Origin of the sequence: Pseudomonas xionganensis (assembly GCF_009763245.1) — a bacterium.
GTDB classification, from domain to species: Bacteria; Pseudomonadota; Gammaproteobacteria; order Pseudomonadales; family Pseudomonadaceae; genus Aquipseudomonas; species Aquipseudomonas xionganensis.
In genome coordinates this window covers 1,974,003-2,029,793 of record NZ_WKJZ01000001.1, presented here as the reverse complement: position 1 = coordinate 2,029,793, position 55,791 = coordinate 1,974,003, and the positions used below count along the sequence as shown (strand labels likewise).

Sequence of the window (55,791 nt, the reverse complement as noted above, 5' to 3'; positions counted from 1 at the left end):
GGGTCAGGCTCTGGCTGATGGTGTCCGCCACCGCGCTCTGCTCTTCGGCTGCGGCGGCGATCTGCTGGTTCATCTGCTCGATGGTGCTCACCGCCTGGGTAATGCGGCCCAATGCTGCACCCGCCTCGCCGGCCAGGCTGACGGTCTGCTGGGTCAGGTTGCGGCTGTTGTCCATCTTTTCCACAGCAGCGCGGGCCATGCGCTGCAGGCCGCCGATCAGCTTCTCGATCTCCTCGGTGGAGTCCTGGGCACGCCTGGCCAGGGCGCGCACCTCGTCAGCCACCACGGCAAAGCCGCGCCCCTGTTCGCCGGCCCGGGCCGCTTCGATGGCCGCGTTAAGGGCCAGCAGGTTGGTCTGCTCGGCCACATTGCGAATCACCTCCAGCACGCCGCCAATGCGCCCACTCTCCTGGCTAAGGGCGGCCATGGCCTCGGCGGACTCTTCCACTTCTCCGGCCAGGCGATTGACCTGGGCCACCGCCTGCTGCACCACCTGGTTGCCCTGCTGGGCCTGCTGATCGGCGCCCTGGGCAGCCTGGGAAGCCTGCTCGGCGTTCTGCGCCACCTCCTGCACGGTGGCGCTCATTTGCTGCATGGCGGTGGCGGTCTGCTCGGTTTCCAGGCGCTGGGTCTGCACCCCGTCGCTGGTCTGGGCGGTGATGGCCGAGAGCTGTTCGGCGGCCGCGGCAATCTGGCTGACACCGCCACCGATACGCCCGATCAGCTCGCGCAGGCTGTGGCTCATGCGCTGCATGGCGGCCATCAGCTGGCCGACTTCGTCGCGCCGGTCCTGGGCCAGATCCTGACTGAGGTCGCCCTCGGCAATACGCTGGGCAAAGCCCACGACCTGACGCAGGGGCAAGACGATGGAGCGGGAAATCAGCCAGGCGGCGAGCATGCCCAGCAACACGGCGGCCAGGCCCATGGAGCCGAGCAGCAGCTGCGCCCGGGCACTGCCGGCGGTCATGGCCTGTTCCTCGGCGCCCACCGCTTCCTTGGCCTGGCTTAATACCGCCCGCGCCTGTTCGCGCATGGCCGTTTCACTGGCCTGACTGTGCTGGCGCACCTGCTGGTAGTTGGCAAAGGCCTGCTGGTACTGGGTCAAGGCCTGCAGGGCGGTTTCGATGGCGCGCTTCTGCTCATCGTCGAGCCAGACCATCAGGCTACGGGCCACGGTCTGCAAATCCTCGCTGACGTAATTCCACTCCTCCAGGGCCTCGGCCGAACCATCGATGATGTACAGGCTCTCGTGACCGCGCAGGTCGAGCATGCGCTTGCTCAGGCCCGAGGCGGTTTCTGCCAGGGTCAGCGGGTCGCTGCCACGCAGGCGGTCACCGGCCAGACGCAGCTCACGCACGGCGTCGTACATATCCAGTTCGATCACCTCGAACTGATCACGCGCCTCCTGGGCAGCCGCGCGCATCTGCTCGCGGGCTGCGCGGGCGCGTTCCTGCTGCTGAACAAAGGTATCGAACTGGTCGCGGTAGTCGCCCAGAGCCTGCTGCATGCGCTGCAGCGGTGGCTGCCTGGCGGCGCTGCTGGCCTGGAGCTGCTCGCTCAGCGATTGCTCAACCGCAGTCAACTGCTCGTGCATACGCTGGGCTGTCTCGGCGCTCTGGCGCAGGGCGAAATCCCGCTCCAGGCTGCGCGCCTGCAGCAACTGGCCGTCGATGGCGGCCAGGCGCGCGGCATCGTGATGGCCCTGCAGCACCGCCTGCAGGGCGGCAAAACCGCTGACGGTAACCGCCAGGGTCAGCAGCAGCACCAGGGCAAAGGCACAGAGCAGTTTTTTCGCGACACCCAGGTCGGCGAACAGGCGGGCGGCAGACATAGCGGGGTACTCCATTCTTATTTTCGGCGTGGTCACGCACAGGCAGGCGCAGCGCGGTCCTTGCAACCCCTGCGCCAGGCCTGCAAGCAGGCCTGACACAGCAAGTCTAGAGCCTTGCCGAGCTATTGCCGGAAGAACGGAGTGCCGCGGACGGCGGCGGCTTTTCGCCGATGGGCCGGGAAGGCTGGCGAAAAGCCGCCAGCCACCGCAAGGGCATCTTACTGGGCGTCGGGCTGCTGCTCCGGCGCGGCCAGGCGGAAGGCGTCCAGGCTTTCGCAGCGCGCCTCAATGGCCAGCAGCCTCGGGTAGGCGTCCAGCTGACAGTTGAAACGCCGGGCGTTGTACAGCTGTGGGATCAGGCAGGCTTCCAGATAACCGGGCCGCTCACCCAGGGACAGGCGCCCATCGAACGCTGCCACGCCCGCCTCCAGCGCGGCCAGGCCGGCCTCGACCCAGTGGCGATACCAGGCATCCTTGGCCGCATCATTCACACCCAGTTCGCCAGACAGGTACTGCAATACCCGCAGGTTATTCAGCGGATGGATATCGCAGGCGATATGCAGGGCCAGGGCGCGCACCTGGGCGCGTTCGGCCGGGTCTGCCGGCAACAGCGCCGGCAGCGGACAGACCTCTTCCAGGTATTCGAGAATGGCCAGGGACTGGGCGATTCGTACCCCGCCGCAGTCCTCGTCCACCAGCAGCGGCACCAGTTGCTGCGGATTAAGCGCCTGGTACTCGGCCGCGCGCTGCTGACCGCCGTCCTTGACCAGGTGCACCGGTACCTGCCGGTAGGCCAGACCCTTGAGGTTCAAGGCAATACGCACCCGGTAGGCAGCGCTGGAACGCCAGTAGGAATAGAGCGTCAGCATTTGGCAGGACCTCTGGGACCCGTAGGGTGGACAACCGCGCAGCGTTGTCCACCAGGCCACAGAGCTAATAGTCGTGCGCTCTGGTGGATGTAAAAAGCGACATCCACCCTACGACTTGTGGCTTGCCGCTTAAGGCTCATACTTTTCCACCGCCTGATCGATGGCGCCGAAGATGCTGTGGCCGCTCGCGTCGAACATCTCGATACGCACCCGGTCGCCGAACCTGAGGAACGGGGTTTTCGCCTCGCCCTGCTCGATGATTTCCAGCATGCGTTTTTCCGCCAGGCAGCTGAAGCCCGCGCTGCGGTCGTAGTTGGACACGGTGCCGGAGCCGATGATTGTGCCCGCGCCCAGGGGGCGGGTCTTGGCCGCGTGGGCCACCAGGGTCGGGAAGTTGAAGGTCATGTCCACACCGGCATCGGGCTGGCCGAACAGCGCGCCGTTGATATGCGACACCAGCGGCCGGTGTACCTTGCCGCCCTGCCAGGCATCGCCCAGCTCATCCGGGGTAATGGCCACCGGCGAGAAGCTGGATGACGGCTTGCTCTGGTAGAAGCCAAAGCCCTTGGCCAGCTCGCCGGGGATCAGGTTGCGCAGGGACACGTCATTGACCAGCATCAGCAGCTGGATATGCGCAGCCGCCTCGGCGGCAGTTGCACCCATGGGCACGTCATCGGTGATCACCGCGATCTCGGCTTCTAGGTCGATACCCCAGGCCTCATCGGCCATCTGGATCGGGCTGTGCGGCGGGATAAAGCTGTCGGCGCCGCCCTGGTACATCAGCGGGTCATGCCAGAAGCTTTCCGGCATCTCGGCGCCACGGGCCTTGCGCACCAGCTCCACATGGTTGACGTAGGCGCTGCCGTCGGCCCAGTGATAGGCCCGAGGCAAGGGGCTGTGGCAGGCACTCTGCTCGAAGGCGAACGCGCCCTCGTCCAGGCCATCGTTCAGGCGTTGGTACACCGCTTCCAGCTTGGGCTTGGCGACGGCCCAGTTATCCAGGGCGGCCTGCAGGGTGGCAGCGATGGACGGCACCTGGATGGCGCGGCTGAGGTCGCGGGATATCACGACCAGTACACCGTCGCGGCCTTGATTGAGTGATGCGAGTTTCATGGTTCAACCTTCAATTTATGTGTAGGAGCGGGCCATGCCCGCGATGCCTGATACCGCATATTCGCGGGCATGGCCCGCTCCTACGGTTGCTCAGCCGTCTGCCCCCGGCGCACGCCAGGAATTTACATATTCGGGAACATCCACCCCGGCGGCGGCTTCGCCGACTTCCAGGGCGCGGCGGGTGTCGATCATCACCGCCACCTCATCGATAAAGGTCGCCGGGTCCACCAGGGCCTTTTTCAGCGCCTTGGGGTGTGGGCCGTGGGGGAAGCCGCACGGGTGCAGGGTGACCATGCCCTGCTCGATATTGTCGCGGCTGAAGAAGTTGCCGCGGTGGTAGAACAGCACTTCGTCGTAGTCGTCGTTGTTGTGATAGAAGGGCACCTTCAGCGCGCCGGGGTCGCTTTCCACCGGGCGCGGGGTAAAGGTGCAGATCACAAAGCCGTTGGCCACGAAGGTGGTGTGCGCCGAAGGCGGCAGGTGGTAGCGATGGCTCATCAGCGGGCGAATATCACACCAGTTGAGGCGCACCACGCAGTTGTCGCCATGCCAGCCAACCACATCCAGCGGGTTGTAGGGATAGGTCACGGTGCTGATCTGGCCCCGGCGCTTGATGCGGATCTGCCAGGTGTTCTCGTCCTGCTGCGCCTTGAAGGCCTCATCGATACGCGGATGATCGAGCACCGCCGGGTCGAAGATCGCCTGGGGGCCGAGCAGACCCTTGTCCGGCAGCTGATAGGCACCGTCGCTGCTCTCGATCAGCAGCATAAAGGTCGGCTCATGGGCCTCGATGCGCCAGGCAGTGCCACGGGGGATCAGCAGGTAATCGCCGTCGCGGTAGCTCAGGTGGCCGAAGTCGCAATAGAACTCCCCTGCCCCCTCGTGGATAAACAACAGATCATCACCGTCGGCGTTGCGCACCAGATGGCGCATGGCGCCATGGGTTTTCCATACGCGCAGCTTCATGTCCGCATTGTGCAGAGTCAGCGGCGCGGCAAGGGGGCAGTCACGCTCGCTGGGAATCTCATTGAAGTTGAAGGCATGGGGCCGCAACGGCCCTTCCCAGTCGATCCAGCCGGTGGGCGGATGCTTGTGGTGCAGGTGCGCGGTGGGGCCGAAGAAACCTTCGCGGCCCATCTCGCGCTCATAGGTGCCTTCGGGAAAGTCGCAGTGCGCCTGACGCGAACACTCACCTTCACGCAGGGGAAAGCTAATCCAGTTACGGCTCATCTCGAAGCTCCAAGTCTGTAGGGTGGAAAACTGCAAAGCGTTTTCCACCGGTTATTCGTATTCCCTGGTGGATGTAAACAGCGACATCCACCCTACGACTCACTCGGCCTTGATTACGCCGCGCTTGATCTGGTCTTCCTCGATGGACTCGAACAGGGCCTTGAAGTTGCCCTCGCCGAAGCCCTGATTGCCCTTGCGCTGGATGATCTCGAAGAAGATCGGGCCAATCACAGTATTGGTGAAAATCTGCAGCAGGATGCCGTCATCGCCCGGTGCGCCGTCGATCAGGATATTCAGCTCGCGCAGCACATCGGTGGGCTCGCCATGGCCGGCCACACGGGTGTCGACCTTGTCGTAGTAGGTGCCCGGGGTGCTCATAAAATCCACGCCATTGGCACGCAGACGCCGTACCGTTTCGTAGATATCGTCGGTGCTCAGGGCGATATGCTGGATGCCCTCACCCTGGTACTCGCGGATAAATTCCTCGATCTGCGACTTGTCGTCGGCCGACTCGTTGATCGGAATGCGGATCTTGCCGCAGGGCGCAGTCATGGCGCGCGACAGCAGGCCGGTGAGCTTGCCTTCGATATCGAAGTAGCGGATTTCGCGGAAATTGGCGATGCGCTCGTAGAAGCCCGACCACACATCCATCTGTCCGCGCTTGACGTTGTGGGTCAGGTGATCCAGCTCTTTCAGGCCCACCGAGTTGTCGTTGGCTGTACGCCCCTCGATATATTCGAAGTCGACGTCATAGATGCTCTTGTCGCCGTAACGGTCCACCAGATACAGCAGCGAACCACCGATGCCCTCGACGCAGGGGATATTCAGCTCGCCGAAGTTGGCATGGCTGCCCACCAGCTTGGCGCCCTGGGATTCGACATAGGCGGCGGCCTGGGCCGCGTTCCTGACCCGGAAGGCCATGGCGCAGGCACTGGGGCCGTGCTTCAAACCGAACTCGCGCACATGGCCGGTGGGGCTGCCATTGAGGACGAAGTTGATATCGTTTTGCTGGAACAGCCAGACTTCCTTGGAGCGGTGCTTGGCGGTTTCGGTAAAGCCCATGGCGGTGAACAGCTCACGCAGCTGCTGGATGCCTTCCGGGGTCGGCGCGGTGTATTCGACGAACTCGAAGCCGTCGGTGCCGATGGGGTTGTGCTGCTCGATCTTGTTCACGGCGTTCATTGCGCCTCCTCGTTGTTGTTGTGATCAACCGCTGCCTGGGCAACGGCGCGAATTGATCCCATCACAACCGAGCACAGCCCCGCTCACAAGCCGGCACGCAGCGGCATGCCCTGGGCTTAGCCCATGCTGATGGCAAGTTTTTATTACACCCAGAAAAACCACGCGCAGCCTGATGGCAAGGGCTTGCCATGCGTAACGAAAGATTTACAGCGCGGTGGTTTTGGCTGCCAGATGTAAGGCCGCAGGCGCTGAGCACAACGCCAATAACAGCTATGAGCCTGGCTTGCAGGGGCGTCTGAATCCAGAAGGCGTTCCTTGCCTCCACCATGAGGGCACATTGGTGGATGGATAAAGCGCCATCCACCCTACGGCTGGACGACCCTGCACCGCTATCCGCTGTAGGGTGGATGACGCTCTTTTCATCCACCACAAGGCGCATTGGTGAATGGGTACAGCGCCATTCGCCCTACGGGTTGGACGACCCTGCACCGCTATCAGTTGTAGGGTGGATGACGCTCTTTTCGTCCACCACAAGCCGCATTGGTGAATGGGTACAGCGCCATCCACCCTAGGGGTTGGCCGATCCTGCACCGCTATCCGCTGTAGGGTGGATGACGCTCTTTTCATCCACCGCAAGGCCACAGGGTTTGGCCGGCGTTGCGCCGTGCTCAGTGCTGCAGATGCCCATACAGCTTGGCGTACAGCCCGCCCTCGGCGATCAGCTGCTGATGGCCGCCGTCTTCGGCGATGCTGCCGCCATCGAATACCAGCACCCGGTCGGCCTGTTTTACCGCGCTCAGGCGGTGGGCGATGATCAGGGTGGTGCGACCGTTGAGGAACTGGTTAAGCGCCTGATGCAGGGCGTACTCGGTGGCGGCGTCCAGGGCCGAGGTGGCCTCGTCGAGGATCACCACCTTGGGTTCGGCCAGCACCATACGGGCAATCGCCAGGCGCTGTCGCTGGCCGCCGGATAGGCGCACGCCGCTGCGCCCGACAATACTGTCCAGGCCTTGCGGCAACTCGCGGATGGTTTGCGCCAGCTGGGCGATTTCCAGGGCCTGCCAGCAGGCTTCATCACTGCGCTCGCGGCCCATGCACAGATTGGCGCGCACCGTGTCGTTGAACAGCGCCGGATGCTGCAGCACCACCGCGACATGCTCGCGCACGCAGTCCAGACCGATGTCCTGCTGGGCGCAACCGCCAAAGGCAATACTGCCCGCCTGGGGCGTGTACAGGCCGAGCAGCAGCTGCACCAGGGTGCTCTTGCCGCCGCCCGAAGCGCCGACTATGGCCACCTTCTCCCCTGGCGCAATACTCAGGTTGAGCTGGTTGAGCACCGGCTCATCGTTATAGGCGAAGGTCAGGCCACGCACCTCGATCCCCACGGTATCGCGGCCCTTGAAGGGGTCGACCCGGCCCGGGTACTGGGGTTCATCCTGGCGGCCGAGCAGCTGGTTGATCCGGGTCATGGCACCGCCGGCCGCGTAGAAGGCGTACTGCAGGCTAAGCAGCTGCTCCACCGGGCCGATCATAAACCACAGGTAGCTGAACACCGCGAGCATCTGGCCGATGGACAGGTCGGAGAACAGCACGGTCAGCATGGCGGCGGCGCGAAACACGTCGATGCCGAACTGGAACAGCAGGCCACTGGCTCGGTTTGACGCATCGGTCTTCCACTGCGAGGCCACGGCGCGGTCGCGCACATCCTTGGCGCGGCCACCGAGACGACCGAGGAAATAGCCCTGGCGGTTGCTGGCACGAATCTCCTGGATGGCCTCCAGGGTTTCGGTCAGGGCCTGGGTAAAGCGCCCGGTGCTGTCGTTTTCCAGCTTCTTCAGGTGCTTGACCCGCTTGCCCAGCAGCACCGTGGCGTAGATCACCAGGGGGTTGAACAGGAGGATCAGCAGGGCCAGCTGCCAGTGCATCCAGATCAGGATCGCCGAGGTGCCGGCCAGGGTCAGCACCGCCACCAGAAAGCGGCTGAGGGTTTCACCGACGAACTTGTCCAGGGTGTCCAGGTCGGTGACCAGATGAGTAGTTACTGTGCCGCCACCCAGGCTCTCGTATTCGCCCAGGGAGATGCGCTTGAGCCGTTCAATCAAACGGATGCGGATACGGTAGACGATGTCTTTGGACAGCCGGGCAAACAGGCGCGCCTGCAGCACGTTGAAGATCAGCGCGCCGCCGCGCAACAGCAGGGTCAGCACCAGCATCAGGCCGATATAGCCGGCAGCGCTCTGCCAGGCCACGGGCAGGAACAGGTCCATCACTCGCAGCGCGGCGTCGCCGTCCTGCAGCAGCACCTCGTCCACCAGCAACGGCAGCAACAGCGGAATCGGCACGCTGCACAGGGTGGCCAGCACGGCCACCAGATTGGCCAGGATCAGCGACTTCTTGTGGCGCAGGGCGAGCTGGCGGATCTGTGCCCAGTTCAGCTGATCAGGCATGCATCCCCCGCTCCAGCCAGCGCGCCAGCAGAGGCTGCAGCACCTCAAGGGATTGATAGCCGTTGGTCAGCAGGGCCAGCTGGCCCTCACGCTCGGCCAGCAGGGTGGGAAAGCCGGCAATCCCTAGGTCCTGCACCCAGCGCACATCGGCGGCGGTGGCCTCGCGCATGGCCTGGCTGTCGAAGGGCTCGGCAAACACGATACGCGGGATGCCGGCGCGCTCGGCCAGCTCCACCAGCACGCTGGCCCGGGTGACATCCACCCCTTCGGTGTAGAAGGCCTGCTGGATCAGCCGGGTTAGCGGCCAGACCAGGTCCGGCGCCAGATCGCGCGCGGTGACCAGGGCGCGGCAGGCCGGCTCGGTGTCATACACCAGGCCTTCGGGCAGACCGTCATTAAAGTTGAACAGCTGCCCGGTGCTGGCATTCACCGCCTGCCAGTAGCCCAGGTAACGCACCCGGGCGGCAGCGTCGATGGCCACGCTGTCGCGGCGCAGACCACCGGCCACCAGATGCAGGCCAACCCCGGCAGCGGCTGCCTGCTCGGCGAGGGACTCCAGCACCGGGGCAAAGCCCCAGCACCAGGAACACATGGGGTCCATCACATACAGCAGGCGTGCGTGCATGCCTAAGCCTCGCGGGATTGGCGGGGGTTGAAGCCCAGCGGGTGGGGTTGATTGCGCGCCTTGGCCAGTTCGATCTGGCGCTGGCGCTCGCGGGCACCGGCGCGGGTCTTCTCCGGCAGCGAGTCCCAGCAGTGCGGGCAGCTGACGCCGGGGGTGTAGAACTCGGACTGGCGATCTTCCACCGACACCGGTGTGCGGCAGGCGTGGCATTGGTCGTAGTCGCCTTCGGAGAGGTCATGGCGCACGGTCACCCGGTTATCGAAGACAAAGCAGTCGCCCTGCCACTTGGTCTGCTCCTGGGGCACCTCCTCCAGGTATTTGAGGATGCCGCCCTTGAGGTGATAAACCTCCTCGAAGCCCTCGCCGAGCATATAGCTGGAGGCTTTTTCACAGCGGATGCCGCCGGTGCAGAACATCGCCACCTTCTTGTGCTTGCTCGGGTCGAAGTGCTGCTTGATGTACTCGGGAAACTCGCGGAACGACTTGGTCTTGGGATCGATGGCACCCTCGAAGGTGCCGATGGCCACTTCATAATCGTTGCGGGTATCGATCAGCAGCACCTCGGGATCACTGATCAGCGCGTTCCAGTCCCTGGGTTCGACATAGGTGCCGACCTGGCTGTTGGGGTCCACACCGGGCACGCCGAGGGTGACGATTTCCTTCTTCAGCTTGACCTTGGTGCGGTAGAACGGCTGCTCATCGCAATAGGACTCTTTATGGTCGATATCGGCCAGGCGCGCATCGTCGGCAAACCAGGCCATCAGAGCGTCGATACCGGCGCGGGAGCCGGACACGGTGCCATTGATGCCTTCCTCGGCGAGCAGCAGGGTGCCCTTGATGCCGTTCTCCAGCATGCAATTCAGCAGGGGCTCACGCAGGGCCTGATAATCCGGCAGGGAGACGAACTTGTATAAAGCCGCCACAACGATCTTTTCGGTCATGTCACTGTCCTTCAGTAGTCGCCCACGTAAAGGGCGGACTGGGATAAAAAATCCACCGGCAGTGGCCGGCGGGCTGTGCAGTTTACGTGTCCGCACGCCTGCCGTGTAGGGGCGAGTTGCCGCATTACTGACTTTCAGGACAGGTTGTTCGACTTACCAGGCTGCGCCTTCCTCTATAAACTCGCGGTCTACGCCTGAAACGGAAGCCCGCCCATGTCCCAAGCCCCCCTCGATCTGCTGTTGCTGCCCAGCTGGCTGGTGCCGGTGGAACCGGCTGGCGTGGTGCTGCACGACCATGGCCTGGGGGTGCGCGACGGGCGCATCGTGCTGATCGCGCCACGGGCCGAAGCTCTGCTGCAACCGGTGACGCGGGTGCTGGAGCTGCCGGGGCGGCTGCTCACCCCCGGCCTGATCAACGCCCACGGTCACGCGGCCATGACCCTGTTCCGCGGCCTGGCCGACGACCTGCCGCTGATGACCTGGCTGCAGGAGCATATCTGGCCGGCCGAAGGTCAGTGGGTGAGTGAAGACTTCGTGCGTGACGGCACCGAGCTGGCCATCGCCGAACAGATCAAGGGCGGCATCAGCTGCTTCGCTGATATGTATTTCTACCCCGAAGTGGCCAGCGGCTGCGTGCATGACAGTGGCATCCGCGCCCAGATCAGCATCCCGGTGCTGGACTTCCCCATCCCCGGCGCCCGCGACGCCAGCGAAGCGCTGCGCAAGGGCCTGGGCCTGTTCGACGACCTCAAGCACCACCCGCGCCTGAGCGTGGCCTTCGGCCCCCATGCGCCCTACACGGTGAGCGACGACAAGCTGGAAAATATCCGCATGCTGGCCGAGGAGCTGGACGCCGGCATCCATATGCATGTGCACGAAACCGCCTTCGAGGTGCAGCAGAGCCTCAGTCAGTATGGCGAGCGACCCCTGGCTCGCCTGCAGCGCCTGGGCCTGCTCGGCCCGCGCTTTCAGGCCGTGCATATGACCCAGATCGACGACGAGGACCTGCAGCTGCTGGTAACCAGCAACAGCAGCGTGATCCACTGCCCCGAGTCCAACCTCAAGCTGGCCAGCGGCTTCTGCCCCGTTGAAAAGCTCTGGCAGGCCGGGGTCAATGTGGCCATCGGCACCGACGGCGCGGCCAGCAACAATGATCTGGACCTGCTCGGCGAAACCCGCACCGCTGCCCTGCTGGCCAAGGCCGTGGCCGGTTCTGCCACTGCCCTCAATGCCCACGGCGCCCTGCGCCTGGCCACCCTGAACGGCGCCCGCGCCCTGGGCCTGGAACAAGAGACCGGCTCGCTGCAACTGGGCAAACTGGCCGATCTCTGCGTTTTCGACCTCTCAGGCCTGGCCCAGCAGCCGGTTTATGATCCGGTGTCGCAACTGATCTACAGCAGCGGCCGGCAGTGCGTGGAACACCTCTGGGTCGGCGGCAAGCAGCTGCTCGACAGCGGCCAGCTGACCCGCATGGACGAGCAACAGATCATCGCCAAGGCCCGCGCCTGGGGCGAGAAGATCGGCAGCCCGCGGGCCGCTGCGACAAACTGACATATATTGCCCGGGCCCAAAGGGCCCACAGCCTGCGGTGAAACTGGCAACATGGCCGGATTCGCCAGAGCGCCCAACCTGGAAGCCCTTATGAGCAACGTCGACCACGCCGAAATCGCCAAATTCGAAGCCCTCGCCCATCGCTGGTGGGACCGCGAGAGCGAATTCAAACCGCTGCATGACATCAATCCGCTGCGGGTCAACTGGATCGACGAGCGCGTCGGCCTGGCCGGCAAGACCGTGCTGGATGTGGGTTGTGGCGGCGGCATCCTCAGCGAGTCCATGGCCCAGCGCGGCGCCACCGTAACCGGTATCGACATGGGCGAGGCGCCTCTGGCCGTGGCCCAGCTCCATCAGCTCGAATCGGGGGTCAACGTCAACTACCGGCAGATCACCGCAGAGGCCCTGGCCGCGGAAATGCCCGGCCAGTTCGATGTGGTCACCTGTCTGGAAATGCTTGAACACGTACCGGACCCGGCCTCGGTGATCCGCGCCTGCTACACCCTGGTCAAGCCCGGCGGCCAGGTGTTCTTCTCCACCATCAACCGCAACCCCAAGGCCTACCTGTTTGCCGTGATCGGCGCCGAATACCTGCTGCGCCTGCTGCCCCGCGGCACCCATGACTTCAAGAAATTCATTCGCCCCTCCGAGCTGGGCGCCTGGAGCCGCGAGGCTGGCCTTGAGGTCAAGGACATCATCGGCCTGACCTACAACCCGCTGACCAAGCGCTACAAGCTGGAGTCGGATGTGGACGTCAACTATATGATCCAGACCCTCAAGGAGGCCTGATGCGTCTGCGTGCGGTGCTTTTCGACATGGACGGTACGCTGCTCGACAGCGCCCCGGACTTTATCGCCATCTGCCAGGCCATGCGCGCCGAGCGCAATCTGGCGCCGATTGCCGACAAGCTGATTCGTGATCAGGTTTCCGGCGGCGCCCGCGCCATGGTTGCCGCCACCTTTGCCATGGACCCCGAGCACGCCGAATTCGAAGCCCTGCGCCTGGAGTTTCTGGAGCGCTACCAGCAGCACTGCGCGGTGCTGACCCGTCCCTTCGACGGCATCAACGAGCTGCTGGAGGATATCGAGAAGGCCAACCTGCGCTGGGGCGTGGCCACCAACAAGCCGGTGCGCTATGCCGAACCGATCATGCAGCAGCTGGGCCTGGCCCAACGCTCGGCCGTACTGGTCTGCCCGGACCATGTCAGCCGCAGCAAGCCGGACCCGGAAATGCTTCTGCTGGCCTGCCAGCAATTGCAGCTGGAGCCGGGCGAAGTGCTGTTTATCGGCGATGACGAGCGCGATATCGAAGCCGGCCGCGCCGCCGGCTGTCGCACCGTGGCGGTCAGCTACGGCTATATCCACCCCCAGGACAACCCGGCCAACTGGGGCGCCGATGCCCTGGTGGAACATCCCCGCGAGCTGCGCCAGCTGCTCGATAGCGCGCTGTGCAGCTGCTGACTCACGCCCAGAGTTTGTAGCCTGCTGGCGGATAAGCTGCGCGTTATCCGCCCTACACCACTACCCCAATGTCAGACAAGCCGTAGGGTGGAAAACCGCGCAGCGTTTTCCACCGCCTCCCTCAATCCGGCACTTCGACACTCACATGCAGGGCGTCATGGCGCCAGAACTCCAGATCGCAGTCGATCAGCCGGCCGTGCTGGTCACGGTTGATCCGCACGATACGCAGCGCCGGGCTGCCCGGTGCCACCTTGAGCGCTGCTGCCGCCTCGGGATGCAGGGCGGTGGGCACCATATCGAAACGCACCCGGCCGTAATGGATGCCGTATTCGCTGGCATACAGATCGGTCAGTGACAGGGTCAGGTCGAAGTCGAGGATGCCGGGGAAATAGGCCGGGTTCAGATAATGCTCGACATAGAGCACCAGGCGCCCATCGATGCGCCGCGCCCGGCGAATCTGGTAAACGCTGGACAGCGCCGGCAGCTCCAGTAGCTGGCAGATCTCCGCACTGGCCGGCATCAGCCGTGCGCTCAGCACCTCGGTGGCCGGCACCCGCCCCTGCTCGCCGACCATAGCGTGGAAGTGGCTGCGCACCAGGGGGTTGTAGGCCAGGCGCGGTGGCGAGACAAACCAGCCGCGACGCTCCTCACGGTAGATCAGGCCCTGGGCTTCCAGCTGGCCCAAGGCCTCGCGCAGGGTGATGCGGGTGGTATCGAACACCTCGCTGAGCTTGCGTTCGGCCGGCAACTGGCTGCCGCAGGGCAGCAGGCCGCGCTCGATCTGTTCCTGCAACGCCCGACAAATTGCGGTCACCGCCCGCGGCGCTTCATCGCGCATCAAAATCTCCCAAATTGGACTAGTCCAGCTCTATTTCGGGGCAATAAAAACCGAAAACGTCCCCGGAACAACCATGTTTCAAGTTTAAGCACTCTAGATGACCGCGCAGTGACAATATGCTTTCAGCCAGGTAAATATCCAGTAAACACCCTATTGGATCATGCAGTTTCACTGACAGATTCATGGTCTACGCTTGTTGGGCGCTGCCCGAACAAGGCTTTCAGGCAACGACCAATAGGCTTGCGTACATAAAACCGTCATAAAAGCGGCCTAAATTGGCTTGGGTCTTGCTGATCTAGACCAGAAATAAACGTACGCACTCTCACTGCAAAGGAGTTTCCAATGAAACAACTGCTGCTGGCTTCACTGATGGGCTCGGCCATCGCCCTGGCCTCCTCGGCCATGGCTGCTGAAACGGACCTGCAAGCACTGGAACAAGCCGCGCGCGCCGAAGGCGCGGTGTACAGCGTGGGCATGCCGGACAGCTGGGCCAACTGGAAGGACACCTGGGCTGATCTTGAACGCCTCTATGGCCTCAAGCACCAGGACACCGATATGAGTTCGGCCCAGGAGATTGCCAAGTTCGCCGCCGAGAAGGACAACGCCACCGCCGATATCGGCGACGTCGGTGCGGCCTTCGGCCCCATTGCCGTGCAGCAGGGTGTGACCCAGCCGTACAAGCCAAGCACCTGGGAACAGATCCCGGCCTGGGCCAAGGATCAGGATGGCCACTGGATGCTGGCCTACACCGGCTCCATCGCCTTTATCGTCAACAAACAGCTGGTCAAGGACATTCCACGCTCCTGGGCCGATCTGAAAACCGGCACCTACAAGGTCTCTGCCGGTGACGTCAGCACCGCCGCGCAAGCGGTCAACGGTGTGCTGGCCGCCGCCATCGCCATGGGCGGCAACGAGAGCAACGTCAAGCCGGCTCTGGAGTTCTACGGCGAGCTGGCCAAGCAGGGGCGCCTGTCCCTGGCCAACCCGACCATCCAGACCCTGGAAAAAGGTGAAGTGGAAGTCGGTGTGGTGTGGGACTTCAACGGCCTGTCCTACCGCGATCAGATCGACCCCGAGCGTTTCGAGGTGCTGATCCCGTCCGACGGTTCGGTGATCTCCGGCTACAGCACCATCATCAACAAGTGGGCGAAAAACCCCAACGCTGCCAAGCTGGCCCGCGAGTACATCCTGAGCGACGCCGGGCAGATCAACCTGGCCAAGGGCAACGCCCGTCCGATCCGCGCCGAGCACATTGAAATGCCGGCCGAAGTGCAGGCCAAGCTGCTGCCCCAGGAGCAGTACGCCAAGGTCCAGCCGATCAAGGATGCCGCTGCCTGGGAGGCCACCTCCAAGGCCCTGCCGCGCCTGTGGCAGGAACACGTCATCATCAATATGAACTGATGCCCGCCTCCCCTCTCCCGTTTACGGGAGAGGGGCCGGGGGAGAGGGTGAAAGACACCACGCGCTGCCAGATCTAAACGGAACCCGGATCGCATCCGGGCTACGACCGAACGAGAGAAACCCATGAAGCACAACGTCATCCTGGTGGTACTGGATGGCCTGAATTATCAGGTGGCCCAGCATGCCCTGGGGCATCTGCAGGCTTACTGCCAGGCCGGGCGCGCCGCGCTGTACAAGCTCGACTGCGCACTACCGGCGCTGTCCCGCCCACTCTATGAAGCGATTCTGACCGGTGTGGCACCCATCGACAGCGGTATCGTCAATAACGATGTGGTGCGCCTGTCCAATCAGCGCAGCATTTTTCATTACGCCCGCGCAGCAGGCCTAAGCACCGCCGCCGCGGCCTATCACTGGGTCAGCGAGCTGTATAACCGCGCGCCCTTTGTCGCCGCCCGTGATCGCCATACCAGCGATGAGTCGCTGCCGATCCAGCACGGCCACTTCTACTACGCCGACCACTACCCGGATTCGCACCTGTTCGCCGATGCCGAAAGCCTGCGCCAGCGCTATCAGCCCAACCTGCTGCTGGTGCATCCGATGAATATCGACGACGCCGGCCACAAGCATGGCCTGGACAGCTCGCAGTACCGCAACAGCGCGCGCATGGCCGATGTGCTGCTGGCCGAGTATATCCAGCCCTGGCTGGACGCCGGCTACCAGATCCTGGTGACCGCCGACCACGGCATGAACAATGACCGCAGCCATAACGGCCTGTTGCCGGAAGAACGCGAAGTACCGCTGATCGTTCTCGGCAGCGCTTTCAGCCTGGATGCCACGGCCCAGCCGCAACAGTTGGAGCTGTGCGGCACCATCTGCCAGCTGCTCGGCGTGGCCCACGACAAACCCTGGTGCCAGGAACTCCTTGCATGAAGTCCACCATTTCCAGCAAGGGCTGGGCACTGCTGTGCCTGCTGCCCTTTGCCCTGTTCTTTATTGCCTTCCAGATCGCGCCGCTGCTCTGGGTCGCCAGCAACAGCCTGAACACCGCCGACGGCTGGGGCCTGGGCAATTTCCGCGAGGCCTTCGCCTCGGCCTTCTATCGCCAGGCCATGCGCCACAGCCTGGAAGTGGCGTTCTGGTCGAGCCTGATCGGCATCGTCATCGCCATCATCGGCAGCTATTCGCTGCGCCAGGTCAGCAGCCGCCTGCGCGATTTCGTCATGGCGTTTTCCAACATGACCAGCAACTTCTCCGGGGTGCCGCTGGCCTTCGCCTTTATCATCCTGCTCGGTTTCAACGGCGCGCTGACCATCCTGCTCAAGCAGATGGGGATCATCGAGGACTTCAACCTCTACTCCAAGACCGGTCTGATCGTGCTCTACACCTACTTCCAGATTCCCCTGGGGGTGCTGCTGCTCTACCCGGCCTTCGACGCCCTGCGCGAAGACTGGCGCGAGTCGGCCGAGCTATTGGGCGCGAGCAACTGGCAGTTCTGGCGGCATATCGGCCTGCCGGTGCTGACCCCGGCGCTGCTCGGCACCTTCGTCATCCTCCTGGCCAACGCCCTGGGCGCCTACGCCACGGTGTATGCGCTGACCACCGGCAACTTCAACATTTTGCCGATCCGTATTGCGGCGATGGTCTCCGGCGACATCTTCCTCGACCCGAACATGGCCAGCGCCCTGGCCATGGTACTGGTCGGCCTGATGACCCTGATCACCATCGTCCATCAATGGCTGCTGCGCCGGAGCTACCATGTCGCCCGCTGAAAAACGCTCACCCCTGTTCCACCAGCTGGTGGTCTACCTGCTGTTCCTGATCCTGCTGCTACCGCTGCTGGGTACCCTGCTCTATTCGCTGTCCACCAGTTGGTCGGCGACCATCCTGCCCAGCGGCCTGACCTTCAAGTGGTATGTGGCGCTGTGGAGCGATGCACGCTTTCTCGCCGCCTTCGGCCGCTCGCTGCTGGTGTGCTTCAGTGCCCTGGCGCTGTCGCTGCTGCTGATCCTGCCGCTGCTGTTCGTGGTCAATTACCACTTCCCCCGGCTTGACGGGGTGATGAACGTGCTGATCCTGCTGCCCTTCGCCATCCCCCCCGTGGTGTCCTCGGTGGGCCTGATGCAGCTGTTCGCCGCCGGCCCGCTGCCGATTCTCGGCACGCCGTGGATTCTGATCGGCACCTTCTTCACCATCGCCCTGCCCTTTATGTACCGCGCCATCAGCAACAATTTGCAGGCGATCAACCTGCGCGACCTGATGGACGCCGCCCACCTGCTTGGCGCCAGCACCTGGCCCGCGGCCTTTATGGTGGTGCTGCCCAACCTGCGCAAGGGCCTGATGGTCTCGGTATTCCTGTCCTTCAGCTTCCTGTTCGGCGAGTTCGTGTTCGCCAACCTGTTGGTGGGCAGCCGCTACGAGACGCTGCAGGTGTACCTGTACAACATGCGCAACGACAGCGGCCACTTCACCAGCGCCCTGGTGATTTCCTATTTCATGTTCGTACTGCTGATGACCTGGGCGGCCAACCGCCTGAACAAGGACAAATCATGAGTTACCTGAATATTCGCGGCCTGCACAAAAGCTACGGCCCCACCCGCATCTTCACCGATATCAATATCGAGATCGCCCAGGGCCAGTTCATCACCCTGCTCGGCCCATCCGGCTGCGGCAAGTCCACCCTGCTGCGCTGCATCGCCGGCCTGACTGCCGTGGACGGTGGGCAGATTCTGCTGGGCGGCGAGGACCTGGTGCCCGTGGCACCGCAGAAACGCGGCATCGGCATGGTGTTCCAGAGCTATGCGCTGTTTCCCAATATGACCGTGCAACAGAACGTCGCCTTCGGCCTGCGCATGCAGAAAGTCGCCGCCGCCGAGGCCAGCAAGCGCGTGGCCGAAGCCCTGGAGCTGGTGGAACTGAACGACTATGCCGAGCGCTACCCGCAGCAGCTCTCCGGCGGCCAATGCCAGCGCGTGGCCCTGGCCCGCTCCCTGGTCACCCGCCCGCGCCTGCTGCTGCTCGACGAGCCGCTGTCGGCCCTGGATGCACGCATCCGCAAGCACCTGCGCGAGCAGATCCGCGCCATCCAGCGCGAGCTGGGGTTGACCACCATCTTCGTCACCCACGATCAGGAAGAGGCGCTGGTCTTGAGCGACCGAATCGTACTGATGAACGGCGGTCAGATCGTCCAGAGCGGCGATGCCGAAACCCTCTACACCGCCCCGGCCGACGCCTTTGCCGCCGGCTTTATCGGCAACTACAACCTGCTCGACAGCGAGGCCGCCAGCCGCCTGCTGCAGCGCCCGGTCGCGACCAAGGTGGCGATCCGCCCGGAAGCCATCCAGTTCGCCGCCAGCGGCATCGAGGCACAGATTCGCAGCCACAGCCTGCTCGGCAATGTGATCCGCTACCGGGTCGAGGCCCGTGGCGTGGAACTGCTGGTGGATGTACTCAACCGCAGCGCCGCTGACCTGCATGCCGACGGCCAGCCGGTCAATCTGACGATCGACAACCCTGCAATCTGTGAGGTGGCCTGATGGCCCTGGCAATCTTCGACCTGGACGAAACCCTGATTCATGGCGACTGCGCCAGCCTGTGGACCCAGGAAATGGTGAAAATCGGCTGGGCCGATGGCGACTCCTTTATCGCCCATGAACAGGAGCTGATGCGTCAGTACGCCGCCGGCACCCTGGCCATGGAAGACTATATGAGCTTCACCCTGTCGCCCCTGGTGGGGCGTACCCCCGAGGAAGTGGCCTTCGTGGTCGAGCCCTTCGTCGAGGACGTGATCGAGCCGATCTTCTACAGCGATGCCAGCCGCGCCCTGGCCAACCATCGCAGCGCCGGCGACCGCCTGCTGGTGATCTCCGCCTCGGCGCATTTTCTGGTCAGCGCCATCGCCCAGCGTTTCGGCATCGAGGACGTGCTGGCCATCGATCTGGAGCAACAGCATGGCTTCTACAGCGGCCGTACCCAGGGTGTGCTGACCTACCGCGAAGGCAAGGTCAGCCGTCTGCAGGATTGGCTGCAGGCACAGGGCGAAAACCTGACCGGTGCCTACTTCTACTCCGACTCACGCAATGATCTGCCGCTGTTGCAGGTGGTCGATTACCCCCATGTGGTCAACCCCGATCCCACCCTGCGCCAGCATGCCGAACAGGCCGGCTGGCCGATCCTCCACTGGCGCTAAAAAAAACGGGAGCCCAAACGGGCTCCCGTACTCATTCTCAGAGAAATGCCGCAGCTATGCACGGATAGCGCACTGCGGCTACAACCTCACCTGCGTTCCCTAGAAAACGCAGCACGCAGTCTGGCAAAAAACCTCACAGCACTTCGTGTCGCTTTGTTGGCCCTTTGCAAAGAAATGTAACGGGCCTGGCAACTGGCTCGGCACGCACCAGCACGGCACAATGAGCGGCATGACCGACGACTACCGCCCCGCCTGCTGCACTGCCCTGGATGATCGCTGGCCCCTGCCCCTGCGACCGGATGGCCTGCAGCTGATCAGCACCCGCTTCGACCCGAGCCAACTGGACAAGGATGACTTCCAGCGCTGCGCCATCCCTGCGGTGCCCGGGGTGGCCAAGCGTCAGGCCGAATACCTGGCCGGGCGCCTCTGTGCCCGCGAGGCCCTGCAGCGCCTTACGGACCAGGCCTGGGTACCCGGTATCGGAGAAGACCGGGCACCAGTCTGGCCGGCGGAGGTCTGCGGCGCCATCACCCACGGTTCGGGCTGGGCCGGCGCCATTGTCGGCCACACCAGCCAATGGCGCGGCCTGGGCCTGGATGTGGAGAAGCTGATCCCAGCGCCACGGGCCGAGCGCCTGGCGGGCGAAATCCTCAGCCCCGCCGAGCTGTTTCGCCTGGAGGGCCTGCACCCGGACCAACGGGCACAGCGTATCAGCCTGACCTTCTCGGCCAAGGAGAGCCTGTTCAAGGCGCTCTACCCCCTGGTACTGCGCCACTTCTATTTTCAGGATGCCGAACTGCTGGCCGTCGATGGCAATGGCCAGTTGCAGATGCGCCTGCTGCGGGATCTGCACCCGGACTGGCCGACCGGCAGCACGCTGCAAGGGCAATATGTCGAGTTCGAGGGCTATCTGCTTAGCCTGGTCAGTATCCCTGCATAGAGGGCGCAGCCCAATGCCCCGGGCAAATCCGCTAAACTGCGCCCACTACCGCCTGGAGTGCCCTATGCGCGATTCACTGAACCAAGGCCTGATCGACTTTCTCAAGGCCTCGCCGACGCCCTTCCACGCCACTCGCAGCCTGGCCAAGCGCTTGCAGGCAGCCGGCTTCCAGCCTCTCGACGAGCGCGCCAGCTGGCACACCGAGCCTGGCGGTCGCTATTACGTGACGCGCAATGATTCGTCCATCATCGCCTTCAAGCTGGGCCGCCGCGACCCGACCGAAGCCGGCCTGCGTCTGGTCGGCGCCCATACCGACAGCCCCTGCCTGCGGGTCAAGCCGCAACCGGAACTGCAACGCCAGGGCTTTTTCCAGCTCGGTGTGGAAGTCTACGGCGGTGCCCTGCTGGCCCCCTGGTTCGACCGCGATCTGTCCCTGGCCGGGCGCGTCACCTATCGCCGCGATGGCAAGGTGGAAAGCCAGCTGATCGACTTCCAGTGCCCCATCGCCGTCATCCCCAACCTGGCCATTCACCTCAACCGTGAGGCCAACCAGGGTTGGGCGATCAATGCACAGAACGAGCTGCCGCCGCTTCTGGCCCAGCTGGCTGACCCGGAAGCGGCGGACTTTCGTGCCCTGCTGACCGAGCAACTGGCCCGCGAGCATGATTTCAGCGCCGATGCGGTGCTCGATTACGAGCTGAGCTTCTACGACACCCAGGCCGCCGCGGTCATCGGCCTCAATGGCGACTTTATTGCCGGCGCCCGCCTGGACAACCTGCTGTCCTGCTATGCCGGCCTGCAGGCTCTGCTGGCCGCTCCGGATGACGAGAGCTGCGTGCTGGTGTGCAACGATCACGAGGAGGTGGGCTCCTGCTCCGCCTGCGGCGCCGATGGCCCGATGCTGGAACAGGTGCTGCGCCGTGTACTGCCGGCCGGTGACGACTTTGTCCGCTGCATCCAGCGCTCGCTGCTGGTCAGCGCCGACAATGCCCATGCCGTGCACCCCAACTACCCGGACAAGCACGACGAAAATCACGGCCCCAAGCTCAATGCCGGGCCGGTGATCAAGATCAACAGCAACCAGCGCTATGCCACCAACAGTGAAACGGCAGGCTTTTTCCGCCATCTGTGCCTGGAAAACGAAGTGCCGGTACAGAGCTTCGTAACCCGCAGCGACATGGGTTGCGGCTCCACCATCGGTCCGATAACCGCCAGTCAGCTGGGTGTGCGCACCGTGGATATCGGCCTGCCGACCTTTGCCATGCACTCGATTCGCGAGCTGGCCGGCAGCCATGACCTGGCGCATCTGGTCAAAGTGCTGAGCGCTTTTTATGCCAGTGCCGATCTGCCCTGAGCAGGGTCGGCCCAGACGTTTCCGTATTTAACGAGGTTTTCCATGTTCGACTATTCCGCCCGCCCCGACCTGCTCAAGGGTCGCGTCATCCTGGTCACCGGCGCAGGCCGCGGTATCGGTGCTGCCGCCGCCGAGAGTTATGCCGCCCACGGCGCCACCGTGCTGCTGCTGGGCAAGACCGAAGAGCACCTGGGCCGGGTCTATGACCGTATCGTGGCAGCCGGCCACCCGATGCCGGTGCTGATTCCGTTCAACCTGGAAACCGCCCTGCCGCATCAGTACGACGAACTGGCGGCGATGATCGAGGCCGAGTTTGGCCACCTCGACGGCCTTCTGCACAACGCCGCCATCATCGGCCCGCGCACGCCCCTTGAGCAGCTGTCCGGGGACAATTTCATGCGCGTGATGCAGGTCAACGTCAACGCCATGTTTATGCTCACCAGCACCCTGCTGCCGCTGCTCAAGCTGTCCAAGGACGCCTCGGTGGTCTTTACCTCCAGCAGCGTCGGCCGCAAGGGCCGCGCCTACTGGGGCGCCTATGCCGTATCCAAGTTCGCCACCGAGGGCCTGATGCAGGTGCTGGCCGACGAGGTCGAAGGGGTTTCCTGCGTCCGCGCCAACAGCGTCAACCCCGGCGCCACCCGCACCGATATGCGTGCCCAGGCCTACCCAGGGGAAAACCCGGCGAGCAACCCGCCGCCCGAAGCCATCCTGCCGGTCTATCTGTATCTGATGGGGCCGGACAGCGCCGGCGTCAATGGTCAGGCCTTCGACGCCCAGTAGGCCAAGCCGTTGCCGCCGGTTTTCCGGCGGCAACTCGATGGGCGGCAGCAGTTTGCCAGCATTGCCGTCAGATACCCGGCAAAAAGCGGCAAACCTGCCTCAAGCAAACAAGCTAAACACTTGATAAATAACCACTTTTAAAGAGTGGCACGATATTCGCTCTAGCCTCGTCAATGCCGCACACAGCGCAAGAGGTAGAGCCGCATGGCCCCGCACAATCAGTCCAACACCATCGACTTCGACGCCGCCAAACTGCAGCGTCTCGGCTATGCCGGCCGCAGCCAAAAGCCGCTCAAGCCGGTCAGCCTGCCCCAACTACGGCAACAGCTGAGCCTGCAACTGCAGACTTCCCTGGAAGCCGAGCGCATCCTCGAACTGTTCTTCCGTGAAGTGCAGCGCCTGGTGCCGCTGGATGCCCTGAGCTACCAGCTGGCCTCCTGTGACCTGCGCCTGGACCTGGGCTCCCGCGCCAGCCATTCTGCCGGCTATCGCCTGAGCCATGAAGGCGAGTACCTGGGCGAACTGACCTTCCGCCGTAACCAGCGCTTCAGCGAAGACGAACTGGGTCAGTTGGAATCCCTGCTGGCCAGCCTGCTCTTTCCTCTGCGCAATGCCCTGCTCTACCGCGCCGCCCTGCAGACCGCCCTGCGCGATCCGCTGACCGATACCGGCAACCGTATTGCCATGCAGCAGACCCTCAAGCGTGAGATCGACCTGGCCCGGCGCAACCTGCAGCCGCTGTCGATCCTGATGGTGGACATCGACCACTTCAAGCAGATCAACGACCAGCATGGCCACAGCACCGGCGACGAAGCCCTGACCGCGGTGGCCAGCGCGCTGAAAGACAGCCTGCGCAACGTCGACATGGTGTTCCGCTACGGCGGCGAGGAATTTGTCGTGCTGCTCTCCAATACCTGCCGCGAGGCGGCCTCCATGGTCGGCGAGCGCCTGCGTCTGGCGGTGCTGGGTATCCAGCACCTGGTGGACAATCGGGCGCTGGAGCTGTCCATCAGCCTGGGCTGCGCCAGCCTGCTGCCCGGCGAGGATATGGACAGCCTGCTGCGCCGCGCCGACAGCGCGCTCTATGTGTCCAAGCGCGGCGGCCGCAATCGCCTGTCCATGGCCGGCTAAAGGCCAAGCGCAGATACACAAAAGGCGACCCCTGGGTCGCCTTTTGCATTCGCCGACTCGAACTTATTCCGGCTTGCGGCCGCGCCCAAACCCCGGACGCTGACCTTCACCAGCCGGCTGACTGCGACGCTTGGCCGGCGCGCCGGCGGGCTTGCGCGAACTGCGTTCGGCGGACTCACCAGCCGGACGCTGAGCAGCAGGCTTGCCGCCACGCTTCTTGTTCATATCGCTCGGCCGCTCGGCCACCACCGAGCCCTTGCTGGCCTCGTTGCGTGCACCGCGTCCACGCCCCGTTTCCTTTTCCCCGGTCGAGCCAAGAGCCGGTCGCAGCACCCGGCCCGGGCGCTCGCCACGGCCCAGGGGCTTGGCCGACTTGCGCTGCAGGCGATCAAGCTTATCGCGGGCCTTTTCCTTCATATCCGGCAGGGCCACCGGCTTGAGGCCGACTTCGGCGCTGAGGATATCCACCTCGCGCTGGCTCATTTCCCGCCAACGGCCCATGGGCAGGTCGCTGGTCATAAACACCGGACCGAAGCGCACCCGCTTCAGGCGGCTAACTACCAGGCCCTGGGACTCCCACAGGCGACGCACCTCGCGGTTACGGCCTTCCATCACCACGCAGTGATACCAGTGGTTGAAGCCTTCGCCGCCCGGTGCCTGCTTGATATCGGTGAACTTGGCCGGGCCGTCTTCCAGCATCACACCGGCTTTCAGACGCTCGATCATCTCCTCGTCCACCTCGCCGCGCACGCGCACGGCGTATTCGCGGTCCATCTGGTAGGAGGGGTGCATCAGGCGGTTGGCGAGCTCGCCGTCGGTGGTGAACATCAACAGGCCGGTGGTGTTGATGTCGAGGCGGCCGATATTGATCCAGCGCCCCTCTTTCGGCCGCGGCAGGCGGTCGAACACGGTTGGGCGCCCTTCCGGGTCGTCACGGGTGCAGATCTCGCCATCGGGCTTGTTGTAGATGATCACGCGGCGCACGCTTTCAGCGGCTTCTTCGCGCTTGAGCAGACGGCCGTCGATGGCGATGGCGTCATGCAGGTCGACGCGCTGCCCGAGGCTGGCGTCTGTGCCATTGACCTTGACCCGTCCGGCCTTGATCCAGGCTTCGATTTCCCGGCGCGAGGCCAGGCCCATGCGCGCCAGCACCTTTTGCAGTTTCTCGCCTGCGGGGCTGTATTCTTCGGTTTCACTCATCTGGGCACCTCCCGGTGTTTTCTCTGGTGATGGACGGCTTATAGCCGTCGAAGGGTCGCGGAGCATACGCGAAACGCGGCGTTCACGCACTGACTCAGCGTAGCAGGCGCCTGGCGAGTCGATGACCGGCAATGCAGTGCGGCCCGCACGAGTAGCCTGGGTGCAATCCGGGCTACCGCTAGTCCCGGGGCAGTTCCTGTTCCTCGGCAATCTCGGACGCAACGGCCGAGCTATCCAGGTCCGGTTCGCTAAGATCATCGAAGTCGGTCTTGAGGCCCTGTTCCATGGCATCCAGCTCGGCCAGCAGGCTGCCAAAGCTGGTTTCTTCGCGCGCTTCCGGTGCCTCACCGGCCAGGTCAGCACGGGCCTGCAGAGCCTCGGGCACCGGCGCTTCCTCATCGAAGGCCAGCACCGGCTCGGGCTCCAGTTCGCGCAGGGCGGCCAGAGGCGGCAGCTCATCCAGGCTTTTCAGGTTGAAGTGGTCGAGAAAGGCCTTGGTGGTGGCGAACATGGCCGGCCGCCCCGGCACGTCGCGGTAACCCACCACGCGAATCCACTCGCGCTCCAGCAGGGTCTTGGTGATATGACTGTTGACCGCCACGCCGCGCACGTCCTCGATTTCGCCACGGGTGATGGGCTGGCGGTAGGCGATCAGCGCCAGGGTTTCCAGCATGGCCCGGGAATAACGCTGCGGACGCTCTTCCCAGAGCCGGCCGACCCAGGGCGCATAATGCTCGCGCACCTGCAGGCGGTAACCGGAAGCCACCTCCTTGAGCTCGAAGGCGCGCCCGGCGCAGGAGTCGCGCAGGTGCTCCAGGGCAGCCTTGAACACCGCCGGCTCCGGCCGCTCGGCCTCCTCGAACAGCTCGGCCAGGCGCTCCAGGGATTGCGGTTTGCCCGAGGCCAGGAGGAAGGCTTCCAGCAGGCCGGCCAGTTCGCGGGGATCATTCAGGTTCATGTCTATTCGGCTCGCGCTCGCACGTGGATAGGCCCATAGGCCTCGTTCTGCACCAGTTCCACCAGGGATTCCTTGATCAGCTCCAGCACCGCCATAAAGGTCACCACCACCCCAAGACGGCCTTCCTCGGCGGCGAACAGGCTGACAAAGGGCACAAAGGCGCCGCCCTTGAGGCGCTCCAGCACCTCGCTCATGCGCTCGCGGGTGGACAGGGCTTCGCGGGTCACCTGGTGGCTCTCGAACATATCGGCGCGGCGCAGCACCTCGGCCATGGACAGCAGCAGCTCTTCCAGGCTGACATCCGGCAGCAGCTTGCGCGCCCGCGCCTCAGGAGCATCCAGGCGCGGCACGCTGAGGTCACGACCCACGCGGCTAAGCCCGTCGATACCTTCGGCAGCGGCCTTGTAGCGCTCGTACTCCTGCAGGCGGCGGATCAGCTCGGCGCGCGGGTCTTCTTCCTCGGCTTCGGCCTCCGCCGAACGCGGCAGGAGCATGCGCGACTTGATCTCGGCCAGCATGGCGGCCATCACCAGGTATTCGGCAGCCAGTTCCAGGCGTACCGACTGCATCAGCTCGACATAGCCCATGTACTGGCGGGTAATCTCCGCCACGGGGATATCCAGCACGTCGATATTCTGTTTGCGGATCAGATATAGCAGCAGGTCCAGCGGTCCCTCGAAGGCTTCGAGAAAGACCTCCAGGGCATCCGGCGGGATATACAGGTCCAGAGGCATTTCCGTGACCGCCTGGCCATAGACCAGGGCGAACGGCAACTCCTGCTGGGCATGGGCCTGGCTGTCGGGGCTTTGGGGCGGCACAGGGTTGCTCATAAGGCCTCTCAGCGGTAGTTGAGGCCAAGGGCCAGGCGCACTTCGCTCAGCGTCTCGCGCGCCTCAGAACGGGCGCGGTCGGCGCCTTCGGCGAGAATCTGCCGCACCAGATCGGGGTTGTCGCGATAATCCGCGGCGCGGTTCTGCAGCGGAATCAGCTCCTGCTGCACGGTTTCGATCAGTGGCGCCTTGCACTCCAGGCAGCCGATCCCGGCACTGCGGCAGCCTTCCTGCACCCAGGTGCAGGTCTGCTCGGTGGAATACTGCTGATGCAACGGCCACACCGGGCAACGGGCCGGCTCACCGGGGTCGCTGCGGTGCACCCGCGCAGGATCCGTGGGCATGCGCCGCACCTTCTCCTCCACGTCGCTTGCACTGTCGCGCAGAAAGATGGCGTTGTGGTTGGACTTGGACATCTTGCTGCCATCGAGCCCCAGCACCTTGGGCGAGTCACTGAGCAGTGCCTGGGGTTCGGGCAGCAGCACCTTGCCGCCACCCTCCAGGTAGCCGAACAGGCGCTCCTTGTCGCCCAGGGTCATGCTCTGCTGATCCTTGAGCAAAGCCCGGGCAGTTTCCAGGGCAGCCCCATCGCCCTGCTCCTGGTAGGCCTTGCGCAGGTTGTTGTAGAGCGTGGCGGTCTTCTTGCCGAGCTTGAGGATGGCTTGCTCGGCCTTCTCCTCGAAGCCTGGCTCGCGGCCGTAGAGGTGATTGAAGCGCCGCGCCACATCACGGGCAAATTCGATATGGGCCAGCTGGTCGCTGCCCACCGGCACCACTCCGGCACGGTACAGCAGGATGTCGGCGGCCTGCAGCAGGGGGTAACCAAGAAAGCCGAAGGTGCCCAGGTCCTTGCCGTGCAACTGCTCCTGCTGCTCCTTGTAGGACGGCACTCGCTCCAGCCAGCTCAGTGGGCAGATCATCGACAGCAGCAGGTGCAGTTCGGCGTGTTCGGGCACCTGGGACTGGATAAACAGGGTCGCCGAGCTGGGGCTGACCCCGGCCGCCAGCCAGTCCACCGCCATGTCCATGACCCGCTGGGACAGCGGCGCGACGTCATCGTAGTCGGTGGTCAGGGCATGCAGATCGACGATGCAGAAAAAGCACTCGTAGCTGTGCTGCAGCTTGACCCAGTTCTTCAGTACCCCTTGGTGATGGCCCAGGTGCAGGGGGCCGCTGGGACGCATGCCAGAGAGTACGCGACGTTCGGGATCGACAAGGCTCAAAACGCAGTTCCAAGAGAGGACGAGGGGCGATTATAGCCAGGGGCTGTTGCTGTTTCATTCACGATCCGTGCGAAACGACAACAGAGCTGAACATCAGCCAGCATTGGCAAAAGGCGCCGGATCGCCACAGCCCACCCGCAACACTTCTGGCTCCTCATCCACCAGGCTGACCACGGTGGAGGCTTCCAGGCCGCCAAAGCCGCCATCGATGATCAGGTCCACCTGATGCTCCAGCATCTGGCGCATCTCGTAAGGGTCGCTCATGGGCAGCTCTTCCCCCGGCAGAATCAGGCTGACACTCATCAGCGCCTCGCCGAGCTCCTCCAGCAGGGCCAGGGCAATCGGGTGGCTCGGCACCCGCAGGCCAATGGTGCGACGCTTGGGATGCAGCAGCATGCGCGGCACTTCGCGGGTGGCATTGAGGATAAAGGTGTAGGGGCCAGGGGTGTGATTCTTCAGCAGGCGAAAGGCTGCGGTGTCCACCTTGGCAAACAGGCTGAGCTGCGACAGGTCGCTGCAGACCAAGGTGAAGTTGTGCTTGTCGTCCAGCTGGCGCAGGCGGCGAATGCGCTCAACGGCGCTCTTGTCGCCGATATGGCAACCCACCGCGTAGGACGAATCGGTGGGAAAGATCACCACCCCGCCCTTGCGGATGATTTCCACGGCCTGCTTGATCAGGCGCAGCTGGGGGTTTTCCGGATGAATCTGGAAGAATTGACTCACGCTCGCTCCCGGCTCAGATGGCTGCAGACTGCTGGACATGTTTAAACCTGGCCCACAGGGGCGGCAGGTCCTCGGGTATAGGTCGATACATGCCCAGTTCCGACCAGTCGCCGGGGGCATGAAAATCGCTGCCGGCGCTGACCAGCAGGCCAAACTCCCGGGCTAGGATCGCCAGGCTGCCGACCTGCTCGGCCGGCTGCATGCCATTGACCACTTCCAGGGAATGACCGCCGGCCTGCAGAAAGTCGCTGACCAGGCGGCGGCGCTTGCTGCGGGTAAAGTCGTATTGCCAGGGGTGTGCCAGGCTGACCCAGGCCCCGGCCTGACGCAGGGTCTGCACGGCATCGGCCAGGGCCGGCCAGTGCTGCTTGACGTCGCCCAGCTTGCCGGAGCCCAGCCACTTGCGAAAGGCCTCGGCGCGGTCCTTGACGTACCCGGCACGCACTAGGAAATCGGCAAAATGCGGGCGCGCCGGCGCATTGCCGCTGTCACCCAGTTCCTGCTGAATCGCCCGGGCACCCTCAAGGGCACCGGGCATGCCCTTGGCCGCCAATCGCTTGTCGATCTCCGCGGCGCGCAGCCAGCGCCCCTCGTGCAGCTCGGCGATGGCCTTGAGCAACGCAGGGGCATCATCGGCAAAGGCATAACCGAGCACATGAATGGTGGCCCCACCCCAGGTGCAGGACAGCTCGATGCCATTGACCAGCAGCATGCCCAGCGGTGCGGCAGCCAGACGCGCCTCGGCCAGGCCCTCCAGGGTGTCGTGATCGGTCAGTGCCAGCACCCGCACGCCGCGCTCATGGGCCCGCGCCACTACCACGGCGGGCGCCAGGGCGCCGTCCGATGCCGTGCTGTGACAGTGCAAATCAACTTCCATAAGGGCCACTTTCCGCGTCATTTATGTTTGTTATTATGCCGCCAGATCAGGATTCCTGCTGAGTCAAAGCAGGATTTCCTCGACTTTGCCCCGGCCTGCTGCTTTTCTGCAGTAACAGCGACCGCGCGCCACCTCTTATTTAAGGATAGAAATGCTCTACGCCATCATCGCCACCGATGTCGAAAACTCCCTGGACAACCGTCTGGCTGCCCGCCCCGCCCACCTGGCGCGCCTGGAGCAGTTGAAAAGCGAAGGCCGTCTGGTGCTGGCCGGTCCGCACCCCGCCATCGACAGCAACGACCCCGGGCCTGCGGGCTTTTCCGGCAGCCTGATCGTGGCGGAGTTCGAATCCCTGCAGGCCGCCCAACGCTGGGCTGACGCCGACCCCTATCGCGCAGCCGGCGTCTACGCCAACGTCCTGGTCAAGCCTTTCAAGCTGGTGTTGCCCTGAGTCTTGTCCGACCTCGCCTGCCAGAACAATAACGATAAACAAGTAAGGAGTTCCGATGCGCCCAGGTCCGTTGCTGCTAACCCTTGCCCTGCTCGGCCCCAGCCTGACGCTGGCCGAACAGGCTGCGCCCGTGCCGCTGGCCGAGGCCACCTCCGCCCAGACGCACCTGGATCAACTTGAGCAGCGCCTGGCGGCCAGCGAAGCCCTGGTGGCCGAATTGCAGAGCAACCAAGCCGAACGCGAAAGCGTGCAATTGCAGCGCCTGCGCCAGGAAAACCAGCGCCTCAAGCTGCAACTCAAGCAGGTTGAGGCCCAAGCCCCCCACGCCCTGATCAGCGAACAGCAGATGTGGTTCGCCGTCGGTGCCGGCGCCGGCCTGCTCGGGGTGATTATCGGTGCCCTGCTGCGACGTGGCCGACGCAAATCCAGCGAATGGCTGAACTGACCCACCCATGAACCGCCTGTTACTGATCGACGACGATATCGAGCTGTGCGAGCTGCTCAGCCGCTGGCTGAGCCAGGAAGGCTTTCAGGTCAGCGCCTGTCACGATGGTCAGAGTGCCCGCCAGAGCCTGGCCAGCAACGCCCCGGACGCCGTGGTGCTGGATGTGATGCTGCCCGATGGCAGTGGCCTGGAGTTGCTCAAGCAGCTGCGCAGCGAGCATCCCGAGATGCCGGTATTGATGCTCTCGGCCCGGGGCGAGCCACTGGATCGCATCCTGGGTCTGGAACTGGGCGCCGACGACTACCTGGCCAAACCCTGCGACCCCCGTGAGCTCACCGCCCGTCTGCGTGCGGTGCTGCGCCGTACGACCAGCGGCAGCCCGGCCAATCCCTTCGACCTCGGTGATCTGCACTACAGCCAGGCTCGCGGCACGGTCACCCTGGGCGAACAGGAAATCACCCTGACCCTGTCCGAAAGCCGCATCCTCGAAGCCCTGCTGAGCAGCCCCGGCGAACCGGTGGACAAGCAACGCCTGACCCAGCTGGCCCTGGGGCGCAAACTGACCCTCTACGACCGCAGCCTGGACATGCACGTGAGCAACCTGCGCAAGAAACTTGGCCCGCACCCCGACGGCCGCCCGCGCATCCTGGCCCTGCGTGGCCGCGGCTATTACTACAACGCCTGAACCCTTCTTTACCCAGGCTTTACCTTGGCCTGACCGCCCTTGACCCTGACCGCCCTAGACTGAACCCATCCGCAGCCCCGCGGTTTCAGACAAGGAGATACCCCATGCGCAAGACCCTCACCGCCGCACTGCTCGCCCTGAGCCTGCCCACTCTGGCGCTGGCCATGCCCGAAGACGGCATGCGCCACGGCGAAGGCCACAAGGGTGGCCACAGCCAACATATGTTCAAGGATTTCGACCTGAGCCAGGAGCAGCGCCAGGCAATGCGCAAGCTGATGCGCGAACAGATGCACAGTCGGCATGAAATTACCCAGCGTTACCTGAGCAAGCTGCCGCAAGCCGAGCACAAAGCCATGCAGGACGAACTCAAGGCTGCCAAGGACAAACAGCAGCAAGCCATGCGCGCCCTGCTCAAGCCCGAACAGCAGGCTGCTTTCGATGAGCACCTGAAGAAGATGGAGGCACGCCGCGCTGAAATGGCTGAATTCAAGGCCTGGAAAGCCGCAAAGGATGGCCAGGGCAACTGACTGATCACCCCTCAACCCACCCGCCGCACCAGCCCGCGGCGGGCTTTTGCATAAGGAAGTCACGTGCGTTCACTGTTCTGGCGCATCTTTGCCAGTTTCTGGCTGGCCATTGCCCTGGTGGCCGGGCTCTCGTTGTTGCTGGGCCGCATGTACAACCAGGATGCCTGGATCCTCAGCCAGCACCCCGCCCTGGACAAACTGGCCGAACAGTGGACCGTCCGCTACGAGAGCCAGGGCGCGCAAAGCGCCCAGGCGCTGCTGGAGTCGCGCAAACGCGAGTTCGGTGTCGATATTCAGGTCTTCGATGAAACGGGCCGCCCCCTGGTCAGAGGCACCTTCCCCCCGCGCGCCGAAGCCTTCGAGCAGCGCCGCGCGCCTCACAAGCGTCTGCCCTGGCGCCGCCTGAGTGCCGAGTACAACAGCCCGCAAACGGGTGAAACCTATCTGTTCCTCTACCGTATCCCCATCGCCGAACTGGCCGCCTGGCATCGCAGCAGCCTGCTGATGCCGCTCAGCGCCCTGGTGATCGCGATTCTGGTGCTGACCGCCTTCAGCCTCTGGCTGACCCTGTCCATCACCCGTCCGCTCAATCGCCTGCGCGGAGCGGTGCATGACCTGGGCCAGACCAGCTATCAGCAGAGCAGCCTGGCCCAGCTGGCCGAGCGCCGTGATGAGCTTGGCGTGCTGGCTCGGGACTTCAACCACATGGGCGCGCGCCTGCAGGGGCTGATCGGCAGTCAGCGCCAGCTGCTGCGTGACGTTTCCCACGAACTGCGCTCGCCCCTGGCCCGCCTGCGCATCGCCCTGGCCCTGAGCGAGCGGGCGGATGCAGCCGAGCAGGCCAAGCTGTGGCCGCGCCTGCATCAGGAATGCGACCGCCTGGAAGCCCTGATCAGCGAAATTCTCGCCCTGGCCCGCCTGGATGCGGACCTGGGGCCGCCTCAGCCCATCGACCTGGCCCTGCTCCTGGACAAGCTACGGGAAGACGCCAGCCTGGCCGCCCCCGAACAGCAGCTCCAGATCCAGGTCGAGCCCCATCAGCCATTGAATGGCTGGACCACGATGCTGCAGGGCGCCCTAGACAATCTGCTGCGCAATGCCCTGCGCTTCAACCCGGCGGGAAAACCCATCGAGATCAGCGTGCAGGAAGAAAATGGTCAGCTGTGCATAAGCCTCAGCGACCACGGCCCCGGGGTGGATGAGGCATTACTGTCGCGCCTGGGCGAGCCCTTTTTCCGCGCCCCAGGGCAAAGCAGCCCGGGGCATGGCCTGGGTCTGGCCATCGCGCGCCGCGCCGCGCAGCGCCACGGCGGTCAACTGGAGCTAGGCAACCGCCCAGGCGGCGGCTTCTGCGCCCGCCTGCTGCTGCCCTTTAGCCCGCAGGCCAAGCACTGACAAAGTCATCGAGCGGTAATTGGGGCGCCGTGCGCAGTTCACGCTCGGGGGTGCCCAGGTAGATAAAACCGACAATCCGCTCGTCACGGGTCAAGCCCAGCCCTGCCGCTACCGTGGCGTTGTAGGCCAGCTCGCCGGTGCGCCATACCGCGCCAATGCCCTGGGCATGGGCCGCCAGCAACAGTCCGTGGGCCGCACAACCAGCCGCCAGCAGCTGCTCCTGCTCGGGCACCTTGGGGTGGGCCTGCAGGCGGGCAATGACCACCACCAGCAGGGGCGCGCGCTGGGGCATGGCGCGGGCCTTGTCCAGCGCCGGCGCCTCGGCTTCGGGGTTACTCGCCAACAGCCCCTGGGCAAACAGCTCGCCCAATTGCACAAGCGCTTCGCCTTCCACGGTCAGAAAGCGCCAGGGGCGCAACTGGGCATGATCCGGCGCACGCAACGCCGCACGGAACAGCAACTCGCGCTGCCCCGCGTCAGGCCCTGGCGCCACCAGACGCGGTACGGAAACACGATTAAGCAACAGATCCAGCGCGTCCATCGAACACCTCGGCAGAATGAATTGAGCAAAATTCTAGAGCCTGCCCTGCCCCGATGGGGAAAAAGCTTCTGCAGAAGGACGGAAAACCGCGAAGCTTATCCACCTCCAGCGGTGGATAAGCTTCGCGTTATCCACCCTACCCCGCTGATCGCAATCAGGTTTCAGGCCACCCGCTCTGGCGATACTTCAGGCTGCAACGGCGGCTCCAGCGGTGGCAGCCCATGGGCACGACGCGCATCGTCGCAGCGCGGGTTATGCTCGCCGTTGACCCAGGAAGCATCGAACTCCCGGCAGGGGCTGGAGCGCTGCTCATACAGGGTGCAGCGCACTCCCTCACCGACCTCGCCCAGCAGTGCGTTGCAACGCACCGGCTTGCTTTCGGTGCCGCGCATGGCGACCCGGTGCGGAGTGATCAACACCACCTGATCATCGGGCACGGTTCCGCCCGCCGATTGGCACTCACCCCAGAAGAAAGACACACGAAAATGCGCGCAGCAGGCGCCGCACGTAAGACAGGGATTGCTAGTGGACATGATGGGATACTCAGAAACCGGCAAGGGCCGGCACCTGCGCGCTATTCTATGCAGCGCCAAGCACTTGTAAAGCGGCCTTTTGCGTTGACCCTCAGGGCGCTGTTCACCTGTCCAGGGCCACCGCAGCAACGCCGGCTGCACAGCCTGGGCCATGGCCGCCCATGGCGGTTTACAGAGCCGGTTGCAAGAGTAGAATGGCGCCCCTCAACGCCTTAACCCGAGCCCCCTGCATGGCGCTGCCAACTCTCAGAATCATCGCGTTTATCAACGGCATCTTCCTGATCACCCTGGCCGTTGCCATGCTCTTTCCCATGCTGACCCTGCTGGCCTTTGAGCGCACCTATGAGCTCAATGCCTTTCTCTGGTCCAGCCTGATCACCTTTATCGCCGGCCTGGCCATGGTCGCCCAGGGGCGCCCGCTGAATGTGCAATTGCGCCCCCGCGACATGTATATGCTGACCACCGCCAGCTGGCTGATCGTCTGTGTATTCGCCGCCCTGCCCATGGCGCTGATCCACCATATCAGCTACACCGACGCCTTTTTCGAGACCATGAGCGGGGTCACCACCACGGGCTCCACCGTACTCACCGGGCTGGACGAAGCCTCCCCAGGCCTGTTGATCTGGCGCTCCATGCTGCAGTGGCTGGGCGGTATCGGCTTTATCGCCATGGCCGTGGCGGTACTGCCATTGCTGCGCGTCGGCGGCATGCGCCTGTTCCAGACCGAGTCCTCGGACTGGGGCGAGAAGGTCATGCCCCGTTCCCATGTGGCCGCCAAATACATCGTGGTGATCTACCTGATCTTTACCCTGTGCGGGGTGCTGGCCTACTGGCTGGCGGGCATGAGCTGGTTCGATGCCATCAACCACTCGATGACCTCCATCTCCACCGCCGGCTACTCCACCTCGGACAACTCCATGGGCAATTTCGGCCCGGCCAGTCATTGGGTGGCCATTGTCCTGATGCTGCTCGGCAGCCTGCCCTTTACCCTCTATGTCGCAACCATGCGCGGCAATCGCCGGGCCCTGGTCAAGGACGAGCAGGTGCGCGGTTATGTTGGCATGCTGCTGGTGACCTGCCTGCTGTTCAGCCTGTGGCTGTGGTTCAACTCCGAGCACGCCTTTATCGACGCCCTGCGCGTGGCCAGCTTCAACGTGGTGTCGATTGCCACCACAACGGGCTATGCCCTGGGCGACTACAGCACCTGGGGCGGCTTCGCCTTTATGGCGTTCTTCTACCTGACCTTTGTTGGTGGCTGCTCCGGCTCCACCACCGGCGGCCTGAAGATGTTCCGCTTCCAGGTCGCCCTGTCCCTGTTGCGGGCCAACCTCAAGCAGATGGTGCACCCGCGGGCGGTGATCAAGCAGCAGTACAACGGCCACAATCTGGACGAAGAAATCGTCCGCTCGATCCTCACCTTCTCCTTCTTTATCACCATGACCATCGGTGCCATCGCGCTGTTCCTGGCGCTGCTGGGGCTGGACCCGATCACCGCCCTGACCGGCGCGGCCACTGCGGTGTGCAACGTCGGTCCGGGCCTCGGCCCGATCATCGGCCCGGCCGGTAACTTTGCCAGCCTGCCGGATGCGGCCAAGTGGGTGCTGGCCGCCGGCATGCTGCTGGGACGCCTGGAGATCGTCACCGTACTGGTGCTGTTCACCGCCAGTTTCTGGCGCCACTGATCGCCTGCGTCCAGGCTCAAAGCTGGGCGCGATACTCCCCTGGGGTCAGGCCAAACCAGCGGCGGAAGGCCCGAAAGAAGTTGCTCGGGTCGGCAAAACCGAGCAGATAGGCGATTTCCAGCAGACTCAACGCGGGCTGGGCCAGATACTGCTGGGCCAGTTCGCGGCGGGTGTCGTCGAGCAATTGCTGAAAACTGCCACCCTCTTCCTGCAAGCGTCGCTGCAGGGTGCGCTGCGACAGGTGCAGCGCCTGCGCCACCGACTCGCGCTTGGGCTCACCCTGGGGCAACAGGCGACAGAGCACCTGACGCGCACTGTGGGTGACCCGGGTATCGGAAAAGCGCGCCAGATATTCCCCGGCAAAGCGGTCATGCAACTGAGCCAGGGACTCATTGGCCGTGGGGAGTTGCATGTCCATATCGGCCCGCTCGAACAGCAGCCCGTAATGGTCGGCATGAAACTGCAGGGGCCCCTGGAACACCTGTTCGAAAGGCTGTAAATCGGCGGGTGGCGGCCCCTGAAACAACACCTGCAGGGGCCGGATCGGCTGGCCGGTCATCCAGCGGCAGAAGGCCAGGGCATAGGCCATTGAAGCCTCCATGCTCTGCCTCGCCGCCGGTAGCCGATCGCCATGAATGGCCAGGGTCAGTTCATAGCCCCGGGGCGTCGGCCGAAAGCTCAGATCCGCGCCCTCGCCGATAATGCGCTGGTAGCGCACCAGGCGGGTGAGGCCGTCCTTGAGAGTACGGCTGGACATCAGGGCATAACCCACCACATGAAACGAGGCCGGGCGCACCACCTTGGCCATGTTCAGGCCAATGGCCGGGTTGCCGGACAACTCCACCGCCCGTTGCCACAGCCGGGTCATGGCATCCTGGGGGAAACGCGCATCCGGGTCGTTCAGGGCCGCGTAATCCAGGCCCAGTTCGGCGAAGATGGCGCGGCAATCGACGCCGCCCATTTCCAGGGCCTGGACGATCCCCAGGGCCCAGTTTGAAGAAGTGGAGCGCTCACGCATGGTGTTGTTCTTATTTGAGTCGGCAAGAAGGCCCGGCAAGGATACTAAACTGGCACCCAATGTCAGTGGCCCAAGGAGTCAGTCAGCCTAAACTGGCTATATAGCCCGATAACAAGAGGAGCCTCCCATGACTGCCCCCAGCGCCGAGCGTTTTGCCAGCTTCGCCGAGTTCTACCCCTACTATCTGCAGGAACACAGCAACCCCACCTGCCGGCGCCTGCACTATGTGGGCAGTCTGCTGGTACTGACCATCCTTGCCTATGCCCTGCTCAGCCAGCAGTGGTTGTGGCTGCTGGCCATGCCGCTGGCCGGCTATGGCTTTGCCTGGGTTGGTCATTTTGTTTTCGAGAAAAATCGCCCCGCCACCTTCCAGTACCCCCTCTGGTCCTTTATGGGCGACTGGGTGATGCTCAAGGATGCCTTTACCGGACGTATCCGCTTCTAGCCAGAGGCGCGCACGCCGTCTGTCCCACGCTTGCCCGCCGTTCGACGGGCATGCTTGGCCCGGCCAGCGCGCTTGGTTATGATCCCTGCTCTTTTGCACGCCCACCGTGGCGGCAAGTCGCCCAGGCGCCCAGAAGAGGCGCCCGTAGTCAGCAGGGACAGTTCCATCGGATGAACGCCAATACCACTAGCCGGCTTCCCGCAGCACCCGCCCTCCCATTGCGCGAATACTATTCGCGGCTATTGGCCTATATCGCCATTGCCGCCAGCATTGCGGCCGGCACCTATGTTCAGCATTTTTCCTTCAATATCCTGTGGATGGTGCCCTACGCCCTGCTCTATCCACACCTGGCCCATCAGCTGAGCCTGCGCTTCAAGCGCGAGCAGCCCGAGCGCACCATCCTGACCCTGCTGTTTATCGATGCCCTGCATGCCGGCGCGGCCCTGGCCCTGCTGGGCTTTTCCGTGGTGCCCAGCCTGATGGCGGTGCTGATCCTGTTGTTTAGCGCCCTGGTCATCGGCGGTTTGCGCTATATGGGCCTCGCGGCGTTGATCGCCTGCAGTGCGGCGGTGCTCTGCGCGGCCCTGGGCGGTTTTGAGCTCAATCACGAGACCCCGAGCCTGGTGGCCCTGGTCAGCATCGCCTTCGCCACCCTGTATATCTGCATCACCGCCTACTTCGTGCACCAGCAGAGCATCCGCCTGACCCAGGTGCGCAGCGAGATCAAGCGCGAGCAGGAGAAGGCCGCGCGCCTGGCCCGCAACCTGGCCAAGTACCTGTCGCCGCAGGTGTGGGAATCCATCTTCACCGGCAAGAAGAGCGTGCGCCTGGAAACCCAGCGCAAGAAGCTCACGGTGTTCTTCTCCGATATCAAGGGCTTTACCGAGCTGTCCGAGGAGCTGGAAGCCGAAGCCCTGACCGACCTGCTCAACACCTACCTCAACGAGATGTCGAAGATCTGCCTGAAATACGGCGGCACCATCGACAAGTTCGTCGGCGACTGCGTCATGGTGTTCTTCGGCGACCCGTCCAGCAAAGGGGCGAAGAAGGATGCGGTGGCGGCGGTGTCCATGGCCATCGCCATGCGCAAGCATATGAAGGTGCTGCGCCAGCAGTGGCGCGCCCAGGGCATCACCAAACCCCTGGAAATCCGCATGGGCCTGAACACCGGCTACTGCACCGTGGGCAACTTCGGCGCCGACACGCGCATGGACTACACCATCATCGGCCGCGACGTGAACCTGGCCAGCCGCCTGGAAAGCGCCGCCGAATCCGGCGAGATCCTGATCTCCCACGAGACCTACTCGCTGATCAAGGACGTGATCATGTGCCGCGACAAGGGCCAGATCAGCGTCAAGGGCTTTACCCGGCCGGTGCAGATCTATCAGGTGGTGGATTTCCGCCGCGACCTGGGCGCCAGTTCCAGCTATGTGGAACACGAACTGCCAGGCTTTTCCATGTACCTGGACACCAACGGCATCCAGAACTTCGACAAGGAAAAGGTCATCCAGGCGCTCAACCAGGCCGCAGCCAAGCTGCGCGACAAGGTCATTATGTAGGCGCTTTACCAATCATGGGTTGCATAGAGGGCAGGCCCGGAGGCCTGCCTTGCAGAGGCGGCTATGGGTAGGGTGCGCTGTGCGCACCACGTTTGGCTGCTCAATACCGGTGCGCACGGCGCACCCTACAGATCCAGTCCATCCTGAGTTCAGTGGCACTGACCGAGCGCAACACGCTATTGGGACATAGCCATTATGTAAGGGCCGCCTGACCTGCCGGCTCGCCATCGAGCTGCGACTGCAAGGCCAGAAACTCCAGGGCGCAGGCCCGCCAGGACTGGCGCTGGGCCTGCGCTACGCAGTCGGCTCGACTCAGGGCCAGGGCGCCCAGACACGCCTGGCGCAGATCCTCATCCATGACCCCGCTGACACCCGCCTGCAGCACATCCAGGGGCCCCGGCACCGGGAATGCCGCCACCGGCGTGCCGCAGGCCAGGGCTTCGAGCATCACCAGGCCGTAGGTATCGGTACGCGAGGGAAACACCAGCACGCTGGCCTGCTGGTAGGCCGCCGCCAGCTCGGCGCCATGCCGGTAGCCGAGAAAGGCCACATCGGGATAGGCCGCCTGCAGCGCGGCACGCTCCGGCCCATCGCCCACCACCTGCTTGCAGCCGGGCAGATCAAGGTCGAGGAAGGCCTGGATATTCTTCTCCGCCGCCAGGCGCCCCACATACAGGAACACCGGCGTTTCAGGTGCCTGCAGATGGGCGCTGAACAACCGACAATCGACGCCCTTGCGCCACAGCTGCAAGCGGCGCAATCCCCAGCCGGCAAAGGCCTCGCGCATGCGCTCGGTGCTCACCAGCACCGCCTGGCTGGGGCGGTGGAAGGCGCGCAGAAAGGCATAACCCCAGGCCAGGGGTACCCTGGGCCAGCGGGTATGCACATATTCGGGGAAGCGGGTATGAATCGCCGTGGAAAAGGCCAGACCACGCCTGACCAGCCAACGCCGTGCGGCCCAACCCAGGGGACCCTCGGTGGCCAGGTGCACGCAGTCCGGGCGGAAGTCGCGGATCGCCGGCCCTACCCGCCACAGGTTCCAGACCAGGGGAATCTCCGGGTAGGTTGGACAGGGCACGCTGCGAAAATCATTGGGGGATAGCAGCTTCACCTGATGGCCCAGGCCATGCAACTCGGCGATCAGCGCCTGCAGGCTGGTGACCACACCGTTGACCTGGGGCGTCCAGGCGTCGCTGACGATCAGAATCCTCATAGTACGGGCTCGGCTGCAGGCGACGGCTCGACCTGCTGGGCCTGGCGGGCCTGATCCTCGACCAGACGGTACAGCTCGATGCTGCCGTCCAAATGTTCGATCAGCGCCGTGCAGGACTCCACCCAGTCGCCGCAGTTCATATATTCCACCTCGCCCATGGCGCGGATCTCGGCATGGTGGATATGACCGCAGACCACGCCATTGAAGCCGCGCTTGACGCACTCGTGGGCGATGGCCTGCTCGAAGTCGCTGATAAAGTTCACCGCACCCTTGACCTTGTGCTTGAGGTAGGCCGACAGCGACCAGTAGCCGTAGCCGTAGCGGCTGCGCCAGTGGTTGAGCCAGCGGTTGAGGGTCAGGGTCAGCTCATAGGCCGAATCGCCAAGAAAGGCCAGCCAGCGGTGATAGCGGGTGATCACGTCGAACTGGTCGCCGTGGATCACCAGCAGGCGCCGTCCATCGGCGGTGATGTGCTCGGCCTCATCGACCAGCTGGATATTGCCCAGCATCAGGCTGGAATAGCGGCGCAGGAACTCGTCGTGGTTGCCGGTGACATAGATCACCTCGGTGCCGCGCTTGCTCATGGTCAGCAGGCGGCGGATCACGTTGCTGTGGCTCTGCGGCCAGTACACCCCGCTGCGCAGGCGCCAGCCATCGATGATATCGCCGACCAGATAGATGCGGTCGGTGTGATAGCGCTTGAGAAAGGCCGCCAGGTGTTCGGCCTGGCAATCCCGGGTGCCCAGGTGCACATCGGAAATCCATAGGGTGCGGACACGTTGCTTGCGGCTGGGCTTGGCAAACTGGGCGTGGGTCACAGGCGGCCTCCGGCAGGTTTTGCTTGATCCTCGGCGCTGGCAGTGAAAACCCTGTGACAGCCCCATGACCGTTGCATGACCGCGCGCTCGATAAGCTGCTGCGGTTAGACTGGTAACTCGTCACAAGGAGCCCGCCATGCCTACCCTGCTGTCGCTGCGTCATTACGGCCAGGAGCCGATCAACCATCGTCACCCCCATGCGCAGCTGGTTTTTGGCCTCAGCGGCCAGCTGGACTTCGAGGTAGCCGGCCACGGCAGCCTGATCACCCGGCAGCGCCTGGCGGTGGTGCCCTGGGCGGAAAAGCATGCCTGCGACAGCGCCAAGGGCAGCCAGTGCCTGGTACTGGATGTGCCCAGCGAGCAGTGGCTGGACGAGCAACTGGGGCCCCATGCCAATGCCAGCCGGCGCCTGCTCGATCGCCCGGCCGCCCTGCAGCTCAATCCGGCCCAGAGCCAGCTGGTCAACTGGCTGGCCGCAAGCCCCCTGCACGATCCGGTGATCGCCCGCCAGGGCGCGGCCCTGCTGCTGGCCAGCCTGAGCCATGGGCATTCGCCAACGCATCCGAACGGCCTGTCCCTGGCCATGCTCGACGCCCATATCGACCAGCACTGTGCCCACCCCCTGCAGGTGGAGGACCTGGCGCGCCTGAGCGGATTGTCGCCGGCGCGCTTCCATGTGCGCTTTCTCGATGCCACCGGGCAAACGCCCATGGACTATGTGCGCCAGCGCCGCCTGCAACTGGCCCGTCAGCTGCTGCAACAGAGCGAGTTGGCCATCGGCGAGATCGCCAGCCGGGTCGGCTACAGTTCCCAGAGCGCCTTCAGCGCCGCCCTCGCCCGCCAGTTCGGCTGCACGCCACGCCAGCTGCGCAGCCGCCGCGAGTAACGCGACAAAAGCCAATACGTGCGCGACAGACAGGCAGCGCCCGGCCGCCCTAGACTGCGGGATGCATATGGAGGACAGGGCAGATGCAGCAGATCGAATGGCAAGACTTTCAGCGGGTGGAACTGCGCGTCGGCACCCTGCTGGCCGCCGAGCCCAACACCGGGGCGATCAAACCGGCCTATGTGCTGCAGGTGGACCTGGGCGAACTGGGCATCAGGCAATCCAGCGCCCAGCTGACCGGGCATTACAGCTGCGCCGAGCTGATCGGTCGCCAGGTGCTGTGCGTGTGCAATTTTGCCCCGAAACGCATTGCCGGGGTGCGCTCCGAGGTACTGGTCACCGGCGTCTATGACGCTGACGGCAAGGTGGTGCTGGCCAGCTTCGACAAGCCCCTGGCCAACGGATCGCGCCTGGCATGAATACACGCACGGCCCTCTGGGCCATTCACCTGGGCGCCCTGCTGTTCGGCCTGTCGGGCATCTTCGGCAAACTGGCAGACAACCTGCCGGAAATGATAGTCGCCGGCCGGGCCATCTTTGCCGTGCTGGCCCTGGCCCTGTTCGCCCAACTGATCGGCAAGGCGCCGCTGCGCCTGCCCGGCCTGCGCCAGCTGGCCCTGCTGGCCTTGGGTGGGTTGCTGCTGGGCGGGCACTGGTGGACCTTTTTCGAGGCGGTGAATATTTCTGGCGTGGCCATTGCCACCCTGGGCTTCGCCAGCTTCCCAGCCTTTACCGTGCTACTGGAGGGCCTGCTGTTCCGCGAACGTACCCGCCCCGCTGAGTTCGCCATGGTCGGTCTGGTCTGCCTGGGCCTGGTGCTGGTCACCCCGGACTTCGACCTGGCCAGCCAGGCCACTGGCGGCCTGCTCTGGGCGGTGCTGTCGGGGCTGCTGTTCGCCCTGCTGTCACTGCTCAACCGCGCCAGCACCCGCGGCATCGATCCGGTACAGGCGGCGCTGTTTCAGAACCTCAGTGTGCTGCTGGTGTTTCTGCCATTCGCCTGGCCCGCACTACCCGAGAGCAGCCTCAATAGCTGGTTGTGGATGGCCATGCTGGGCATCTTCTGCACGGGTCTTGCCCACAGCCTGTTCGTCGCCAGCCTGAGGGTGCTCAAGGCGCGCACCACGGCGGTGATCTTCGCCCTGGAGCCGGTCTACGGCATCGCCTTCGCCTGGCTGCTGTTCAGCGAAATACCCACCCTGCGCATGCTCGCCGGCGGGCTGCTGATCGTCAGCGCGATCTTTCTTGCGGCGCGTATGGCCAGGTAATCGCAACGGCCGCCATGCGATGTGACACAACCCCGCGCCATGGCTGCGTGGACAACGCGAAGCTTGTCCACCAGCCCCTGCGCAAAGCGCGCAGCCTTCCGAACAAAAGCCGATCGGCCTTGCTCAGGGCCGATCGTTATGCCCCAGATCCCGGGCCGGGTCGATCTGGTCGCGCACCCGCTGCTTGAGTTCCTTGGCCTCGGGAAAGCCGCCATCGGCCTTGCGCTCCCAGATCTGCACGCCGTCGCAGGTGATGCGGAAGGTGCCGCCACTGGCCGGCTCCAGGCTGACCCGGGCCAGGTCATCGGCAAAGGTGCTGAGCAGCTCCTGGGCCAGCCAGGCCGCGCGCAGCAGCCACTGGCACTGGGTGCAATAGGTGATCACGACTTCGGCTTTGTGCGGGTTCATCGGGCTTGCGGTCCAGAGGCTTCAGGGCTGGCCATGATAGCGCTGCCCTGCCTAAAAAAGGCTATGCACCAATTAAGCGTTGCCTAGGTGCCTGGAGGAGAACGTCGCTATTTGCAATGGCCGCACCCGACGGCCTCAGGCCGCTCTAACGCTCAGTGGCGAAGCTGAACGCAACACACGATGTGACATAGCCATAAAAAACGCCCGCCGGCTTGGCCCTCGGCGGGCGTCTGGATGCAGAGGGGCAGCTAGGCGATCTTGGCCAACAGCTGACGGGCCTCCTGCTTCTGCTCCTCGTCGCCGTCGGCGATGACTTCATTGAGGATACTGCAGGCACTTTCCAGGCTGCCCTGCTCAATATAGGCCAGGGCCATATTGAGCTTGGTCAGGTTGTCCTGGTTACCGGCCAGATGCTCCAGGTCGTCCAGCAACGGGCTGCTTTCGGCCTGCAGAGACTCGGCAAAGGCGTCATCCAGTTCGTCATCCACCCACTCACTGTTGGAGCTTTCCTCCACCAGCATATTTTCGGCGAAGGGGCTGCGGGCATCGCGGCTGCTACCCAGCTCGAAGACATCCTCGGAGGTAACCCGCTGTTTGGCCTTGGGCTGGGCGAAGGGGGTAACCAGATCCCAATCGGCATCCAGGGACAGATCGTCCAGATTGAGCTTGGCCTCGTCCGCATCCGCCAGGGGCGCTGCGGGCTCCTCATCCAACTGCAGCACCGCCTCGTCCAGCAGGTCGTGAGCCGGCTCGGCGAACAGCTGGGCATGGCGCGCCTTGAGTTCATCGATACGCGCCGGGGTAAAGCCACTGGCGCGCAGACGCGCCTCTTCATCGAGAAAGCCCTGGGCATCACCCAGCTGAGCCAGCACTTCCAGCAGGCGGAAGCGGATGTCATTGCGCCCCGGCTGCGACTCCAGCGCCTTGCGCAGGTTGGCCGCAGCCTCACTGAAACGCCCGTAGGCGATATAGACATTGGCACTTTGCAGGGCATCAGTGGTGCCGGCCGGTGGCCAGGCCGGCCCGGCCGGCGCCTGTTCACGGCTGCTGGCGAGGGCCACGGGGCGTGAGGCGGCAACCGGCGCCTGACTGGGCACATGGGCGCGCTTGACCGTTTGCACCGGCGGCACAGGACGGCTTCTGGAGCGCCAGAACAGCCCCAGCAGCCCCAAAGCGGCCAGACCCAGCCCGGCCCAGCCCAGCTGCAACCAGCCATTGGAGGCTGTAGCGGGCGCCTGGGGCTGCGCTTCGGCAGGCGGCTCGGCGGCGGGCGGCATCTCCTGCGCAGCGTTCTGCACTGCGGCCGAGCGGGCCGCCAGTTCCGCCTGCAGGCCGGCGATCTGCCGATCCCGCGTGCTCATTTCCTCTTGTAGCTGCTGCACCTGCAGCTGGAGCTCAGCCAGGCTCTGCTGCAGCTGCACGGTTTCGGTGATCTGGTTGGCCAGCTCCGCCTCGACCCGCTGCTGCTCCTGCAGCAGTTGCGCCGGATCAGCGGCTTGGCTAACGGGAGCAGCAGCGACTGGCAGTGGTTCTGCGGCGCTGACGGCCTCGCTCGGGGGATCGACCGGAGCCAGGCTCGACGACTCGGCGACACTCGCCTGGGCAGCAGGGCTCGGCTGAGCCGCCAGTTGCTGACCAGAGGCAACTGCACTGTCTGGCAGCAGCAACTCGGCGCCGGCCAGCAGGCGATTGATATCGCCACGGCTGAAGGCACTGGGGTTGAGCGCATGGATATCGCCCATCAGGGCTTGCTGGGAGGCCGGGCTGCCGGCGTCACGCAGGCGCGCGGCAATCTTCCACAGGCTATCGCCGCTGACCACGGTATAACGCTGCCCGGTTGTCGCTGCAGGCAACTCACGCGGGGCCCGGGGAACAGGCGCCGGACTGCTGGCAGGCAGACGCGGTGCCGGGGCGGTCAGACTGGCCGCAGGAGCCGCTGCGGTGCGGTAGGCCGAAGAGCCGGGCGGGTCCAGCAACAGGGTGTATTCGCGGTACAGATCACCGGTGGGGCGTGAAACCTCGACAATAAAGTTCAGATAGGGCTCACGCACCGGCCGCGCCGAGACCACCCGGATCACCCCGCGGCCACGGCTGAATATGGGGGTGAAACGCAGGTCATTGAGAAAGTACAGACGGTCGACGCCGGAACGGCTGAATACCTCGGGCGGGGCCAGGCGTACCTTCACCTCGGCTTCGCCGAGATCGCCCAGGTTGAGCAGTTCGATTTCCGCATCCAGCGGCTGGCTCAAGGCCGAATGCAGGGTGATTTCACCCAGCCCCAGGGCCGGTGCCAGGCCTGAATAGAGGGCCGAACCCGATGCCAAGCCAATCAACAGCTGACGAACCCTTGCCATACCAACGCTCCTACTGGGCTTGCCCAGATCAACTCCGCTCTACAACAACCATAGACCAGTGCTCCAGCACCTGGGCAAAAGCGCAGTTTCGATATTGCGTATGGGCCCAACGCTCCCTGTCCAACCCTTCTAGAACGGGCCTTATGCCAGCCCCCCGATGCCTGTTGACGGACGAACGGCGCACCGCGGCACAAAGCCATTACACCCGGCAAGCATAGGCCACAGGTCAATAAACCGACAAGGCAAAATAAATGGCGCGAAATCGCCATTTATATGACACGACATAGCCTCAGCAGGCTCAGGCGATAGCCGCCCAGGAAGCGGCAACAGCCTGCTAGCTGCGCCGCTCCAAATTACGCAGCACCTGGGCATGCACCTGCTGGCAGCGGCGCAGGTCGTCCTCGTCGATACCGGCGAAGACTTCCTGGCGCAACTGAGCCGAAATGGCTTCGATCTTCTCGATCAGAGGACGAGCTTCGGGGCACAGGGCGATTTTCTTGGCACGGCGATCTTCCGGCACCGCCTGACGGGTGACCAGACCCTGGGCTTCCAGACTATCGAGCAGGCGGGCCAGGGTCGGGCCCTCGACGCCGACGCTCTGCGCCAGCTCGCGCTGGGTGGGCAACTCGGCAAAGCGTCCCAGGTGCAGCAAGACCAGCCAGCGGGCCTGGGACAGGCCCAGACCGACCAGGCGGCGATCCAGTTCGGCGCGCCAGGCGCGGGACAGTTGGGCAACCTGCATGGCAAAACGGTGTTGATCGGGGTAAGACATCGGTTACGACTCGCATAAACATCAAAAAACAATTATTAGCGAGCTAACCATAACCCCGGTATTCAGGCAAGCCTACAAAAGGCTGAGGGATGTATCACCACTTTACATACTGATCCTCGACAAAGCCCCAGAGCTGGTCGATCAACACCTCGGGCCGCCCGACAGGCCGTAGCACACCACTGAACCGGCCGAAGATCTGCTTGAAGTTGCTGGCCATAAAACCAACATTCATGCGCTCCTGATGCAGCCCGTGGCCCTCGAAGCGCAGCGCCACCTGGCCGTCATGGGAGTGGATCTGCCAAGGCTGCAGGGGCTGCTGGCGATCGAAGTCGAAGCGCACCGTATCGACCTTGATCAGCTCGCCATCGAGCCAGAAGCAGTTTTCGGTAAAGCTGGTTTCGTTGACCCCACAGGACAGGTTCAGCCCCACCCGCAGATCCCCCACCGCGCCGGACAGGCAGGCCCAGTTCCAGTGGGTTTGCGGCCGCATATAGCCGGCGGACCAGTCGTGGTGGGCAAAGGCGCCCATCTGCCCCAGGTCGAAGTCGCCCAAAGCGCACTGCACCCGCCCCTGGCAGCGCACCCCCGCGACCTTCTGCGCATAGACCCAGCCATTGACCCCGGCCTGGGTGTTGATACACATGGGAGCAAAGGCCGGCTCACGCTCGCTGAAGGCCGCCTCGATACGGGTGCCGTCATCCAGCTCGACCAACAGGCGTTTCTCCCGACTAGCCCCCACATTCTCCAGACGCAGCAGATTGGCGCCGCTGCGCAGCTCGCACACGCCATCGTCGGGCTGCTGGGAAAACCGAGTGCCCCAGCCCAGGGGCAGCTTGAACTGACGCTCAATCATGCGCCCGCTGGCCGGGTGGAACAGGTAGACGAAGCCGATACCGGCCAGGCTCAGGTTGGCCAGGGCGCAGCCGCCGATCAGCTCGTCGCTGATCAGGCCGAAGTACTGGAACTGATGAAAGCGCCGCCATTTGGCCAGCGCGCCCAGCTTGCGCCCCATGGGCGAGCGCAAGTCGTAGTCGCGGTAATTGATCAGGCCCGGCGGGCTGGCAAAGATGCCGTAATGGGGTTGGCCATTGGCCTGAATCAGTCGTTCCATGGTTCGCATCGCTCGGCAGAAAACCCGCAGGATGCTAGCACCGCCCTCGCCCGCCCACAGTCACCGCCGGCGCCAGGGCGAGCGGCAAAATAGGCCAGCGGCCGTGCTGTCAGGCTTCGAACTCGGCCTGCAGGGCCGCCCGCACGCAATACAGCACGCCCAACTCGACCCGCCCACCCAGCTGCTCGCTGATCTCGCTGGCACTGGGCAGCTCGCCCTCGCCGTCGAGGAAGGCATCCTGAATCTCGCCCAGCAATTCTTCCGGCAGATCCAGGGCCTGCTCCAGGGACAGCTGCTGCCGGCCAATGGCCTCGGCCAGCAGGCTGTACACATTCTTCTCGCTGCACCCCAGCTGATTGGCAATCTGGGTCGGGGTCATGCCGGCGCGGGCCAGGCTGATCAGCTCATGACGCAGATCGACCACCGCCCGCGGCGCTTCGGCGCTGCCGGCCAGCACCTTAAGGAAGGCCTCACCATAGCGCTCCAGCTTGCGCGCGCCCACACCGCTAACCCGGGCCATTTCCGCCAGGGTGCTGGGCTTGCTGCGCAGCATCTCCAGCAGGGTGGCGTCGGGGAAGATCACATAAGGCGGCACGCTGTGCTCCTCGGCCAGCTTGCGCCGCAGGCTGCGCAGGGCCTCCCACTGCTCTCTTTCTTCGCCGCGCACCAGCTGGCTGGCGGCGCTGCTGGAGGCCTTGGCGCTCTGCTGCGGCTTGAGATCGCGGCGCAGCTCCAGGCTGACTTCGCCGCGCAGCAGCGGCCGGCAGCTGGCGGACAGGCGCAAGCCACCGAAGCCGTCCAGATCCACATCGGCCAGACCCCGGGCCACCAGCTGGCGGAACAGCGAACGCCATTCCCCTTCGCTGAGCGCCTTGCCCATGCCAAATACGGATAAATGCTGATGCCCCACCGCACGCATCTTGTCGTTGTCGCGGCCCAGCAGAATGTCCACCAGGTGGCCCACGCCATAACGCTGGCCGCTGCGGTAGATGGCCGACAGGGCCTGGCGCGCCGGCTCGGTGGCATCCCAGGTCTGCACGCCGTCGATGCAGTTGTCGCAATGGCCACAGGGCTGCGGCAGTTCTTCATCGAAATAGGCCAGCAGGGCCTGGCGCCGGCAGCGGGTTTCCTCGCACAGGGCGAGCATGGCATCGAGCTTGTGCTGCTCGACGCGCTTGTGCCGCTCATCGCCCTCGGAGTTGTTGAGCATCTGCTTGAGGAAGATCACATCCTGCAAGCCATAGGCCATCCAGGCATCCGCCGGCAACCCATCGCGGCCGGCGCGGCCGGTCTCCTGGTAGTAGGCCTCCAGGGACTTGGGCAGATCGAGGTGGGCGACAAAGCGCACGTTGGGTTTGTCGATGCCCATGCCGAAGGCGATGGTGGCCACCATGATCAGCCCTTCCTCGTTGAGAAAGCGCTTCTGGTGGTAGGCGCGCAGCTCGTTGCTCAGCCCGGCGTGATAGGGCAAGGCGGGAAAGCCCTGCTCGGAGAGAAAGGCCGCCACCTCCTCGACCTTCTTGCGCGACAGGCAGTAGACAATGCCGGCGTCGCCCTTGCGGGCGGCGAGGAAGTTCAGCAGCTGCTTGCGCGGCTGCTCCTTGGGCACGATGCGGTAGAAGATATTGGGCCGATCGAAGCTCGACAGAAAGCGCTCGGCGCTCTGCAGATGCAGGCGCTGGACAATCTCCTCGCGGGTACGCATATCCGCCGTGGCGGTCAGGGCGATGCGCGGCACAGTGGGGAACAGCTCGGCCAGCTGGCCCAGCTGCAGGTATTCCGGACGAAAATCATGGCCCCACTGGGACACGCAGTGGGCCTCGTCGATGGCGAACAGGGCCACGTCCAGGCCCTGCAGAAAACTCAGCATGCGCGGCTGCACCAGGCGCTCCGGTGCCACATAGAGCAGTTTGATCTCGCCGCGGCGGATGCGCTCGGCGATCAGGCGCTGCTCGTCCGCACTCAGGGTGGAGTTCAACGCCACCGCCGCCACGCCCAGCTCGTCCAGGGTCGCCACCTGGTCTTCCATCAGCGCGATCAGCGGCGACACCACCACCGCCAGGCCGCTGCGCAGCAGGGCCGGTACCTGGAAGCAGAGGGACTTGCCGCCGCCGGTGGGCATCAGCACCAGGGCATCGCCACCGCTGGCCACCCGCTCGATGATCGCACCCTGGCGGCCACGAAAGCTGTCGTAACCGAATACGTCTTTAAGGATGCGTTGTGCCTGATCGAGCATGCTGGGTCTCCGAAACGAGGCCGGCATTATACGCAAGTCACCCGGTTGCAGGCGGCCACCGGACGGCGGCCCGCGCCGCTGGTATTTACCGCGGCTATGGCCGCTCTGCCCGCTCTAGACTAGAATCCAGCCTCGATAAAACCATCTAAGGTAGCCCCCGATGTCCTTCGCCGAGCAACTGTCCCGCCTGCAAGCCTTCCTCGACGCCGATGAGCTGCACGAAGAGGCCCTGGACTACATCGCCGCCCATGGCTACCTGACCGCCCTGGCCATCTGCCCGGACCCGGTGCCGCAGCGCGAATGGATCGACGCCCTGTTCAGCGAGCCGCCGCACTACCGCAGCGACGCCGAGCGCGACGACATCGAAGCCACCCTGGTTCAGCTGCACAGCCATATCGCCCGCCAGCTGGCCAGCGACGATGATCCGGAAGTGCCCTGCGAGCTGGACCTGGGCGATGAACCGGACGATTCCGACCTGCGCGGCTGGTGCATCGGCTTTATGGAAGGCGTGTTCCTGCGCGAAGCCGCCTGGTTCGACGATGCCGAAGATGAAGTGAGCGAGCTGCTGCTGCCGATCATGGTCGGCTCCGGCCTGTTCGACGAGCAGCCGGAATTCGCCGAAATCGCCCGCGACCGCGATCTGGTGGACAGCATGGTCGAGCAGATCCCCGAACTGCTCACCGCCCTGTTCCTGCTGTGCCAGGCCCCGGAAGAAAAACCCGCCCTGCTCAAGCCCCAGCGCCACTGACGCCAGCCCGGGGATGACCGAGGATCTCCAGCAGCAGCGCAACCCGCTGCTGCGCGGCGTGCTGATTGCCGTTGGCTGGCTGAGCGTGGTGCTCGGGGTGATCGGCATCTTCCTCCCGGTACTGCCCACCACCCCCTTCTTGCTACTGGCCGCCGCCTGTTTTATGCGCAGTTCAAGGCGCTTCTACCTGTGGCTGGTCAACCACCGCCAGCTCGGCCCCTGGATCGTCGACTACCTGCAAGGCCAGGGCATTCCCCTTAAAGGCAAGGTCTACGCCATCGGCCTGATGTGGCTGAGCATCGGCGTATCCAGCTATCTGGTGCCGCTGTTCTGGGCCCGGGCCTTTATGCTGACCAGCGCGGTGCTGGTCAGCCTCTATATCCTCAAGCAGAAGACCCTGCCACCGCCCATGCAGCGCTGATACAGGCCCAGGTTCAACAGAACCCAGCGGTTGCATGCCGCAATTTCTTGTAGGAGCGGGCCATGCCCGCGATCTGCGCCCGCTCTGACACTTTCGCGGCCAGGGGCCGCTCCTACGCGATCAAGCGTGTGCCCCCCCTGCGCTAGGCTGGTTGCGGCACAAAGGCAATCCGAGCCGTCGCGCTAACACTTCGATACAGCGCGGGCTGCAAAGTCGCCCAGCAGCACCTAGACTTGCCCAATCATTGCCCGAGGCATGCGCGATGCCGCCACGTCAGCCTACTCATGGATGGTACCGACACCTGCAGCGGCCGTTGCTGTGTGTGCTGGTGCTGCTCGTCGGGCTGGCCAGCGCCTTGGCCAACTGGGACTTCGGCCAGATCATCCGCACCGCGGAAAGCCGCTACGGCAACCTCGGCCCGGCCAAGCAGCGCATCCAGGCCTGGGACGAGCTGATCAAGAGCAGCGGCAACCTGGCCGAAAAAGACAAGCTCACCGCCGTCAACCGCTTCTTCAACCGCCAGGTGCGCTTTACCAACGATATCGCCCTGTGGCGGGTCAACGACTACTGGGCCACCCCCGTGGAAATGCTGGTCAAGGGCGCAGGCGACTGCGAAGACTACTCCATCGGCAAATACTTCACCCTGCGCCGCCTGGGCGTGCCGGCCGACAAGCTGCGCATCACCTACGTCAAGGCCCTCAACTACAACCAGGCCCATATGGTGCTCACCTACTACGCCAGCCCCGGCGCCGAGCCCCTGGTACTGGACAACCTGATCAACGACATCAAGCCCGCCTCGCAGCGCCGCGACCTGCTGCCGGTCTACGCCTTCAATGCCGAAGGCCTCTATCTGGCGGGTTCCAACGTGAAGAAAAGCGACACCAAGAAGCTGTCACGCTGGCAGGACATTCTGAAAAAAATGCGCGCAGAGGGCTTCGCCATCGGCGAAGGCTAGGAGGAACCTCATGTCTCTACTCAAACAACTCTTTCTCGCCATCTGCCTGTTTCTGGTGGTGGCCTTCACCGGCAGCTTTATCGCCGGGGTGGAGAGCTCCCGAGAACAACTGATTAGCCAGCTGCGCTCCCATGCCCAGGACGCCGCTACCGCCCTGGGCCTGTCCATGACCCCACACGTGGACGACCCGGCGATGATCGAGCTGATGGTCAGCTCGATTTTCGACAGCGGCTACTTCGCCAGCATCCGCGTGGTGCGCATCCCCACCGACGAGGTGATCGTCGAGCGCAGCAGCGACGAAGTCACCGGCAGCGTGCCGCCCTGGTTCGGCAACCTGGTCAACCTCCAAGCCCAGGGCGGTGACGCCCTGATCATGCGCGGCTGGGAACAGGCCGCCCGGGTCGAAGTGCTCAGCCACCCGCAATTCGCCCTGGCCAAACTGTGGGACAGCGCCATCGGCAGCCTGATCTGGCTGCTGCTGTGCGGCCTGGTCAGCGCCATCCTCGGCGGCTGGCTGCTGCGCACCCAGCTGCGCCCCCTGGACAATATGGTGCAACAGGCCCAGGCCATCACCCGCCGCGAATTCATGACCCTGCCCAAGGTGCCGCGCACCCCCGAACTCAAGCGCGTGGTCACCGCCATGAACCAGATGGTGGAAAAACTCAAAACCCTGTTCGCCGAAGAAGCCGCTCGCAGCGAAAAACTGCGCGAGGAAGCCTACCAGGACAGCATCACGGGCCTGGCCAACCGCCGCCTGTTCGATATCCGCCTGGCCAACCAGCTGCTGGTGTCCGAACAGCATGCCGAGGGCTACCTGATCCTGCTGCGGGTCAACGACCTGGGCGGCCTCAACCAGCGCCTGGGCGGGCAGAAAACCGACGCCCTGATCGCCGCCATTGGCGAGCTGCTCAAGCGCCTGCTCGGCCACGCTACCCGCGCCGACTGGCTAGCCTCACGCAGCCGTGGCGGCGAATTCAGCCTGCTCGCCCCCGGTATCGGCAGCGAGGAAGCCGACCTGCTGGCCGGCGAACTGCACGCCGGCCTGGAAAGCCTGCGCCAGACCGGCGCCAGCGACTGCAAACCGGTGGCCCATATGGGCATCGCCGCCTTCCGCCTGGGTGAAGAAGCCAGCCAGGTGATCGGCCGCGCCGACCAGGCCCTGGCCCAGGCCCAGAACGACCCAAGCCGCGACTGGGTGCGCCTGGACGACTTCAACCAGCAACCGACCCAGGGCCTGCACGACTGGCGCACCTGGATCGACGACGCCCTGAACAAGCGCAAGCTGCAGCTGTACTTCCAGCCGGTGGCACACTGCGCCAACCGCCAGCAGTTGCTGCACCACAAGGTCCTGGCACGCCTGCTCGATCCCCAGGGCGAAGCCATCGCCGCCGGCCGCTTCCTGCCCTGGATCGAACGCCTGGGCTGGACCGCCCGTTTCGACCTGGCCATGCTCGAACACTGCCTGGCCCACCTGGCCCAACACCCCGCCCCCCTGGCCCTAAGCCTCTCCGCCGCCACCCTGCGCGAAGCCGAGCACCTGGAGCGACTGCTGGAGATTCTCAAGCAACACCCGCAGCAGGCACCCTTGCTCACCCTGGAAATGGACGAACGCCACCTGCCACCGTCCAGCGAACTGGAGCGCATCAGCCAGGCCATCCGCGACACCGGCTACAGCCTGGGCCTGCAGCACTTCGGTGGGCGCTTTAGCCTGATCGGCAACCTGACCCACCTGGGGCTGGCCTATCTGAAGATTGATGGGACTTATATCCGGGCGATCGATCAGGAGAGTGATAAACGCATCTTTATCGAGGCGGTGTTCCGTGCGACCAACAGTATTGATTTGCCGTTGATTGCGGAGATGGTGGAAACCGAGGGGGAATTGCAAGTTCTCGGCGAACTGGGCCTATTTGGCGCCATGGGACGCCTGCTGGGGGCGCCGGCGCCTTGGGGGGAGGTGTAAAGCTGGCTTATTTGGGTTTCTCGATGGCTTGGCATGAGCCATTGGCGCGAGTGCTGGGCGGTTGGGTTTCGCCCCTTACGGGCGACTCACTTGATTCGCTGCGCTCACCCTTCGGGCCAGCCTGCGGCTGTTACTCCGCTTCGCTTCGTAGCTTTTGCTTGTGCAAAGAAAGTAAGCAAAGAAACACACCCCTCCATCCGGCCCCGGCTACGCCGGGGTTCCCTCGCTCCATCACCGCTCCAGGGGCACGCAGCGAAGGGCCATCCCTGGCCCGTCGCGGCTCTCGCGGCATCCATGCCGCTCAACCCCTTACGCAGTGATTCCACTCGGCCTCCTGATGGGGACTTGGGCGTCGTCTGTACAAGCGCGGCTAAAGAGCAAAAGCACAGACACTGCGCAGTGCCTGATTAAGAAAATCTTGCAAGCTCGCGACCCGGTCCCGTCAGGAGGCCGAGCGCAGGTGTTGCGTAGGGGGACGAGCCGCATGGATGCGGCGAGAGGCTTAAAGGGCCAGGGATGGCCCTTTAAGCCGGCCCCCGGAGCAGCACCGGAGCGAGGGGAGTTGAGCGAAGCGAAACCCGGATGCCGGGTGCCCTTCTCTTTGGTTACTTTCTCTTGGGCAAGCAAGAGAAAGTGACGCGCCCGTGAGGGGCGCAACCAAAACGAATGATCGACGCAACAATCATCCAGGCGCCAAGCCGGATATCACCACAACAAAGACTCGCGGCTAGGAGCCGCTCCTACAGACTGCTCGCTGAATAACGGCCAGCGCCGTGGTGTCTTCTACCCTCTCCCCCAACCCCTCTCCCACGGGGCGAGGGGAGCTGAGCGTGCAACAACGCCACTCATCGCAACAATCATCTAGGCGCCAAACCCAAAGCCACCCATTGTCCAGGCCTTGTAGGAGCCAGCTTGCTGGCGATCCCGGCAGTTCAAAAGCATCGCCAGCAAGCTGGCTCCTACAGGGTTTGTCGTGGGGCAAGCGATAGCCAAGCGCCCTCTCCCCCAGCCCCTCTCCCAAAGGGCGAGGGGAGCCGGTCGTGCACGCTTCAAATCATTCCTATCAGCCACAAACCAGCAAACACACGACCCAGGTTCGCGGCTGAAGACGCTCCTACGGGGTCAGGCGCTGTTTGGTACAGACTGAACAAAACCACCGCCCATAAAAAAGCGAGCCACCCGCCAGGGTGGCTCGCTTTCGGTTAACGCAACCAGGGCCGCAAAGCCCTGGCTTTAGCCGTCAGGCACTGAGCGCCAGGTCCATCAGCTCCCGGTTGGCCACGGCATACATGGCGTAATCGGTGGTGGTGGCGGTGCGCAGTTCGCCGAGCATGACCTTCCAGCGGTCCACCAGGCGGCGGTGCTGGTCGAGCCACAGGCCGACCCGGGCTTCGATATCGTCCGGGCCTTCGGCCATCTGCAGAACCGATACGGTGATGGCGCGCTGCTGCCAGTCCAGATCGTCGCGGAAGGCTTCGCGGGCCAGGGCCTGCCAGTTGTTTTCCACCGGCAGGCTGGTGATCTGCTGCAGGTACCAGGACAGGTCCAGGGCGCCGCCCACGGTGAAGTAGGCCGCCGCGACACGGGCCGGTTCCTGTTCGGTAACGTCCGACGCCTCGATGATCGGCAGCAGGGTGTAGAGGTGGCTGGTGCCCGCAACCACGCGGG

53 protein-coding genes and 2 pseudogenes (2 of these 55 running past the window's edge) are annotated in these 55,791 nt (G+C 64.3%); 28 read left to right on the top strand and 27 right to left on the bottom strand.

Features of this window, described 5'->3' with window-relative positions:
• From GJV18_RS18880 to trhO, 9 genes and pseudogenes are all read right to left on the bottom strand, one after another.
• Positions 1-745: the 5' portion of a methyl-accepting chemotaxis protein gene (locus tag GJV18_RS18880; protein WP_407692355.1), read on the bottom strand. It extends 119 nt beyond the left edge of the window; 745 of the gene's 864 nt are visible here — the first part of the coding sequence; its start codon is at positions 743-745; its stop codon lies beyond the left edge, outside the window.
• Positions 737-898: pseudogene (locus GJV18_RS18875) on the bottom strand (HAMP domain-containing protein); the annotation flags it as partial. The gene GJV18_RS18880 and the pseudogene GJV18_RS18875, both read right to left, overlap by 9 nt.
• A gap of 1,151 nt (positions 899-2,049) precedes the next feature.
• On the bottom strand, positions 2,050-2,700 hold the full coding sequence (gene maiA, locus GJV18_RS09485) for a maleylacetoacetate isomerase (RefSeq protein ID WP_160344778.1): 651 nt from the start codon (positions 2,698-2,700) through the stop codon (positions 2,050-2,052).
• A 129-nt stretch (positions 2,701-2,829) separates the two neighbouring features.
• Positions 2,830-3,813: a fumarylacetoacetate hydrolase family protein gene (locus tag GJV18_RS09480; RefSeq protein WP_160344776.1), complete on the bottom strand. Its 984-nt coding sequence runs from the start codon at positions 3,811-3,813 to the stop codon at positions 2,830-2,832.
• Positions 3,814-3,903: 90 nt separating this feature from the next.
• Positions 3,904-5,043 (bottom strand): homogentisate 1,2-dioxygenase, encoded by a 1,140-nt coding sequence (locus GJV18_RS09475; RefSeq protein ID WP_160344775.1) that lies wholly within the window; start codon positions 5,041-5,043, stop codon positions 3,904-3,906.
• Between the two features lie 99 nt (positions 5,044-5,142).
• Complete coding sequence (hppD, locus tag GJV18_RS09470; RefSeq protein WP_160344773.1) at positions 5,143-6,225, bottom strand: 4-hydroxyphenylpyruvate dioxygenase; 1,083 nt, start codon at positions 6,223-6,225, stop codon at positions 5,143-5,145.
• A 668-nt stretch (positions 6,226-6,893) separates the two neighbouring features.
• Complete coding sequence (locus GJV18_RS09465; protein ID WP_160344771.1) at positions 6,894-8,672, bottom strand: ABC transporter ATP-binding protein; 1,779 nt, start codon at positions 8,670-8,672, stop codon at positions 6,894-6,896.
• A complete protein-coding gene (locus GJV18_RS09460; protein ID WP_160344769.1) occupies positions 8,665-9,297 on the bottom strand; it encodes a DsbA family protein in 633 nt (210 codons plus the stop codon). The genes GJV18_RS09465 and GJV18_RS09460 overlap by 8 nt, the downstream gene beginning before the upstream one ends.
• A gap of 2 nt (positions 9,298-9,299) precedes the next feature.
• The gene (trhO, locus tag GJV18_RS09455; protein ID WP_160344767.1) at positions 9,300-10,238 is read right to left on the bottom strand and encodes an oxygen-dependent tRNA uridine(34) hydroxylase TrhO; all 939 of its coding nucleotides are present in this window, start codon (positions 10,236-10,238) and stop codon (positions 9,300-9,302) included.
• Positions 10,239-10,451: 213 nt separating this feature from the next.
• On the opposite strand from trhO, the gene GJV18_RS09450 reads away from it, so the two are divergent.
• The 3 genes from GJV18_RS09450 (at position 10,452) to mupP (ending at position 13,249) form a co-directional block, all read left to right on the top strand.
• Entirely contained in the window at positions 10,452-11,789 is a 1,338-nt protein-coding gene (locus tag GJV18_RS09450; RefSeq protein WP_160344765.1) for a TRZ/ATZ family hydrolase, read from the top strand.
• A gap of 90 nt (positions 11,790-11,879) precedes the next feature.
• Positions 11,880-12,578 carry a bifunctional 2-polyprenyl-6-hydroxyphenol methylase/3-demethylubiquinol 3-O-methyltransferase UbiG gene (gene ubiG / locus GJV18_RS09445; RefSeq protein WP_160344764.1) on the top strand — a complete coding sequence of 233 codons (699 nt, stop codon included), beginning with the start codon at positions 11,880-11,882 and terminating at the stop codon, positions 12,576-12,578.
• Complete coding sequence (gene mupP / locus GJV18_RS09440) at positions 12,578-13,249, top strand: N-acetylmuramic acid 6-phosphate phosphatase MupP (RefSeq protein ID WP_160344762.1); 672 nt, start codon at positions 12,578-12,580, stop codon at positions 13,247-13,249. The genes ubiG and mupP overlap by 1 nt, the downstream gene beginning before the upstream one ends.
• A gap of 121 nt (positions 13,250-13,370) precedes the next feature.
• Here the strand turns inward: mupP and GJV18_RS09435 are convergent, their stop codons facing one another.
• Positions 13,371-14,087, bottom strand: coding sequence for a UTRA domain-containing protein (locus GJV18_RS09435; protein ID WP_160344760.1), 717 nt, complete (start codon positions 14,085-14,087; stop codon positions 13,371-13,373).
• A 342-nt stretch (positions 14,088-14,429) separates the two neighbouring features.
• Between GJV18_RS09435 and GJV18_RS09430 the strand changes: the two genes are divergently transcribed.
• The 10 genes from GJV18_RS09430 (at position 14,430) to GJV18_RS09385 (ending at position 23,882) form a co-directional block, all read left to right on the top strand.
• Positions 14,430-15,488 (top strand): ABC transporter substrate-binding protein, encoded by a 1,059-nt coding sequence (locus tag GJV18_RS09430; protein WP_160344757.1) that lies wholly within the window; start codon positions 14,430-14,432, stop codon positions 15,486-15,488.
• 123 nt (positions 15,489-15,611) lie between these two features.
• On the top strand, positions 15,612-16,418 hold the full coding sequence (locus GJV18_RS09425; protein ID WP_160344755.1) for an alkaline phosphatase family protein: 807 nt from the start codon (positions 15,612-15,614) through the stop codon (positions 16,416-16,418).
• On the top strand, positions 16,415-17,257 hold the full coding sequence (locus GJV18_RS09420) for an ABC transporter permease (RefSeq protein WP_160344753.1): 843 nt from the start codon (positions 16,415-16,417) through the stop codon (positions 17,255-17,257). The genes GJV18_RS09425 and GJV18_RS09420 overlap by 4 nt, the downstream gene beginning before the upstream one ends.
• The gene (locus tag GJV18_RS09415) at positions 17,244-18,038 is read left to right on the top strand and encodes an ABC transporter permease (RefSeq protein WP_160344751.1); all 795 of its coding nucleotides are present in this window, start codon (positions 17,244-17,246) and stop codon (positions 18,036-18,038) included. Before GJV18_RS09420 ends, GJV18_RS09415 begins: the two co-directional genes overlap by 14 nt.
• Positions 18,035-19,021, top strand: a complete 987-nt coding sequence (locus GJV18_RS09410; RefSeq protein WP_160344749.1) for an ABC transporter ATP-binding protein — start codon at positions 18,035-18,037, stop codon at positions 19,019-19,021. The genes GJV18_RS09415 and GJV18_RS09410 overlap by 4 nt, the downstream gene beginning before the upstream one ends.
• Positions 19,021-19,674: an HAD family hydrolase gene (locus tag GJV18_RS09405; RefSeq protein ID WP_160344747.1), complete on the top strand. Its 654-nt coding sequence runs from the start codon at positions 19,021-19,023 to the stop codon at positions 19,672-19,674. The genes GJV18_RS09410 and GJV18_RS09405 overlap by 1 nt, the downstream gene beginning before the upstream one ends.
• A 229-nt stretch (positions 19,675-19,903) precedes the next feature.
• Complete coding sequence (locus GJV18_RS09400; protein WP_160344745.1) at positions 19,904-20,614, top strand: 4'-phosphopantetheinyl transferase family protein; 711 nt, start codon at positions 19,904-19,906, stop codon at positions 20,612-20,614.
• A 64-nt stretch (positions 20,615-20,678) separates the two neighbouring features.
• A complete protein-coding gene (locus GJV18_RS09395; RefSeq protein WP_160344743.1) occupies positions 20,679-21,968 on the top strand; it encodes a M18 family aminopeptidase in 1,290 nt (429 codons plus the stop codon).
• 42 nt (positions 21,969-22,010) lie between these two features.
• Positions 22,011-22,751 carry a YciK family oxidoreductase gene (locus tag GJV18_RS09390; RefSeq protein ID WP_160344741.1) on the top strand — a complete coding sequence of 247 codons (741 nt, stop codon included), beginning with the start codon at positions 22,011-22,013 and terminating at the stop codon, positions 22,749-22,751.
• Positions 22,752-22,955: 204 nt separating this feature from the next.
• Positions 22,956-23,882, top strand: coding sequence for a GGDEF domain-containing protein (locus tag GJV18_RS09385; RefSeq protein WP_160344739.1), 927 nt, complete (start codon positions 22,956-22,958; stop codon positions 23,880-23,882).
• 63 nt (positions 23,883-23,945) lie between these two features.
• Here GJV18_RS09385 and rluB read toward each other — a convergent pair whose 3' ends face one another.
• From rluB to GJV18_RS09355, 6 genes and pseudogenes are all read right to left on the bottom strand, one after another.
• The gene (gene rluB, locus GJV18_RS09380; RefSeq protein ID WP_160344737.1) at positions 23,946-25,082 is read right to left on the bottom strand and encodes a 23S rRNA pseudouridine(2605) synthase RluB; all 1,137 of its coding nucleotides are present in this window, start codon (positions 25,080-25,082) and stop codon (positions 23,946-23,948) included.
• 202 nt (positions 25,083-25,284) lie between these two features.
• Positions 25,285-26,040: pseudogene (gene scpB, locus GJV18_RS09375) on the bottom strand (SMC-Scp complex subunit ScpB); the annotation flags it as partial.
• 2 nt (positions 26,041-26,042) lie between these two features.
• Positions 26,043-26,741, bottom strand: a complete 699-nt coding sequence (locus tag GJV18_RS09370; protein ID WP_160346065.1) for a segregation and condensation protein A — start codon at positions 26,739-26,741, stop codon at positions 26,043-26,045.
• A 137-nt stretch (positions 26,742-26,878) separates the two neighbouring features.
• Positions 26,879-28,093 (bottom strand): tryptophan--tRNA ligase, encoded by a 1,215-nt coding sequence (locus GJV18_RS09365; protein ID WP_160344733.1) that lies wholly within the window; start codon positions 28,091-28,093, stop codon positions 26,879-26,881.
• 93 nt (positions 28,094-28,186) lie between these two features.
• Positions 28,187-28,816 carry an L-threonylcarbamoyladenylate synthase gene (locus tag GJV18_RS09360; protein ID WP_160344731.1) on the bottom strand — a complete coding sequence of 210 codons (630 nt, stop codon included), beginning with the start codon at positions 28,814-28,816 and terminating at the stop codon, positions 28,187-28,189.
• A gap of 13 nt (positions 28,817-28,829) precedes the next feature.
• Positions 28,830-29,693, bottom strand: coding sequence for a PHP domain-containing protein (locus GJV18_RS09355; RefSeq protein ID WP_160344729.1), 864 nt, complete (start codon positions 29,691-29,693; stop codon positions 28,830-28,832).
• A 151-nt stretch (positions 29,694-29,844) separates the two neighbouring features.
• Between GJV18_RS09355 and GJV18_RS09350 the strand changes: the two genes are divergently transcribed.
• From GJV18_RS09350 to GJV18_RS09330, 5 genes are all read left to right on the top strand, one after another.
• Positions 29,845-30,144, top strand: a complete 300-nt coding sequence (locus GJV18_RS09350; RefSeq protein WP_160344727.1) for a YciI family protein — start codon at positions 29,845-29,847, stop codon at positions 30,142-30,144.
• A gap of 55 nt (positions 30,145-30,199) precedes the next feature.
• On the top strand, positions 30,200-30,589 hold the full coding sequence (locus GJV18_RS09345) for a translation initiation factor 2 (RefSeq protein ID WP_160344725.1): 390 nt from the start codon (positions 30,200-30,202) through the stop codon (positions 30,587-30,589).
• A 7-nt stretch (positions 30,590-30,596) separates the two neighbouring features.
• A complete protein-coding gene (locus tag GJV18_RS09340; protein WP_160344723.1) occupies positions 30,597-31,274 on the top strand; it encodes a response regulator transcription factor in 678 nt (225 codons plus the stop codon).
• Between the two features lie 104 nt (positions 31,275-31,378).
• Positions 31,379-31,801, top strand: coding sequence for an LTXXQ domain protein (locus tag GJV18_RS09335; RefSeq protein ID WP_160344721.1), 423 nt, complete (start codon positions 31,379-31,381; stop codon positions 31,799-31,801).
• A gap of 63 nt (positions 31,802-31,864) precedes the next feature.
• The gene (locus GJV18_RS09330; protein WP_160344719.1) at positions 31,865-33,196 is read left to right on the top strand and encodes a sensor histidine kinase; all 1,332 of its coding nucleotides are present in this window, start codon (positions 31,865-31,867) and stop codon (positions 33,194-33,196) included.
• On the opposite strand, the gene GJV18_RS09325 is transcribed toward GJV18_RS09330, so the two are convergent.
• Together GJV18_RS09325 and GJV18_RS09320 are read right to left on the bottom strand one after the other, a co-directional pair.
• A complete protein-coding gene (locus GJV18_RS09325; protein WP_160344717.1) occupies positions 33,174-33,737 on the bottom strand; it encodes a nitroreductase family protein in 564 nt (187 codons plus the stop codon). The genes GJV18_RS09330 and GJV18_RS09325 overlap by 23 nt on opposite strands.
• A gap of 161 nt (positions 33,738-33,898) precedes the next feature.
• Positions 33,899-34,270: a YkgJ family cysteine cluster protein gene (locus GJV18_RS09320; protein WP_160344715.1), complete on the bottom strand. Its 372-nt coding sequence runs from the start codon at positions 34,268-34,270 to the stop codon at positions 33,899-33,901.
• A 230-nt stretch (positions 34,271-34,500) separates the two neighbouring features.
• Here GJV18_RS09320 and GJV18_RS09315 point away from each other — a divergent pair, with 230 nt between their 5' ends.
• On the top strand, positions 34,501-35,952 hold the full coding sequence (locus GJV18_RS09315) for a TrkH family potassium uptake protein (protein WP_160344713.1): 1,452 nt from the start codon (positions 34,501-34,503) through the stop codon (positions 35,950-35,952).
• 16 nt (positions 35,953-35,968) lie between these two features.
• On the opposite strand, the gene GJV18_RS09310 is transcribed toward GJV18_RS09315, so the two are convergent.
• Positions 35,969-36,970 carry an AraC family transcriptional regulator gene (locus GJV18_RS09310; protein ID WP_160344711.1) on the bottom strand — a complete coding sequence of 334 codons (1,002 nt, stop codon included), beginning with the start codon at positions 36,968-36,970 and terminating at the stop codon, positions 35,969-35,971.
• Between the two features lie 127 nt (positions 36,971-37,097).
• On the opposite strand from GJV18_RS09310, the gene GJV18_RS09305 reads away from it, so the two are divergent.
• Both GJV18_RS09305 and GJV18_RS09300 read left to right on the top strand, forming a co-directional pair.
• The gene (locus GJV18_RS09305) at positions 37,098-37,415 is read left to right on the top strand and encodes an Mpo1-like protein (protein WP_160344709.1); all 318 of its coding nucleotides are present in this window, start codon (positions 37,098-37,100) and stop codon (positions 37,413-37,415) included.
• A gap of 170 nt (positions 37,416-37,585) precedes the next feature.
• On the top strand, positions 37,586-38,974 hold the full coding sequence (locus tag GJV18_RS09300; protein WP_160344707.1) for an adenylate/guanylate cyclase domain-containing protein: 1,389 nt from the start codon (positions 37,586-37,588) through the stop codon (positions 38,972-38,974).
• 193 nt (positions 38,975-39,167) lie between these two features.
• Here the strand turns inward: GJV18_RS09300 and GJV18_RS09295 are convergent, their stop codons facing one another.
• Entirely contained in the window at positions 39,168-40,187 is a 1,020-nt protein-coding gene (locus GJV18_RS09295) for a glycosyltransferase family 4 protein (RefSeq protein WP_160344705.1), read from the bottom strand.
• Entirely contained in the window at positions 40,184-41,005 is an 822-nt protein-coding gene (locus tag GJV18_RS09290; RefSeq protein WP_160344703.1) for a UDP-2,3-diacylglucosamine diphosphatase, read from the bottom strand. Before GJV18_RS09290 ends, GJV18_RS09295 begins: the two co-directional genes overlap by 4 nt.
• A 136-nt stretch (positions 41,006-41,141) precedes the next feature.
• On the opposite strand from GJV18_RS09290, the gene GJV18_RS09285 reads away from it, so the two are divergent.
• From GJV18_RS09285 to GJV18_RS09275, 3 genes are all read left to right on the top strand, one after another.
• A complete protein-coding gene (locus GJV18_RS09285; protein ID WP_160344701.1) occupies positions 41,142-41,891 on the top strand; it encodes an AraC family transcriptional regulator in 750 nt (249 codons plus the stop codon).
• An 83-nt stretch (positions 41,892-41,974) separates the two neighbouring features.
• Positions 41,975-42,310 carry a tRNA-binding protein gene (locus tag GJV18_RS09280; protein ID WP_160344699.1) on the top strand — a complete coding sequence of 112 codons (336 nt, stop codon included), beginning with the start codon at positions 41,975-41,977 and terminating at the stop codon, positions 42,308-42,310.
• Positions 42,307-43,158: a DMT family transporter gene (locus tag GJV18_RS09275; protein WP_160344697.1), complete on the top strand. Its 852-nt coding sequence runs from the start codon at positions 42,307-42,309 to the stop codon at positions 43,156-43,158. Before GJV18_RS09280 ends, GJV18_RS09275 begins: the two co-directional genes overlap by 4 nt.
• Positions 43,159-43,281: 123 nt before the next feature.
• On the opposite strand, the gene GJV18_RS09270 is transcribed toward GJV18_RS09275, so the two are convergent.
• From GJV18_RS09270 to recQ, 5 genes are all read right to left on the bottom strand, one after another.
• Positions 43,282-43,566 (bottom strand): SelT/SelW/SelH family protein, encoded by a 285-nt coding sequence (locus GJV18_RS09270; protein ID WP_160344695.1) that lies wholly within the window; start codon positions 43,564-43,566, stop codon positions 43,282-43,284.
• A 248-nt stretch (positions 43,567-43,814) separates the two neighbouring features.
• The gene (locus GJV18_RS09265) at positions 43,815-45,920 is read right to left on the bottom strand and encodes a FimV family protein (RefSeq protein ID WP_178113426.1); all 2,106 of its coding nucleotides are present in this window, start codon (positions 45,918-45,920) and stop codon (positions 43,815-43,817) included.
• Positions 45,921-46,254: 334 nt separating this feature from the next.
• The gene (locus tag GJV18_RS09260; RefSeq protein ID WP_160344693.1) at positions 46,255-46,692 is read right to left on the bottom strand and encodes a MarR family transcriptional regulator; all 438 of its coding nucleotides are present in this window, start codon (positions 46,690-46,692) and stop codon (positions 46,255-46,257) included.
• 94 nt (positions 46,693-46,786) lie between these two features.
• On the bottom strand, positions 46,787-47,803 hold the full coding sequence (locus GJV18_RS09255; RefSeq protein ID WP_160344691.1) for a DUF2804 domain-containing protein: 1,017 nt from the start codon (positions 47,801-47,803) through the stop codon (positions 46,787-46,789).
• A gap of 109 nt (positions 47,804-47,912) precedes the next feature.
• Positions 47,913-50,039 carry a DNA helicase RecQ gene (recQ, locus tag GJV18_RS09250; protein ID WP_160344689.1) on the bottom strand — a complete coding sequence of 709 codons (2,127 nt, stop codon included), beginning with the start codon at positions 50,037-50,039 and terminating at the stop codon, positions 47,913-47,915.
• A 160-nt stretch (positions 50,040-50,199) separates the two neighbouring features.
• Here recQ and GJV18_RS09245 point away from each other — a divergent pair, with 160 nt between their 5' ends.
• From GJV18_RS09245 to lapD, 4 genes are all read left to right on the top strand, one after another.
• Entirely contained in the window at positions 50,200-50,787 is a 588-nt protein-coding gene (locus tag GJV18_RS09245; protein ID WP_160344687.1) for a UPF0149 family protein, read from the top strand.
• 13 nt (positions 50,788-50,800) lie between these two features.
• Positions 50,801-51,208 (top strand): YbaN family protein, encoded by a 408-nt coding sequence (locus GJV18_RS09240; RefSeq protein WP_160344685.1) that lies wholly within the window; start codon positions 50,801-50,803, stop codon positions 51,206-51,208.
• Positions 51,209-51,470: 262 nt separating this feature from the next.
• Complete coding sequence (lapG, locus tag GJV18_RS09235) at positions 51,471-52,163, top strand: cysteine protease LapG (RefSeq protein WP_160344683.1); 693 nt, start codon at positions 51,471-51,473, stop codon at positions 52,161-52,163.
• A gap of 10 nt (positions 52,164-52,173) precedes the next feature.
• Positions 52,174-54,123 (top strand): cyclic di-GMP receptor LapD, encoded by a 1,950-nt coding sequence (lapD, locus tag GJV18_RS09230; protein WP_160344681.1) that lies wholly within the window; start codon positions 52,174-52,176, stop codon positions 54,121-54,123.
• Between the two features lie 1,240 nt (positions 54,124-55,363).
• Here lapD and GJV18_RS09225 read toward each other — a convergent pair.
• Positions 55,364-55,791: the final stretch of an NAD-glutamate dehydrogenase gene (locus tag GJV18_RS09225; RefSeq protein ID WP_160344679.1), read on the bottom strand. 4,414 nt of this gene lie beyond the right edge of the window; 428 of the gene's 4,842 nt are visible here — the last part of the coding sequence; its start codon lies beyond the right edge, outside the window — the gene reads right to left on this strand; its stop codon occupies positions 55,364-55,366.

Excerpts from the sequence above, each read along its gene's own strand:
- maiA (WP_160344778.1), bottom strand. The coding sequence starts at position 2,700 with ATGCTGACGCTCTATTCCTACTGGCGTTCCAGCGCTGCCTACCGGGTG.
- GJV18_RS09480 (WP_160344776.1), bottom strand. The coding sequence starts at position 3,813 with ATGAAACTCGCATCACTCAATCAAGGCCGCGACGGTGTACTGGTCGTG.
- GJV18_RS09475 (WP_160344775.1), bottom strand. The coding sequence starts at position 5,043 with ATGAGCCGTAACTGGATTAGCTTTCCCCTGCGTGAAGGTGAGTGTTCG.
- hppD (WP_160344773.1), bottom strand. The coding sequence starts at position 6,225 with ATGAACGCCGTGAACAAGATCGAGCAGCACAACCCCATCGGCACCGAC.
- GJV18_RS09465 (WP_160344771.1), bottom strand. The coding sequence starts at position 8,672 with ATGCCTGATCAGCTGAACTGGGCACAGATCCGCCAGCTCGCCCTGCGC.
- GJV18_RS09460 (WP_160344769.1), bottom strand. The coding sequence starts at position 9,297 with ATGCACGCACGCCTGCTGTATGTGATGGACCCCATGTGTTCCTGGTGC.
- trhO (WP_160344767.1), bottom strand. The coding sequence starts at position 10,238 with ATGACCGAAAAGATCGTTGTGGCGGCTTTATACAAGTTCGTCTCCCTG.
- GJV18_RS09450 (WP_160344765.1), top strand. The coding sequence starts at position 10,452 with ATGTCCCAAGCCCCCCTCGATCTGCTGTTGCTGCCCAGCTGGCTGGTG.
- ubiG (WP_160344764.1), top strand. The coding sequence starts at position 11,880 with ATGAGCAACGTCGACCACGCCGAAATCGCCAAATTCGAAGCCCTCGCC.
- mupP (WP_160344762.1), top strand. The coding sequence starts at position 12,578 with ATGCGTCTGCGTGCGGTGCTTTTCGACATGGACGGTACGCTGCTCGAC.
- GJV18_RS09435 (WP_160344760.1), bottom strand. The coding sequence starts at position 14,087 with ATGCGCGATGAAGCGCCGCGGGCGGTGACCGCAATTTGTCGGGCGTTG.
- GJV18_RS09430 (WP_160344757.1), top strand. The coding sequence starts at position 14,430 with ATGAAACAACTGCTGCTGGCTTCACTGATGGGCTCGGCCATCGCCCTG.
- GJV18_RS09425 (WP_160344755.1), top strand. The coding sequence starts at position 15,612 with ATGAAGCACAACGTCATCCTGGTGGTACTGGATGGCCTGAATTATCAG.
- GJV18_RS09420 (WP_160344753.1), top strand. The coding sequence starts at position 16,415 with ATGAAGTCCACCATTTCCAGCAAGGGCTGGGCACTGCTGTGCCTGCTG.
- GJV18_RS09415 (WP_160344751.1), top strand. The coding sequence starts at position 17,244 with ATGTCGCCCGCTGAAAAACGCTCACCCCTGTTCCACCAGCTGGTGGTC.
- GJV18_RS09410 (WP_160344749.1), top strand. The coding sequence starts at position 18,035 with ATGAGTTACCTGAATATTCGCGGCCTGCACAAAAGCTACGGCCCCACC.
- GJV18_RS09405 (WP_160344747.1), top strand. The coding sequence starts at position 19,021 with ATGGCCCTGGCAATCTTCGACCTGGACGAAACCCTGATTCATGGCGAC.
- GJV18_RS09400 (WP_160344745.1), top strand. The coding sequence starts at position 19,904 with ATGACCGACGACTACCGCCCCGCCTGCTGCACTGCCCTGGATGATCGC.
- GJV18_RS09395 (WP_160344743.1), top strand. The coding sequence starts at position 20,679 with ATGCGCGATTCACTGAACCAAGGCCTGATCGACTTTCTCAAGGCCTCG.
- GJV18_RS09390 (WP_160344741.1), top strand. The coding sequence starts at position 22,011 with ATGTTCGACTATTCCGCCCGCCCCGACCTGCTCAAGGGTCGCGTCATC.
- GJV18_RS09385 (WP_160344739.1), top strand. The coding sequence starts at position 22,956 with ATGGCCCCGCACAATCAGTCCAACACCATCGACTTCGACGCCGCCAAA.
- rluB (WP_160344737.1), bottom strand. The coding sequence starts at position 25,082 with ATGAGTGAAACCGAAGAATACAGCCCCGCAGGCGAGAAACTGCAAAAG.
- GJV18_RS09355 (WP_160344729.1), bottom strand. The coding sequence starts at position 29,693 with ATGGAAGTTGATTTGCACTGTCACAGCACGGCATCGGACGGCGCCCTG.
- GJV18_RS09350 (WP_160344727.1), top strand. The coding sequence starts at position 29,845 with ATGCTCTACGCCATCATCGCCACCGATGTCGAAAACTCCCTGGACAAC.
- GJV18_RS09345 (WP_160344725.1), top strand. The coding sequence starts at position 30,200 with ATGCGCCCAGGTCCGTTGCTGCTAACCCTTGCCCTGCTCGGCCCCAGC.
- GJV18_RS09340 (WP_160344723.1), top strand. The coding sequence starts at position 30,597 with ATGAACCGCCTGTTACTGATCGACGACGATATCGAGCTGTGCGAGCTG.
- GJV18_RS09335 (WP_160344721.1), top strand. The coding sequence starts at position 31,379 with ATGCGCAAGACCCTCACCGCCGCACTGCTCGCCCTGAGCCTGCCCACT.
- GJV18_RS09325 (WP_160344717.1), bottom strand. The coding sequence starts at position 33,737 with ATGGACGCGCTGGATCTGTTGCTTAATCGTGTTTCCGTACCGCGTCTG.
- GJV18_RS09320 (WP_160344715.1), bottom strand. The coding sequence starts at position 34,270 with ATGTCCACTAGCAATCCCTGTCTTACGTGCGGCGCCTGCTGCGCGCAT.
- GJV18_RS09315 (WP_160344713.1), top strand. The coding sequence starts at position 34,501 with ATGGCGCTGCCAACTCTCAGAATCATCGCGTTTATCAACGGCATCTTC.
- GJV18_RS09310 (WP_160344711.1), bottom strand. The coding sequence starts at position 36,970 with ATGCGTGAGCGCTCCACTTCTTCAAACTGGGCCCTGGGGATCGTCCAG.
- GJV18_RS09305 (WP_160344709.1), top strand. The coding sequence starts at position 37,098 with ATGACTGCCCCCAGCGCCGAGCGTTTTGCCAGCTTCGCCGAGTTCTAC.
- GJV18_RS09300 (WP_160344707.1), top strand. The coding sequence starts at position 37,586 with ATGAACGCCAATACCACTAGCCGGCTTCCCGCAGCACCCGCCCTCCCA.
- GJV18_RS09295 (WP_160344705.1), bottom strand. The coding sequence starts at position 40,187 with ATGAGGATTCTGATCGTCAGCGACGCCTGGACGCCCCAGGTCAACGGT.
- GJV18_RS09285 (WP_160344701.1), top strand. The coding sequence starts at position 41,142 with ATGCCTACCCTGCTGTCGCTGCGTCATTACGGCCAGGAGCCGATCAAC.
- GJV18_RS09280 (WP_160344699.1), top strand. The coding sequence starts at position 41,975 with ATGCAGCAGATCGAATGGCAAGACTTTCAGCGGGTGGAACTGCGCGTC.
- GJV18_RS09275 (WP_160344697.1), top strand. The coding sequence starts at position 42,307 with ATGAATACACGCACGGCCCTCTGGGCCATTCACCTGGGCGCCCTGCTG.
- GJV18_RS09270 (WP_160344695.1), bottom strand. The coding sequence starts at position 43,566 with ATGAACCCGCACAAAGCCGAAGTCGTGATCACCTATTGCACCCAGTGC.
- GJV18_RS09265 (WP_178113426.1), bottom strand. The coding sequence starts at position 45,920 with ATGGCAAGGGTTCGTCAGCTGTTGATTGGCTTGGCATCGGGTTCGGCC.
- GJV18_RS09260 (WP_160344693.1), bottom strand. The coding sequence starts at position 46,692 with ATGTCTTACCCCGATCAACACCGTTTTGCCATGCAGGTTGCCCAACTG.
- GJV18_RS09255 (WP_160344691.1), bottom strand. The coding sequence starts at position 47,803 with ATGGAACGACTGATTCAGGCCAATGGCCAACCCCATTACGGCATCTTT.
- recQ (WP_160344689.1), bottom strand. The coding sequence starts at position 50,039 with ATGCTCGATCAGGCACAACGCATCCTTAAAGACGTATTCGGTTACGAC.
- GJV18_RS09245 (WP_160344687.1), top strand. The coding sequence starts at position 50,200 with ATGTCCTTCGCCGAGCAACTGTCCCGCCTGCAAGCCTTCCTCGACGCC.
- GJV18_RS09240 (WP_160344685.1), top strand. The coding sequence starts at position 50,801 with ATGACCGAGGATCTCCAGCAGCAGCGCAACCCGCTGCTGCGCGGCGTG.
- lapG (WP_160344683.1), top strand. The coding sequence starts at position 51,471 with ATGCCGCCACGTCAGCCTACTCATGGATGGTACCGACACCTGCAGCGG.
- lapD (WP_160344681.1), top strand. The coding sequence starts at position 52,174 with ATGTCTCTACTCAAACAACTCTTTCTCGCCATCTGCCTGTTTCTGGTG.